Origin of the sequence: Pyrinomonas methylaliphatogenes, from assembly GCF_000820845.2 — a bacterium.
Lineage (GTDB): Bacteria > Acidobacteriota > Blastocatellia > Pyrinomonadales > Pyrinomonadaceae > Pyrinomonas > Pyrinomonas methylaliphatogenes.
Genome location: NZ_CBXV010000006.1, coordinates 230,687 through 287,551 on the forward strand (window position 1 = coordinate 230,687; position 56,865 = coordinate 287,551).

Genomic DNA, 56,865 nt, shown 5'->3' on the forward strand with positions numbered 1-56,865 from the left:
CCGGAGCCATCCCGGCATACAATCCAGGATTCGGACCAGCGAGCCCGTTTCCCGCAGCGGTGCCGGCGACATGAGTGCCGTGTCCATTACGGTCACGCTCGAGCACATTGCCGCCCCCTTGCAAAGCGGCGTTGATCTCCGCTTCGGTATAGAGTCTTCCGATCGGCGTCGTCCCACCGGGAAGGACGTAATTCCAACCAGGATCGGTCGTCCCTCCGCCGTAGACCGTCATATCGAGCAAAGCTTTTATGCGCGTGCGCTGCCCGTTGCTGCCCGGGATGGTGAAATCCGGATGGCGGAAATCGATCCCCGTATCTATGATCCCAACGATGACCCCGCGTCCGGTCTGCGAGACGATTCGCTGCCCAGCGCTATTGTCGAGTTGAACGGCTTTGCGCGCCAGATCGTTGAGCGGTTTATAGACGGCTGCGGCAGAGATCTTGCGCACCGACGAGAGCGCGGCCAATTCGGGCAGCCGTTCGACGTCGGTTTCCACCGTAGCCACATCGCCAATTTGCGCCCCGATCTCAAATCCCGATCTCTTCAACTCCTCAGCGCTTCTCGACTTCAAGCGCACGGCGACGCTTACGCGCACTCGTCCGCTGACATCTCGCTCGATGGCCGCGACGTCCCTGAGCCGCTCCGTCTCTCCGTTGAAGAAGCGTCCTCTGACGCGGTCTTCGTTCGCCGCGCGTCGCACGATCTTCAGCAACTTGTCCGACTTTTTAGCGAAGGCCGTCTCCGGATCGGCGGCTTCATCCTGTCGTGCGGCGATGCCGAGCGGCGGGAGGGAAGCGAAGATCAGGAAAAGGGCGAGCGAAGAAGTGCCGACGACTCTAACGCTTCGCTTCGTTCGGGGATCGATTTTCAGAAGACGAGGCGGCATCGCTTACCTCCTCCACAAGATGGATCGGGATCAGCTTGGATGAGATTCTCAGTCAAAGACCGATGACGACGCCAGTCGATTGCAGAGGCTGAGGTCCGCGTGCGGTCATCGCGCGGCTTTCGCCGCGCAGATTATAACGCACATCCCGCAGGTGACGGCAATATTTTCGTCGACCCTTTCCCGCCTGCCCCTAACTGGACAACTGAAAGCTGTCTGAATAGACTGAAATTTCCATCATAAGCTCGCTGTCGCTACTGAGGATCTGACCTCTACTGACGAGCGCGGCTCGAAACGAGCCTTAGATCCGTAAAACGTCAAGATCGCGGCGAGCAAACGCTCGAGAATCTTCGCAAGAATGGGAGTCGATGAAGTCCTATGCCGATGTCCGCTACTCAAATACGTCGTGGGATGATCATCGTCTTTGACGGTGACCCTTGCAAGGTCTTGGATTTTCGCCACCACACGCCCGGCAACCTGCGCGCGATGGTGCAAACGAAGATGAAGAACCTGCGCACCGGCGTCACGTTCGAGCATCGTTTTCGTTCTGCCGATACAATCGAGCGCGCGATCCTCGAAGAGCATGAGATGGAATTCCTCTACTCGGACGGATCGCAATATCACTTCATGAACACGGAAAATTACGAGCAGATCGCGCTCAGCGAAGAGGACCTAGGGGATGCGGTCCAATGGTTGACTCCGGGCCTACGCATTCAGGTTGAGTTCTACAACGGCGAGCCGATCGGCATCAAGCTGCCGCCATCACTCGAGCTGACGGTCATCCAGACCGAGCCAACGATCAAAGGGGCCACCGTCTCGAACGTCAACAAACCCGCAGTGCTCGAAAACGGCGTGACGATCCAAGTGCCGCCGTTCATCAACGAGGGCGATCGCATACGCGTCGATCCGACCGAAGGCCGCTATATCGAGCGCGTCAAGTGAACGGACGATCTGTCTTTAGCTTAAGACTCCGCGGCGCCCGGTGGACTCATTTTTGGATCGATTCGCCGAAATCATGTACCTCCTCTACAGCGTCATCTTCACGCTAGGCATTCTCTTCTACTTGCCATCCCTTCTGTGGAGGTCATTGCGCCGTGGGAAGGAGATGGGCGATTGGCGCGAGCGATTGGGCTGCCTCTCGCCAGTGAGAGGCGGGCCAGTCATTTGGGTCCACTGCGTTTCGGTAGGAGAGACGCGCGCGGCTCAACCCTTAATCCGCGCTCTTCGCCAACGCTATCCCGATCACGCGATCGTCATTTCGACGATCACTCCGACCGGACAGCGGCTCGCGCGCGCTCTCTTTCAAAAAGAGGCCGCCGCGGTCTTCTACTTTCCGTTCGACTGGGCGTTCTCCGTGCGCCGCGCGCTCCGCACCATCGCGCCGCGTTTGGTCATAATCATGGAGACGGAGCTTTGGCCGCGCTTCTTGCGCGAGTGTCGAAGGCGCGGAATCCCAACGGCGCTCGTCAATGGAAGACTTTCGGGACGTTCCTTCAAACGCTATATGCGCGCCCGCTTCCTCTTCCGCCGAGTCGCCAACGATCTGGCGCTCGCCATCATGCAGACCGAATCCGATGCGGCGAGGATTCGCGCCATTGGATTACCTCGAGCGCGCGTGCGCGTTTCCGGCAACCTCAAGTTTGACCTTGAATCGCACGGCGACGCATCCCCGCTCGCCCAAGAGTTAGATTCGCGTTTCGCGCTCAGCGCGACTGATCTGATCATCGCGGCGAGCACACACGATCCGGAGGAGCGCATCGCGCTCGAAGCGTTCAAAATGGTCCGGCAGCAAATGCGGCGCTTGCGGCTGATACTCGCGCCTCGCCATCCGGAAAGAGGCGGCGAGATCGCCGCGCTCCTCGAAGGATCTGGTTTCAGTTGGACGCGGCGCACCCTGCCGCCCGCAGATAAGGACCGTGATGTGGATTGCATCCTTCTCGACACGATCGGCGAGCTACAAGCGCTCTACCCGTTCGCGACGATCGTCTTCGTCGGCGGCAGCATCGCGCCGATCGGCGGGCATAACATACTCGAACCGGCGGCGGTGGGCCGGTGCATCGTCATCGGCCCGCATACGTTCAACTTTCAAGCCATCGTGCGCGCTTTCGTCGCCGAAGGGGCGATCCTACAGCTGCCGATCGTGGCCGATGCTCAGATGAGCGTCGAGCTAGCGCGAACGTTCATCGCTCTTTTGACCGATGATCTGCGCCGCCAACAAATAGGCGCGCGCGCGCAAGCTCTTTTTGCGCGCAACCGCGGCGCAACCGAACGCACGATCGACGCGCTCGAACCGCTTCTGAGCGGATAGCGCGAAGTTCCATCAAGCGGCGATCTCTATCGTCCCAGAAGACGCAAGCGGTATACTGCCCTTATGTTTGCGCTCGCCCCCTTCAGCCTGCTTTACGGAGCGATCGTCCGCGGGCGCACAGCCCTTTACCGCGCAGGCGTTTTGCGCACCCATCGCATCGATGTCCCGGTCGTTAGCATCGGCAATATCACGACCGGCGGCACAGGTAAGACTCCTCTCGTCATCTGGGTGGCCCGAGCGATGGCTAACGAAGGCCATCGCCCATGCATCCTCACGCGCGGTTATGGACGCCGATCCGCTAACAGGCGAGTTCTGGTCTCCGATGGCGAAACGATCTTCGCCGATGCGCTCACTGGCGGAGATGAACCTTTGCTTCTCGCCGAGAAACTGCGCGGGAAAGCCGCAGTCATTAGCGATCGGGATCGCGTCGCGGCAGCGCAATGGGCCAGGGAGAATCTAGCGATCGATCTCTTCATCCTCGACGACGGATTCCAACATCTTCGCCTCGCGCGCGATCTTGACATCGTAACGCTCGATGCCAGTAACGCTTGGGGTAACGGGCTGCTACCCTACGGGCGAAGACGTGAACCGCTCAGTTCGCTCGCGCGAGCCGATTGCCTGATCATCACGCGAGCTGAACAAGCTCATGATCCAGAGAGGCTGCGCGAAGAAGCGAAGCGCTTCGGCAAAGACCGACCGATCCACCTCGCCTACACGCGAACTGTAGGCGCGCGCGCGCTCGATTCCGCCCTCCAGACTGGACCGACTTCAGATTGGCGAGACCGACAACCGTTCGCGGCCTTCTGCGCGCTCGGCAACCCGGGGGCCTTCTTCTCACATCTTCGCCGCGAAGGCCTCGCTTTGACTTTGACTTGCGCTTTCGCAGACCACCACATCTACACGCAACAGGAGATCGACCGACTCACTGAATTGGCGATAAAAAGCGGCGCACGCGCACTCATCACTACGGAAAAGGACGCGGTCAAGCTCCGCGCGTTGCGTTTCGACATCCCATGCTTTGTCCTCGAAATCGAGGTCGAGATCGAAAGAGCAGAAGATCTACGCGCGATATTGAATGATGCCACATGTCATCGTAGGAAAGCGAACCAATCAGCTCGCGGCACAGGCTGAAGAGATAAGCCAATCTCCTGAGCGGTCTCGCGCCCCGTGAGGGTAAATATAGCTCATTTTGATAAAATGGGCCGCTAACTTTCAGTGTCGCCTGATGGAGCAAAGGCTTTTAGGCCCCGCTGATCAATGCGGGTAATTTACGCGAGCTGCTTCGACGCAATCCCTTCAAAGCCATGCGCCGGCGGCGCCGCGCTGGTATAACGCTCGTGTGATTTTGTAAGGCAATCAATGATCATCGTTAAAGGACTACAGAAGATTTACAAGCAGAAACGAAACGGTCGTCTGGTCGCGGAGATCAAAGCCGTCGATGGCATCGATTTCGAGGTCGCTCGCGGCGAGTTCTTCGGCCTGCTCGGGCCAAACGGCGCTGGGAAGACGACGACCATCGGCATCTTGACGACGCGCGTGTTGCCGACCGGCGGGATCGCGCTGATCGATGGCATAGACGTGATGCGCGATCCTGTCGCCGTCAAACGGCGCATCGGAGTCGTCCCGCAAGCGAACAACCTCGACCGCAGCTTGACCGGGCGCGAGAACCTATTGTTTCATGCCGAATACTTCGGCATCGACAAGCGCACGCGCGAAAGGCGTGCTGCCGAACTACTGGATCTTTTCCAGTTGAGCGAGCGCGCTGATGAGAAGGTCAGCGTCTATTCCGGAGGGATGGCGCAACGGTTGAAGATCGCACGGGCTTTGATGCACGATCCGGCGATCCTTTTCCTCGATGAGCCGACGACCGGATTGGACCCACAATCGCGCCACGCGCTCTGGCAAATGTTGTTCGAGCTGAACGCCAGAGGGCAAACGATCTTTCTGACGACCCATTATATGGAGGAGGCCGATCGCCTCTGTCAACGTGTGGCGATCATGGACCACGGTAAGTTGATCGCGCTCGACACGCCAAGCAACCTCAAGCGGAGCGTGCCCGGCGGATACCTCATCGAGTTGCGCGTGCGCGCAGCTGAGGAACTGCTTTCCTCTCTCTCCACGGCTTTACGCAAGCTGCCTAACGTAGTCGATGTGCATTCCATGGATGGACTGATCCGCTTGTATGCCAATAGATCTGAAGGGCTGCTCGCCGACGCAGTTCGGCTGGCGAACGAGCGCGGCGTCCTGATCACGGATGCGCACGTCGCTGAACCGAGCTTGGAGACGCTGTTCTTGCATCTTACCGGACGCAGTTTGAGAGAGTGACAACCTTCGACTTGTTGATTGCGTAACTTGTGCCCTGAACTTTTGGGATATTGAGTCCGAAGCGCGAGATTTGAAACGATTCGACCGTCGGATGAAGAGGATATGAACTTGACGACGATGATAGCCCTTCTGCATCGCGATCTGCATGTCGCGCGGCGCGAGCTGGGGAGCTTTTTGCTGCGCGTCGTATTGCAACCGCTACTGTTCACCTTCATCTTCGGTTTCGTCATGCCGCGTCAAGGCCTAGTCGCACAAAGCTACAGGAGCCTACTGTTGCCCGGCATTGTGGCCTTGAGCATGACGCTATCTGGGATGCAAGCGGTGGCGCTGCCCCTTGTGATCGACTTCGGTTGGACGAAGGAGATCGAAGATCGGCTGCTCGCGCCGATCAGCATCCGCGGAGTTGCTTTGGAGAAGATCATGGTCGGCATGATTCAAGCGATCGTCGCCGGGTTACTGGTTCTGCCGCTCGCCTGGTTTATTATGGGACGCCAAGCTGAGTTATGGTTTGCGGCGCATCCGGCGCGTTTGATCATCGTCGCAGCGTTGACGAGTTGGTTGTTCGCCGCGTTCGGGTTGTTTCTCGGGACGGCGACCGAACCGCAACACATCGGCCTTATCTTCAACGTGCTGATCGGACCGATGATCTTTTTCGGATGCACATATTATCCATGGGCGACTTTGGCAACAGTCCGGTGGTTTCAAGTCTTAGTGCTGATCGATCCACTGGTTTACGCGAGCGAAGGGTTTCGCGCAGCGATGACGCCGCAGCTACCACACATGCCTTCGTGGCTGATCCTCTCCGGACTGATCGGCTTCTGCGCGCTTTTTACGCTGCTTGGGATACGCCAATTCGAGCGGCGCGCGGTCGATTGAGCGGGCCGGCTGAAAGCGCTCGAAAGATCTGTGCGTCGCGTCAAGCGGGCAAATGGAAATGGGCGGTTCAGAGAACCGCCCATATAATTTCGATTGGTGAGCCGTGGAGGACTCGAACCTCCGACCCGCTGGTTAAAAGCCAGCTGCTCTACCAACTGAGCTAACGGCCCACTATAGTTCGGAGGAGGTGCTTCATTGGTTATCTTTCCACATTCTACACAGCATGGGATTTTGAAGCAAGTGATGGGCGATCGAGGCACTCCCCGATCGCTCCAAAACAATGGCAGCGAAACTTCTCAATCCCTGACCAGATGACGCTCCATCTTCCCTTTCGCTGAAGGAATCACCGGGATCATGCTAACCGCGCCTTGCGCAGTTTAAGATAGGCTATGATGAAGAGAGCACCGAACATCAAATCAAGCAAACCCGCCGCAAGGATTTGAGCGCTCAGCCTGTCGCCAGTGAATAGCGTGATCATCGCCACACCGAAACTCAGCTTCTCAACGATCGCCGGAACCATCACGGGCCGGTAGCGCATCGGATCTCGCGAGATGATGATGAAAGCGAACTGCCACGCCGCCGCCACACCGATGAAACCATAGTAGTATTCAGGATGTGTGATCGGGGGCGGGAAATCGCGTCCGATTCTGGCTTCGAGAAAATATTGCGGAAGCAAGATAGCGAGGCCACATACGCCAGCGATCAAGTAAGTCAAACGCGCAAATCTCATCGCAGTATTCCGCTTGTTCACTTCAAACGCAACGAAATTGAGGTTTAGGCGTCCTCATCAGCTTAAATCGATTAAACGAGCCTGCGCTCGATACATGCTATCAGTTCCCATTCCCCAAAGATCCCAACTATCTCTTGGTCATCTCGACGGTCTGTCTGAAAGGCTCTTTCTCCATCTTCACATTTTCGCTAAAGACAACTAGTCCAACCCTTCCACGAAACCAATCCGCCAGCTCGGATAGATCGGCTGCCACTTTAGTTCGCCCTTCGCTTTCGTGTTGGCCCCGCCGCGGCTCTGGGTCATCATCATCACGCCACCTTCGCCGATGAACAGTCGAGCGAGCCAAACCGGCACTCTGCGCGGTGGCTTAGCGCCAAGGGCTTTTGCAAGATATGGAAGCCAGACGGATACAGGGGCCGGATCATCATCGACGATGTTGTAGATCCCAGGCGCACCGTTCGTGATGGCCGCGACGGTCGCGCGCGCAGCATCTTCGATGTGAACGAAAGACCAGATGCCAGCGCCGTCGCCGACGATCGGGAAGCGACGCTTGCGAATTAGATCGATGAACACGCCATCCTTTGCGATGGCCGTCCCCGGCCCGTAAAAAAGCCCGTAACGAAGCGCCAGCGCCTCGATATCCGCAGCTTCGCGCACGGCCATTTCGAGATGGCGGATCGCCGCCAGCGTCTCGCTGAAGCTTGTCGGTGGATTTGGATCAAGCGGATCATCTTCCGTCTTGACTGGTCCACCCTCACGCGCAAACGGCCAACCGCAGAAGCTCTGCGCGATGAAACGCCGCGCGCCGACAAGACGCGCGGCGGCAATCAGCGTATCGGTAACTTCGGTCCGGAAGCGATTGGTCAAAGCGAACTCTTCGTCGAACTTCCGGAAGTTCCCGGTCGCACCGGCGAGCGCTGTCAATTGATGGATGACCACCTCAGGCTTCGCCTTCTTGATTGCCGCAGTCAACTCCTCTTTGTCGAGCGGATTGGCGATGCTAATCTTCGCTCCCAGACGCTCAAGCTCTCTACCTTTCTCAGTGCTGCGCGTGAGCGCGACCACCTCAAATCCGTTTTTCAATAACAAAGGCACGAGGCGTTTACCGATCGCCCCTGTGCTCCCCGCAACAAACACTCTCATCTTACGCGCCCCTTGCGAGCGATTCGCGCTTCAACATAGGAAGCAATTTATCCTTACTGTCACTTTTGCGCACTCGCTAGCGATCAACCGAGCCCGGCATCTTCGGCACTTCTGCGCGCCAAGCCCGCTGCCCAATCAACCTCTCCCGCACCGCGCGCCATGGCTGCAAGCAGCCGATCATGGAGCAAGCTCCCCAACGGCAGCGGCACGACCACAGAATCCGCCGCCGCCAGCACCAAGCGCATATCTTTCAGTCCTAAACTTAACTTGAATCCAGCCGGTTCAGCTCGGTCTTCGACGATGATCCGTCCGTAGTTGGCGTAGATCGGCGAACCGAAGACCTTGCTGACGATCTCGAGAAATTGCCCGGGATCGACTTCCGATTTGCGCACGAGCGTGAACGCTTCTCCGAGCGCTTCAACCATTGAGGCGATTAGGAAATTGCCCGCAAGCTTCACTAAGTTCGCTCGCTGCGCCTCGGGTCCAACATTGAAGAGGCCCTGCCCCATCGCCTCGAAGAGCGGACGGCATCTTTCTATCTGCTCCGCCGGCCCGGCAGCGACGATCCACAATTTGGCCGCCTCGGCAGCTTCCGGTCGCCCGAAGACCGGGGCCGCAACGTAAGCTTGACCGGCGGCCTCGTGCGCCGCGGCCAGTCTTTCGGACAGTGCGACGCTGATCGTGCTCATCGAAACATGCACCGCTCCGGGCCGTAGCGCCTGCAATGCCCCATCTTCGCCGAAGATGACTTGTTCCACAGCCGCATCATCCGCGAGCATCGTGATGAGCGCTTCCGCGTCACGCGCCGCTTCGGCTGGACCAGCAGCGACGCGCGCGCCTTCTGCAACGAGCGCGTCGGCTCGATTGCGCGTGCGATTGAAGACGACGAGTTCATGACCGGCGCGCAACAGATTACGCGCCATCGGCAAGCCCATTCGTCCAAGACCGATGAAACCGATCTTCATATGCCCTCTTCTCCGATCACGCTTAAGATGCTTTCGTTCGACAGTTTTTCACAGCGCGAGAAAGCTCATCGGCTGTAGACTCACCGTTTATATCCTCTGCGTTGCGATTGAAGCGGTCAACTTAGAATCATCCGGCTTAATGCTTGATTGGATCGCCAATCGAACGATACGCCTCATTCATCACATGCCGTAGCTTGTCAGGATTCCGTACGACATAAATGGCTGCGATCAAGCCGTGATCGATCTCAAGCGCCGTAGTCTGCCAAGCGTCACCCTGTTCGATGGAGATGAATCCAGGCAAACCATTGATGAAGCAATAACGGACGAGTTGTGACATCTTTTCGGCAAAAACTAGCCTAAGCGAAGCATGAAGCGCCATCACAGCTTCGATTCCGACGATGGCTTCTCGGGCGGCTGGCACCTTGCCGCCGCCATCGGCGTAGGCGACGACGTCATCGGCTAGAAGCGACCGCAGCCGTTCTAAGTCGCCATAGCGGGATGCTTCGAAAAAGGCCGATGCGATCTCTAGCCCGCGCTCTTTCGAAAGAGCGTAACGGGGGCGTGAAGCCCGAACGTGAAAGCGCGCGCGCCGGGCCAGTTGGCGACATGCCGAAGGCTTACGATCGATGATGCCAGCGATCTCATCAAAGCTGAGACCGAACACGTCATGCAGCAAAAAGGCCGCGCGCTCCAAAGGCGATAAACGCTCCAACGCCATCAAAAGCGGCAGCGTCACATCATCATCGAAAGACTCTTTCTCTAGATCGATGATCGGCTCTGGCAACCATGGCCCGATGTAGCTTTCACGCCGATGCTGTGCGGATTTCAAATGATCGAGACAAAGATTGGTCACGATGCGACTCAAGTAAGCCTCTGGCTCACGCACAGCATCGCGATCCGTATCGAGCCAGCGGAGAAATGCCTCTTGAACTATATCCTCGGCGTCCGCCACCGACCCCAACATCCGATAGGCGAGGCGAGTCAATCGCTGGCGCGAGCGATCGAAGATCGCAGCGACATCGAGAACTTGCTCCTTCTCCTCCTCATCACTCATTTGACGTGAATGGCACAGCGCGGAAATTCAAAGCCTGCTATTCGATAAGGCTTCTCCGCTTCATCACTCATTTGACGTGAATGGAACTGACCTTGTATAGGGCGGGCGAGACGCTCTTGGCCAAAGCGCCAAACCGTCTCAATTGCGCTTGAGCCTCAGGGCTTTTTATCATGCGCTCAAAATCTTCCTCCGACGCCCACTGCGCGTAGTTGACCACCCGCGTCCCGTCAAGGCTGCAATGGATGTTGACCGAGACAAACCCCGGTTGATGTCGCATTACTGTTTCGGTCGCTTCCGCCAAGAGTCGCGCCAGCTCGGCTTGCTTCTCCGGCGCAACCTCATAGACGTTGATGAGCGTGATCACAGATCGTTCAGTGTCGATGGTTGTAATTGGCCGGTCACTCATATGATCCTCCATCGTCATCGCGTCTCACCAACTATGACGAGATAGCTCGCCACGGTGTGACATAGCTTTGAGGGATCTTCAGGTTGATCCGACGAATGCGCTCGCTTCCTCTCCGCTGCCTGAACCACCCCTTTGAGGATCTATCTTCACGGAGAAATGAAAGCTCGTCAGCCGCAATCCTTCGCGCTCGTAGAAGCGATGGGCCTCTTTCCGCCACGTCGCCGAGTCGAGATGCAATTGCTCGCAACCTTCCTTGGCAGCGAACTCTTTCAACCACGCAAGCAGCTTCGCGCCATAACCTTTGGAGCGGCTCTCGGAGCGCGTCACGAGATCGTCAACGTAGAGGAAACGCCCCCACGGTAAATTCTCGCCGATGCGAAAGCCTGCGACGGCAACTATCTCCCCCGCATCGCGCAACGCGGCTAACTTGTAACCCGTCGCCTCGAGCTTTCTGATCCGCGAGATGAACTCTTCTTCACTTATGTGGGGCCGGAGCTCTCGCATGACTGGATAACAAGCCGCTATTTCCTCATCCGCGACGACTAAACTGATGACTCCATTCTCCTCGCCCATCTTTCCCCTTCCCCGCCCAGCGGTCTTAAAGTCCTTTCAAGATTCACTCTTCATTTCCCAATATCGGCGTAAGCTGCGCCTTCGCCAGCGTGACGAACCCGGTCGTCCAGATCACCGATCCGCTTTAGCCGCTCCGGTTTGTAACATCCGCTTTCCGCCGCTACCTCCGCAACCGAGCTTGCCGAAGTTACTTTAATCGCTCAGGTTCATAGCTGCCCGGCACGGCCCGAAAACTGATCGCCAACCTGTTCCAGCCGTTGATTGCCACTACCGCCATCGTCAAATCGATCAACTCTCGCTCGCTGAACTGTCGGCGCACTCGCTCGAAGACGTCATCCGGAACGTGCCCGTGCGTGATGAGCGTTACGGCTTCGGCCCATTCTAACGCGGCGCGCTCACGCTCCGTGTAAAAGGGGGCCTCGCGCCAAGCATCGAGAAGATAGATGCGTTGTTCGCTTTCGCCTTTCGCTCTGGCATCTTTGGCGTGCATGTCTATGCAGAAAGCGCACCCGTTGATCTGTGAAACCCGAATCTTAACGAGTTCGAGCAGAGACCGCTCGAGACCAGATTCGCGCACATATTTTTCGAGCTGACGCATGGCCTGAAGCGCGCCCGGCGCGATTTCATCATATCGTATGCGCGGTTCCATATGTATCTCCTCTCCCTAAAGATCGATGGAATGCCTTCCGTCACTTAATCATGACGAGGCAGATCGTCTCAGTGTGACAAATCTCGAACCGCCGCCCTCTTCCGCACCTTCACAAAGCCATATGCTCGCCGGTCAAATCTGCCCTGCCACCCGTGCGCGCCATCGCTGCCAATGCTTTCCTCGGACAGATCGCCTCTTTGATGTAATCCAATAACGCCGTGCCGACGCTGCGAATGAGCCTCTCCGACTCAGTATCGAGGCAATTTCCCTTCTCGTCGAAGATCTCCTGCACCCGCGCGACTGAGACGGGATTCGGAAGCACAATCGCGCCAACATGTGAACAGACGCTACGCAGATGCTCCAACGCCTTGATGGCGCCGATTCGACCATAGGCGACTCCTAATAGGGATATCGGTTTGCCGGCCAGCGCGCTCGGAAATCCGAGATTTTCGATCGCCAATTTGATGACGCTGCTGAAACTGCCGTGATACTCCGGCGTTGCGATCACAATGCCAGATGCTTTTTCGACCTCTTCAATGAAGCGTTCCGTGGTCGAGTCTCGACCGGCTTTGCCGGGAAGAGGCAACGCGATCCGATCGAGATCGATCTCAATGACCTCAACTCCCGAATGCTTCCGAAGCTCATCGTTCACGATGGCTAAAGCTTTCGAGGTGTAGTTGCCAGGACGCACGCTGCCGCAAATGGTAACGATTCGAATATGCGCTGTTTGATCGCTTGAGTCGATCATATCACAACCTCCCGAGTCGATTATGATCAAAAACCGGATTGTAACATTACATGTTACAATTTCTTTTGTCAATAGCTTACCGCCAATTTATAATCAACGGCGCGAGCCGTCTCGGGAAGATCGCCGCATTCATCGGAAGCGATCTGCATCGAATTTCGAAACGGGTGGCAACTCTCAGGCGCTCTATACCTCTACTTTCCGGGACGTTTCATGTCTTGCGCGCTATGATTCTCCGCCAGTTTGGGATCGAGCGTCGCAGTTATGAACTCATCCCCGCCGATACGAAAAAGAGTCCTCTTCACCAAACTTTCAAAACCGCCCTCATTGTGCCCCTCATCAATGTTGGGCGATTATGGCTAGGAGTCAGCTCAAAGATAGCCAAGGCTGAAGGGGAATCTGGCCGGAAAAGGTATTTAAGCTTCTACTCTTTAGGAACAAGTCAGTAGTTCTACTCCGATCCTCTGGCCTTACCGTAGATATCATCCTCCTTAACCGGCACTTCGATTTGCGCCTGCCCACCCAACTTCAAGCGATCGCGCGCCGTGAACATCCCACCGCGCGCCGATTGCAAGGGAGCAAAGTGCATGAAGCCGATCGGGACTGTCAGGTCATCGTAGATGGCTTCCATGCCGCCTCGCTTGAAATATGTCTCATGCCAGAAGCCGGTGCCACCTGAATCGCGCAAAAACTCCCGCCACCACGCTTGATGCGGGAGCGATCGCGCCCACCGCTCAAGCGATTCGAAATCTCGCCAGTATTGCCTCATCCCGAAGTGCGGCGGAAAGAACGAGAAGATCATGTCCTCGTGCAAAAGGAGTCCATCCGGGCGTTCGGCGACCGCTTCTCGAATCTTTCGGCCAAAACTTAACAACGTCCGCACTCCTTTGAGTCGGTTGACTCTCATCCCAAGATAGATCACCACGAGATCCGGATAACCGGAAAGATCGACCGTTTGTCGTGCCACTCGACTCTTCGTGTCACTCAATCTCATCTCGCCTCCTCAGATAACGCGCGATCAATTCTGCCACTGCATCAGGTCGCTCTTCAGACCAATAATGCTTGGCTTGCCTTGCGCCAGCGATCTAGCAGGTAAACATTAACCGGAAGATCGCAGTCACAGAACCGCCACAGATGAAAGGTGGCATCTTTTCGCCCCTGCGCGGGATGTACGAAGCTCAGTCCGAGCGAAGGTGGGTGATCTGCTGCGATCGTGCAGTTAAGGCTCATTTGTTTACCTGATAGCGTTACGGCGAGCGTGGCTTTTTATCGCGCTATTTAAACAAGGCAATCTCGCCGTGCCGACCGAGCGCTTCGCTTTCGGGTGATAACTCTTTGCGCCGCCTCGAACGCTTCGGGCAAGTCATGCTGAGATGCCTGTCGCGCTCGCGATGGGTTCATGCTGAACCGCTTCCCGAATGTGTCAATGAGAGAGCAGCCGCGCTCGGAGTTGCTGCGCCACTCCGAGTCAATGATCGTCCGCCGCGTTTCATATAATCTCCCGTGGATTCCATCAATATTCTCTCAAGAACATGTGCTCCGATTCCAGCTTCGTCGCGGCTTCATACCACACGGCGAAGCGGCCGAACGGCCAAGCTCAGCCATCCGCCGGAGCGCTAGCGGGAGGCGAGTCGGCTGCAGCGGGTGTGAGGCGGCTTCTTCATTGTATGGACAACCTCTCCAGATAGTCCCAACAAGTACGCCTATCGCTTAGCTTCCCATCGCCATCAACACTTGCTTTACTCTCTCTGGCAGTTCCACGGGTACAAACATGGACGCCGGATAAAGATACCCATCTGGCTCCGATAAATCCTCATCCACGATGCGAATCATATCGTGCGCCTCCGCTTCGGGATCTGGCAGTCTACGGTACACTTTCCCGACAATCAGGCTTGCCGGATTGCCCTCATTGTTGATGCAGATTACAAATTCGCTCATCGGATCACCCTCTTGATCTTGAAATCCTTACGGCCTATGCCGTGAGCTTCATACCAGTGAACCTCGGCCTCACATATTGTACCATCCGCCAGTTCTACAGTGGCTATGCCTTTCATCTTCCGCCATCGTCCCCGGCCGTAAGTGCGCTCCAGATAGCGTCGGATGTACACACCTCGGCCCGATGCAATGGTCTCGATGTCTCTGATTTCGCCGATAATCTTGAATCTTGGGTTCATCCATCATACTCATGTGCCGATTGGGGTCAGACTTGCTCTTTGCTTGTGCTCTTCAATGGGTGACGCACCCTCTTCGACCACTGGCGCGTCCGCCTAACGTCCAGATTCACCGGCGCTGCGCGAGCAACTGAGATCAACCGCACACGCTCCGCTGCATCCGGTGCAATCCTAGTTCGGCCGCTGTTGCGGTAGCAGCAGACCGAGCGTGACCATTGCCATTGCGAGAACGAACATCGCCCCGAGTACCCAGCTAAGCCAGCGCCGATCGGGATTCCGAACCCACACATACAGCACGCTCGAGAGCAGAAGCGATTGCACGAGTACCTCCGGGAGTCCTCGGACTTGCGCCGGCCACGGAACCCGCGTGTAGACCAACCCTTCGACCGACGCCGGTGCCGGACCGAATGTCGAGAAGACACCGATCGCCACCAGAATCCACCACATCGCGAGCCACCCGCGATCCTGCAAAAACAGCCGCTCGCGCAGGATGAAGAACACGCTCGCGAATAGCATCCCTCGCAACGGTTGAAACAGCGGCCCGGCCATTACCCACCGGTCGCCGATCGGGCGCATGAAGCACGACAGCTCAGGAAGCGCGAAGAGGTCTTTGTACCCGAGCACGGCCGCCGCGATGGCACCGACGACAATGTAAGTGAGCGTGTGAACCACGACCGTGCGAGCGGCGAGTGACCGAAAGCTCAGGTTCTCAGTCTGCACACTGCCTCCCAAGTATGCCGCGCTCAAGGCGGACCGCCGAACGCTCACGATAACCAGCGCGCAGGCTTTTTGCGGGATAAAGAGTACGCTCGCTGGCGCGTCCGGTTCATCGTATTGTTCGATAGCGCCCCTCGCCTGTCAACAGACCTCGCTACTCCTTCACTGCCATAACCCCAGCAATGCACGGGCACATGCCTCTAGCTCCGCTTGATCCTCAGCAGTAAACGCCACCTTTTGCTCGCTCTCAACATCGAGCGTCCCAAGCACACGATTACTCCGCAGCTCGATCACCGGCACGATGATCTCCGATTGGGTACTACCGAAGGCTGTCAGGTATCGGGGGATTTTTCGTGACGTCATTGGAGACGACGGTGCTTCTCGATGCCACCGCTTGGCCACTTAATCCCTGCGTTACGGGAAAGCGCGGGTAAGCCGTTGCTCCGATCCTGCTCCAGGCGATGACGGCGATCTCCTCATCATTGACATCATAGATGCCGACCCAACGGTAGTTGTCAGCGGCACGGATCATTTCGGCAATGCGTTGCGCTTTGGTGATGCGATCAATCGGTAGATGGATGGTCTCTGTGATCTACTGCCTGATGTGATCGGTATTCACCTAATCTCCTTTACACGAAAGCCACCGAACGCTCACACTCGGCGCGCCGGGCCGCTGAATATAAAGAGTACGCTCATCGGCGTGTCCGGTTGAATGTGTTGTTGGGTGGCCCCTCCGCTATCCATTCGATCTAACCGCCTCCTGATATGCTGCCAGCAACTCTGCGTCATCTATCGAACCATGATGATGCACCTGCCGCCATTCTCCTTCTATTCGCCGGAAGACCCTGGTTGTCCTAATCGCTATCTTCAACACTCGATCGCCTGTTCGATACTCACCTCGTTCTCTGCCCACTACATAGAAGATCTCCCCTGCTTCATGATAGCTGTAGTCGTAGAACTCAAACCAATATGGCTGAGGACTGGGGAAGACGCGCTCGTAGACGGCTCTGATCTCCTCCCAGCCGCGCTTAATGCCGCCGACAGGGTTATCCATTACCGCTTCGTCCGTTTGCGCCCAATTACTCGCCATCTTCTGCATGTCCCTGGTATTGAGAGCTTCATAGAACTCAGACAGTGCCTTCGTGGGGGCTGATAGGAGACTCTTCTCTTCTTTTCCAGTGATAGTTTTTTGTTCAAGCTGCATTACAGTAAAACCTCACTCCAAACAAGATGGAACTGTACATACTTGGACGAATATCGCCAAGCGGCGTGCGTACCAGCACGAAGAAACGTTCCGGTTTAGCGGCGGCGCGCAATACTATCTGCTGCAACCGGTTGCTAATTTTCACTCCCCGAATGCGCGCCACGATGCCTCTGTGCTCGGGAAAACGAACAAGCAACTTCACCCTCTCACGACACACAAGCCCGCTGTTCTGAACAAGAGCTGGAAGACAAAGGAGGTACGGGCGAAAACCGCATCTCTCACGACACGCAAGCTCGCCGCTCTGAACAAGAGCAGCCAGCGCCCCTGATTCGGACAACGCTCCTGGATGAGGCGGGGCAGCGTCTTTGCCGCTCATCATGCTTCTATTTTCTTTCCCACAAACAGAAAGTGATCGCTGTGGCCAAGGCCTTCGGGCGTCGCTCCCGTTCGCTCCACCAGATCGAGCCACGCTTCGCGCTCATCCGCCGAAAGCTCATTCAACTTCGCCTGCCACACGGTCGTGAATGATTCTGTGCCTACCAGAGCCTGCTCCTCGAAGCGTTCCGTCAGCAGCGATCGGAACTCCTCCACGGTCGTCAGATGTGCATACCCGATCGGCGCAGCGCGCTCGGGATCGAGCTTTCCAGCCTGCAAATACTCTTCGTGAAACGCCTGTCGCTTGACGCCCTCCTTCGGGTTCTCGCAGAAAAGATCGCGCAAGTACGCCAACCGATTGATCCCTGCGGCGAACAAGATGCCCCCCTCTTTCAACACACGATGCGCTTCGTTGACCGCCTGTCGTCGCGCAGGTAATTCTCGAAGATGATAGAGCGGTCCGAGCATGAGAACCGCATCGCAGCTCTCATTGCCGAGGCAACCTAGATCGGTCGCTGATGTTTGAACAACGGCTCTGATCCTGTGGCCGAGCTCTGCTCGCTCCAAACGCTCGCGCGCTGCATCGAGCAATCTTGCGCTCACATCGATGAGATAAATGCTGCACCCTCTCTTCGCCAGAAAAGCCGCATAGTGACCGGCGCCAGATCCAATATCAACTACAACGGCCTCCTTCGGGATATATCGATCCAAGTAACGGCAGGTAATGGCATATTCTACCGGGCAATGTTTCTCCAGCCGTTCCAGTTCAAACTGAAACGCGGCATTATCGTAGTGTTCAGCTACATTTTGTTCGGTGTACATATCTTCAATATTAACATTCGATCGTCAGAAGACAGGAATACAGCCCAAATGAACAGATGGCCCATTTCACCATTGGCGAATCCCTTTTTCGTCCTTCGGGGCGGACGTCCGTTCACGGGCGATTCCCCAGCCGGGCACCCCTGGGGACCCTGTAGGCGAGATGTCTTCACGCAGTGGGAAAATCGCCCGACGGACCGTAGATCGCAGGCACGCGCCCGCCCATCGGGCGAATGTAGACGCTCAGTTGACCGCGATGGTGAATCAGGTCGAACAGATACCCCCAGGCCATCTCGCGAAAAGGCGCTTCCCAAACCAGCTCGCCTTGAGCCAGCAGTCGGCCCGTCCATCCATCCCAGCGACCGTCATCCGCCTTCGCAAGCTCCTGAGCGACAGCCTGAGACGCCCGCTCGTATGCCGAAACGATCCCTTCGAGAGAAGCCGGAGGCGCGTGCAACTCCCAGTGAGCTTCCCCCGTACCGAGAAACTTCGCCAGCAGCGACGTCACATCGGCGATCGTCCAAGCCAGCTCACGAGCCGAACGCGACCTCTCGTGAGGCCGAAAGTCCAATTGATCTTCGGGCAGCGCCTCCAGCACCCGTCGAAATCGGGGCGCTTCATCTTGCCAGAAACGCGCGAAGAGTTCGCGATCGTTCATTGTTCTCCTCCTTACTTTATTGAGCCGAAGATGTACGAACGAGCTTCGGCGCAAGTTCCAAGATCTCAGAAAACCCTTCCCCTCCTTCTCGTCATATCCGTCGTGCCAGCGGATTCTCATGAGCCTCACAGAGTTGATGAGACGCGAAACGCTCAGCAGGAAGCCCCTCTGCCAGCGATGGACTCTCCACTCTATTATGCGCTCTTTGTGAAGCTCAATAGGACCGAGCCCACCCAATGAAATCGGTTACCGCAGGCTCCCCGCCCAACTGCCGAACGAGAAGCGCTATCTGCCCGCGATGATACGCCCCATGACCGAACAGGTGCGTGATGATCTCTTCGAGCGTGTTGTTGTACCAAACCCCAGAAGTCGTCTGATAGCGCACCGTGCGTCCCAGATCCTCGGGATTCAACTGGGCGAGGTAGCCTTCCCATCGGTCAAGGACCTGGCCGATGCGATGCCCCGCTTCTTCCAGGGACAGGTCGGCTGGGAACAACTCGACCGCAGCCTGTCTGTTTTCCACCCGCGCAAGCCAGACTTCGAGGGCTGCGGCCAGGTGTCCCAACAAGGTGACGGCCCGCTGATACGGCGGCTCACGCCTGCGGGCTTCCGGCACGCTCCGCAGGGCTTCCACGACCGCTCTGGCGCAGTAGCGCTCGTAGGCCAGCCAGCGCGAGCACCGGTTCTTAAACATCACGCACCTCCTGTAGAGTGTAATCTTCGACAGGTCGTTGATCGTCAGTGAAGAACTGCCCGTGAAAGCCAAAGGGGATGTGGTGGGGAACTTCGGCGCGGACGACCTCGGTGAATGAAGCGGCATCGAGCACGAGTAAAAAAGAGTTGCCCTCGGCGGCGTTGAGCACAATGGAGAGCACGACGCCATCATCTTCGGCGGCGGAATGGGGAGCGGGAACGAAGACCGGTTCCCCCGGGTAGCAGTTTTCCTGCCACCACACTTTCGAGCTACGTTCCCGCACATCTACTTTCACGAGCTGATTAGGGAAGTCAGTTGGGCGATCCTGACGACTGCTGATACTTGAACTCTGGCAGAAACAGACTAATCCATCACCAAACACATCTTCGAATGTTGGAATTTTGATTGCAACACCATTGCTTTTCCAACCTTCATCAACGAATACACGTGCTTTAACTTTTGGATATTCTGTCGTCTGTTCCATAAACCATTTTAACCGGATCAACAACCAAAAAAGGGCGGTGTCTTCCACCTTGCTGAAATCGAAAGGGGGGATACGATCCGGCAATTGCCCCCTGCAACGGGAGCGAAGATAGGATAACGTTTCGGGATCAAAAGTTTGAACAATGATGGGGAATTGATAAACTGAGAAGATGTGCGCCATAAACTCAAACAGTGCCAATCGAACTTGGAGATCAAGCCCCTTAAACTCTTTTCGACCTGCATAAATGTCTGCAAAATGGAACTCTCTGGCTCCTGTCAGTCTCTGAAGCTCCTGTAGTGCCCCAGGAAACTGCTCAATAACTTCGGGCATTTGGTGCGGTGGAACGATAACGGCAACCCAAGATTTTCGTTCTGGATGAAAGTTTGGTGGTGTGTCGGATAGACCAGAATGCCATATGCACGGCCAGCAGCAAGCTCATTTAAAAAATCTTGGTACTTGTACTTAGGGCGTCCCATGTAAGCTACCTCCGCTGGGAATCTTGCTTCAGCGCCATCTAACGATAAAGCTCAGCCGACTGCCTCCGGCTGGCGGCTGTAGCGTGGTGTTAATCGGTGTGATGTTTGTACTTTCTCACCGTCTTCGATAGGTCTCTCGGCGGTGACCGATCGCGTGGATCACTATGATCTTTTCATCCCAGAGCACCTCGTAAATGACGCGGTAGTCACACGGAGCTTGTAAAGTCCCACAAGGTCACCAGTCAATGCCTCAAGACGAATCGCATCCAAGTTCGCAGCCAGCCAGTTGATGCGCTGAACGATACGATGTCCTATAGACTTGTCTAATCGCTCCAGCTCTTGAGATGCGGCACCCAAGATGCGAATGCAGTACTCTGCCATTACCCCAATCCAAGACGCCGAATCACATCTTCAAACGGTTCACCACGTTCACCGCTTGCCACCGCTTGCTTTTGGCGTAAGAGCCTATCGCGAACTGCCTTTCGAATAGGTAGACCCTCATCAGGATCTCCAAGCAGTTCTGACAACTTTTGTTCAATTATAGTTTCGATCATTTCTCGCAGTTCGTCTTTCGTCATCTGAGCTACTGTAGCCATAATCTCCTCCGTAAACTTGCGACCTTGGCGGTCTGCCGAGCCGGCTAATGCTGGAATTAAGCGGCGGCCCACCCGCAAACGACAAGCCAAAAGGTAACGGACAACTTTCATAAAAGGCAAGCTGGCGGGTAGTCCGCTCCAATGACTTGTTCGGCGTCGCTCGGTGTTATCCGGCTGCGTTGTAATACTTGCCTATATCGAATTTATCTACAAAGTAACGATTTCGCCACTGTGGATTTACCTTATCAAGCAATAACCCTTCGGCTGCGCCAAAGGAATAAAACGCAACGCGCTGAGATTCGCCTAGTTTCTGTGTTTGAAGCTGCTTAAATATTCGCTCGCGTATTGCATCAGCCACCTGCGCGAATGAAGTGTAATCTTTCAACGCCCGAAATTCTCTGCTCGGTCTGTATTTGGCTGCCGCCAATTTTGCCACCTGATACTCCGTATAACGTGCGATCCCTTCCTGCCATAACTGAAATGAGAAATACTTGTAATCATCAGGGCTAAGCATCTGCTGAAATCGTTGTCGCGCTTGAAGGTATGCAGCCAGTTTCATGGAGCGTTCTGCCTTGTTCTTCGATTCAAGCGCGTCCGCAAGCAGCTTACTCAACGTGGAAAACTGTTCCTGCACCTCTGCTTTGTCGTAAGGAAAAGCGAAGTTCAGCATCCACATGCCTGTCTGATCGCCGCGAGACAAATTCAAGGCATTAACGTCCGTGTAATAATTGGGCTGGGAGGATTGTAATTGGTGGAAATGTTCGTGAAGCAACGTTACAATCCAAGGGGTAGAAGTTTGAGCCGATGTATTTTCGGCTTGCCCGACGACAATCGTTGAAACAATGCTTCCCCTTATGGCAGGCATCGCGGCTAAAAGATCTGTCGGATAAGTTCTTTTACGAAAATACACTTCACTTTTCAGAAGCGGATCATAACCAATCAAAGTGAAGTCTGGCGAGGGCTTCGGATGTCGAATTAAGAACTCATTTTCAGGTGTGACAAGCAACACGGCGAAAGGAGCTTTATCCCAATCTTTCCAGATGCGATTCCCTATGGTCTCTCCAAGCCTGAATGCCTCGGCTAATCGTATCCGGTCAATGTCTGGTATGGTCGGCTTCTCTTGCGCCAAGACACTACAAAAGGGCAAGAGTAAACCAATTGTAAGAATGAGCTTTGTGCTCATACTCTTTTCTCTACACACTCAACAGCCAGCCAACGCCAGAATTAAACGGGAGCAGCGAACCGTCGGTAGATTCAAGTTGACGATGAGAGACAAGCTAACTCGCGCTCCACTTCAATGAGTTGTTCAATTGCGCCCCTTGCAGATATCTCGTCCTCTAACCGAACTTACGAATTTTCGGCCACAGCTCTGACCACGGTTCCCGCGGCCTGCGGCAAAGATAGATGTCTGGCTGGCGCGACTCTTCGTTCTCAACTCCTAACGAATTCGGCACACGACCCGCGAGGATTACTGACTCGAACCGCTGCTGCAACCACTCACGTTGACCTCCGAGCACTATTACAGTCTCGGGAGGAGGGTTACCGTAGCCCCTGGCCCAAAACGAATTGACCCCGCTGATTGCTTGCGGGAGCCCATAACGCGGACCATACAAATTGATCGCTCCTGCTTGACCATAGTTCGTGCAGAAGATCGCTGCGCGCGCCCTTTCGTTTTCGGGAATCGTGTTCCAGATGCGCGCCACCTCAGCGACGAGCTCCGGCCAGCCGAACTGTTCTCTCAGGTCTCCGTTTTGCGCGAGCGCTCGTTTCCACCAATGCGAGCCAACTGGCGCGATGGGGAGAACTATGGCTGCGACAAACGCGCCCGCCAGCAGCAGAACCGGAACGGCAGCCATCATCACCCACTTCTCGGCGGCGGCACGCACATCGAGTCGGCTCATAACCCAGCTGGCGCCCGCAGCTAACAGCATCGGATAGATAGAAGCGGCATAGTAGTCACGGCCTTGTGCTGCGGCGAAGATAGCGAAGGAGGAAACTGCCATCCATCCGAGGACACGAAAACGACTCAAAGACGGTGAGATAAAGAGCGCAATTAGGCCTGCGCTCCACAAGGGCACCGTAGCCGGGTTAGCGGGCACGAACAACTGATTAACGAAGAAATTATCAGTTCTGCCGATGCTCACATCCCGCGCATGTATGCTCTTTAGAAACTCGAGCGTGATGAAGTCATGCTTCATTTGCCACACGAGGTTCGGCGAAGCGATAACTAATGATATAACAACGCCTGCCCATAGCCACGGACTAACAAGATGTTTCCGCAGCGGGGTCGCAAGAACTCCGACGGCGAGGCCGGCCACGCAAACAAGGATCGTGTACTTCGTGAGAAAACCCAATCCCACTGCGCTCCCAATCGCCACCCACCAGCGCCGGTCATCTGTCTCCACCAACCGCACAATCAGCCACGCAATCAGAACCCACCAGAGATAGTCGAATGAGACATACTGAAACAGAGAACTTGCCGAGAGCGAGACGCCTGAAATGGCGACCGCCAAGGCAGTGAGCCACTGAGCGGAGTGATTTCCTCCGAGGTGCTTAGCCATGCTCGCGGCCAGCACAATCGCTACACTTTGAGCCATGGCGGCGAAGAAGCGGAAGCCAGCGAGCGACTCACCGAATAAGGTCAAGGCAAGACGACCGATGAACGGAGTAAATGGCGGATAAGCAACGTACCCCCACGCGAGGTGACGGGCGTCGTCAAGGGTTGCCAACTCGTCTCGATGAAAGCCGTACTGCTGGTTAACAATAGTATGGAAGATGAGCTTGACAACAGCAAAGCCCGCGATCAAAAGTAATGTCCTGTCAGTCCTCGCTGTCGTCAGCACGCTCATTCCACAATCCTCATAGCATGCCTTAACCGTAGTGAAGCAATCTAACGCTCACTATCAGCGGCGGTGCGTAACGCTGTTCGTTGCCTACTGTTTTATGCATGGCACACGGAAACCAAAGCACACCCAATCCTCCTTCGTTGCGGTTTACACCCATGTCCTTCCTGTAAATATTACAGATACACGAGAAGTCTTGGCAACGACCTTTCTCAGAGGTGCATTTTCTACCTCAAGCGGGGCAGGCGCGTGGTTCCGCGGAACTTAACGACCTTTCTCAGAAGTGCATTTTCGACCCTGAGCTCTTTGAGGCGCTCGGTCTGGTCGATACCAGTACTCATACTACGAAGGCGCATTTTCTTACCGTTTCCCAAGTGCGGGTAGTTTGTTCTTTGCCAAAGGTTTTCTCCAGAAGGTTCATAAATACCGGACCTTTCGGATGAGGAACATAAGTGGTAAACACCTCCAACCCCTGTACTTCATGAATGATAACGCCCTCGTGCCGGATGGGCAGAGCGAGCTTTGCATCGGGAACATGCCATAAAAAAGTTACGACCTGCTTCGCTCCCTTCGGAAACAAATAATTACTGAAGGGATCTGCGGCTAATAGTTTACGCAGATGTTCAACCGAGCGGATGGTAACAGGGAAGGAACGTCCGATATTCCTTTGAAGATGCTCTTCTATTCTCCGCGCGAGGGCTTCCTCATCTCCAATCGTAGCATGAAAAGCCACATTGCCGCTGGAAAGTATCGTCTTCACTTCCGTGAAGCCACCCGCTTCAAAGCACTGCTTCAGATCCGCCATTTTCAGATTCATAGGGCTTACGCCCCGCAGAAAAGCTACAAATCTGGGCATAACATTCATTCTAAAATGATAGAATCATTGTTATTGCATTCGCTTATCGGCAAAGAGGAATGATAGCAGTTTCTGCGCTTAAACGTTTGACAACCTAAAATGTTTCGTCACCACACATGACATTTGTTACAGCCTAAAGAACTCTCTCCAACGTCGTTCTTCCTCCTCGGGCGACACATCTTCAATATGGGTAGCAATCCACCAGATGTTGCCGCAGGGATCCTTCACGCCGCCGTATCGCTCGCCTGAGGGCAAATTTCTGATTGCGAACACCGACTCCCCACCGGCAGCCAAGGCTTGTTGATAGACCCGGTCCCAGTCTGGCACGTACAGGTAGATGGAGGCGGACATGGGCCTAAACTCGCTGCTGGCCTCTCCAAGCATCACCATCGAGTCACCGATGCGCAGCTCTGCATGCATCACCGTGCCATCGGGACGAAATTTGCGATCCAGGATTTCGGCATCGAATGCCGTTGAGAGGAACTCAATCAATCGGTCAGCCCCTTCAACCAGCAAATAGGGCGTTACTGTATGGAATCCCTCGCGAATTTGCCTGACTGATATTTGGTCCTGATTCTTGAGCTGTTCACTGGACACAGATGCTGAATATACAGTTTCGTTGTGTTCCAGATTAGCGACCAATCGCTGCAGAACGTTGATGGTTGTTGCGTACTCTGCTTCAGTGATTCCTGCAACAGCCTGCTGCCGAATGGACCGCTGCACCAACAGGGCTTTGTCGTACAACTCCTTACCCGCTGTTGTCAGGTTGAATCCATTCTCAAACGAGCCGCCGACTAATCCTCAGACAACAAGTTCACCAATAACCCCGTCGATTGTTGCGTGATTAGCGAATGTTTGAAGTGTACTCACGATATCGTCACGCATGACCGTACCGCGTTGAAAGATGATGTTGAGAGTCTGCCACGCGAGGCGAGAGAGACCATTCGACCGCTGAGCGTCATCAATTCGTTGCGTGAGAAGTTTATCTGCCCGTTTGAGCCAATAACCTATCGGGAGCTGCTCTTTTATCTGTTTGTTCATTGCCTGCTCCACGAACTTTTTCAGTTCCTCCAGCATCATTCCCCACATCTTCTCGGAATGCTTGCGTGCTTCTTCGGTCGCATTATTGTCCTGGGACAGTGAGACGCGGGTTTGGTGTCCCTCGCCCGATAACTCAATCGTCACCGTGTGATAGTTCTCCGACTTGTCAGGTAGACCCGAAAGCGGGCTGAAATGACTGTACTGGAGTACTCGCGGAGGCTCGAACCGAAGAATCACACCTTTGTCCTCATACGATTTGCCCTGCCACTCTCCCTTCCAGGTAATCGGGCTTCCTTCGCGCCAGTCCGTGGCCACGTTGGTCCCAAACATGTATTGTTTGATGGCCTCAGGATTCACCAATGCATCCCAGACCCTCTCGGCGGATGCGTTTATGGTGATGGAAGCTCTGGCGATTAGATTGTTATTCATGATTTGCTCCTATATGCAGAGTTCTCATTCTTGGCGTTGCTGCATAACGGTCAAGCTCACCTGCCGCCATGGAGCGCAGCGGAGTGGCGGTCAGGTGCAGCACCTTGTTAGCGATTCTCTCGAGTTTCATCCTTCATTGCGGCACTGGCAATTACCAATTCAGCTCCAACTATGAGCAATGCCCACCCCCATTGAAGTTGGACTGATTTGCATTGCTATATCTGCTAGATCACGAAAAGGGTTGCCCGCAAGCTCTGACTCTCTATCTGCTTTTGCTTGTGACATTTTTGATTGGAAGTTGATGAAGGTGAAAAGCATCACCCCAAGACTCCCGATGCCCGTGAACCAAAACCCTTTGAATTTCTTCGCCAGCACCAAGACCAGAGAAATCACAGCAAAAATTAAGACGATCGTTCCATCACCCTGACCATTCTGGAAGTAGTTCATGTTTCCCATGATTGGGACGCTCACAATCGGAGTGAATACACCGATGAAAAGAACGATTGAACCGATAAGGCCGAGCAATTGTTTCGTGTTCATGATTTCTCCTTTCTTGTATCGCTAGCGACCCCGCTCACCTGCCGCGGCGGCGCGGGGAGCGAGGAGTCTCGGAAAGCCTACCTGCTGCCGCGGTCAGGTGCAGCGCCCGGTTCGGCGGCGATTCCCTCTCCCTGGCCTTCGATCCCGGGCTGTTGACACAGGGCGAGTGGTAGCACGACCCCGAAGCGGTCCTGGAGCAATTTCATATCCTGAAGGTCCACCTCATCCGGGGTGTAGCCCTGTGCGTGGCACTGCACTTGCGCGTCCGGGGACAGGCAGCGCACGTCTTTGTCCCGGATCCGGCCCCGGCCCTGGAAGGCGGCGCGTGGGAAAGGCCACTTCCGGCCGTCGGGGAGTGTAAACACACCGAACCCTCGCTCGTCGAACGCGATCGCATGCACATCGACCTTGTCGCCCGCTTCGGTCTTCAGCACGAAGTTGGTTTCCGTCCCCCCGGGCTGACGCGCGTATCCGGCCGCCCGGGTGACGGCAAGCAGGCGGGGCACGTCTTCGACACGAATGATGATGTCGAGGTCCCTGTGCTCTCTGGTCTGTTCGCCGAGGAGCGCATCGACCCCCCAGCCACCATCGAGGCACACCTCGATGGACGAGGCTTCCATTAAGTCCAGGAATTCCACGACAACATCCGATGTCATACAGGTGATCCGCACCTCCGCGCCGCCGAACGTTCAGCATCAGCGGCGGCGCGTAGCGCCGGCCTCTGCATGCTATTGTTAGCCGCACATCTCATTTGAGCGATCTCCGATCGCAGCTTTCAACGCTGCAATGTCTATTCTCTTCATCCCGAACAGGGCGATGTTCATGCGCTCCGCTTTCTGCCGGTCCGGGCCCTGGTCGACTTCCCAGACGAAAGATGGCACGATTTGCCAGGACACACCGAAGCGGTCCTTAACCCACCCGCAAGGCTGTTCCTCGCCATCTTCGGAAAGAACTTCCCAGAGCCTGTCAATCTGCTCCTGGGTCTCGCATGAGACATAGAGCGACATGCTCTCGTGGAACTTTCCGAAGCAAGCCCCGCCCCGGAAGGCCACCACTTCTTCCCCATTGAGCGTGAAGCGAATGGTTTTCACATCACCGGCCACGCCGGGCATGATGTCTTCGGACATCTCCGGCACCTGCCGCAGTGCTGTAATCTCTTGTTCGCCGAAGTAACTTCGGCCCAGAATCTTTGAGTTCCCGAACACATTGTTGAAGAGTTCGACGTACGTGGCGACGGCTTCCTCGAGGTTCTTGTTGAATCCCAGGCACACGGTAATCGCTTTCATTGGCTGACCTCGCTATTGAGCTTGTGGGGAGCCGAGTGGTGCTCGTGCACAATCTGCCATGCGCGGTTGCGCTTCATTAAGCCCAACGTCAGGCGACACACCGGTTCGGAAGAGCCGCCGATGCGTAACAGCGCGGTTGCAAAGGCAACTGTGTCACCTGCCGTGATGCGTAGGTCTTCGAGGACGAATACTTCTCGATCCGGTGCACCATAGCGAAAAAAGAGCTCCCAGGTCTTTCGATACGCGTCGAGCCCCTCGGATTGAAGGGGCTCGGGGACGTCGAACATGAGCACGGATTCTGAATGGTTGGCGAGGATGCCCTCCATGTCACCACGCTGAATGGCCCGCTCCCAGGAGCGGATCACGCGCTCGATGTCTGATTTTTCTGCATTGGTGTCCATAAGGCTCATAACCCTTTGGCATTTGATGAAACATGCAACAACCATCACCGTGCCCGCACATAGCGGCACACCTGAGCGCCGGTGCTTGCCTTCGCCGCTGAAATGAGTTCAAACGGCAGCGACTTGGCCATCGCCGGGAAGAGCTTCTTGCCGCTGCCGATGACCAGGGGCACGACCGTGAGCACCAGCTCGTCGACTAGATCGGCGGCGAGGAGTGACTGGACCATCGTGGGGCTGCCGTAGACGTAGATGTAGCCGCCCGGCTGCGCCCGTAGATCAGCCACCGTCTTCAGGAAGTCGCGACCGCGGATGAGCGTTGTTGGATGCCACACGATGTCCTCCTCCTTGAGCGTGTCGGACACCACATACTTTTGCACGCGGTTGATCCAGTCGGAAAAGTCGTCTCCGGACCGGCTGGACCACGCAGTAGCCGATACTTGATAGGTGTGGCGCCCTTGCAGGAGCGCGTCGCTCTGCTTGGCCAGTTCGTCAAACGTCCCGCCGATAATCTCCGGGTCAAAATACTTCACCATCCACCCGCCGTGAGCAAAGCCACCGTCGGTGTCTTCCGTCGGGGCACCAGGCGCCTGGACAACACCGTCGAGGCTGATGAATTCCGTGATGAGTGTCTTCATAGGATCTTCTGTTTTCGTGTCAGCTACGTTTATGCTGGCTAACGTCGAGCATCAGTTGCTGGCTAGCCCGCAGCTCTTGGCGGAGGACGGCGTGTACGTGGACCGTACAGGGTCCGATTCCCGGCAGTGACACCGATCCACATCGACTGGCCCACTGCTCATCGGCTATATGGTCACCCCGCCATCAATGACGAGATCATGACCGACGATGAAGCTCGACTCGGGGGAGGCGAGCCACAGCACAGCCGCCGCCACTTCCTCGGCCAGACCGATCCGGCCGAGCGGGACGGTCTCGCGGTAGCGCTCAGCGCGTTGGGCTTCGGTCTCGCCGGGCCGGAGCGACATCGGCGCTTCGATCGGACCGGGGCTCACGGCGTTGATGCGGATCCCTTGTGCGATATACTCACGTGCCGCGGTGCGCGTGAGCGCACTCACCGCGGCCTTTGTGGCCGCGTAGGCTCCATACATTGGGGCTGACTTGTGAACGCCGAAGATCGAGGCCATGTTGATGATCGCGCCGCCGCCGTTTCGGCTCATGTGCGCGATCTCGTGCTTCATGGAGAGCCATACACCGGTTAGGTTGATCGCAATCACCTCGGACCATGTGGCCTCGTCCACATCCCCGATCCGCTGCGGCGTGCCGAGGACGCCGGCATTGTTGAAGGCAATGTGTAGTCCGCCGTGCCGCGCGACCACGGTCTCGACGAGACGCACGACATCGTCGCCTCGTGTGACGTCGGCCACGATCGCACTGCCTTGCCCCCCTCGGGCTTCGATCAGCTTCACTGTCTCGGCAAGAGGTTCCTCACGCCGGCCCGCGGCGACAACAGTCGCTCCTTCGCGAGCGAAGGCGAGTGCAGTGCTCCGGCCAATGCCGGAACCGCCACCGGTGACCAGAACAACTTTGTTCGTGAATCGCGCGGTCATCTGGTGTTGAGACTCACCGCCTTGGTTAGAAAGTCGCTTTGTATTCATGGAAGATACCTTTTTCTGATTTCTGACAATTGTTTCTCTGTTCTTAGCCTACCACGCATCACGCATTGCTTTCGGAGCATCCATCGAGGTTCCGATACTGTCTTCGCCGCATCTTCTGCTCTAAGCATGCGCTTGTGAACGCAACGTCGGATACTGCTCGACGTTTGAGACGCTATTTGGGTTGACGCGGCGGTGTGCTTCCATCTCCGTGCATGGTTTTGGGAGCCATTGTGCTGCTGTGCCGCTCCAGAAAAGCGGCGATCAGGACTGCTATGCGTGGTGCCTCTTCTTCGAGCGCAAAGTGACCGGTTTCGAATAGATGCAGCTCCGCATCCGGCAAGTCACGCAGGTATGCATACGCCCCGGCCTCGATGAAGAAGGGATCGTTGCGCCCCCAGAGCACGAGTGTGGGAGGGCGGTGCCGGCGTAACCAAGTCTGCCACTCTGTGTATTGCGCGACGTTATTGTGATAGTCGAGCAGCAGATCGACCTGGATCGCCTTGCGACCGGGCTGATCGAGAAAGTGCTGGTCCAACGTCCACCCATCGGGTGCGATGCGCGCGACGTCGTGCGCGCCGCCCTCGTACTGGCTGCGGGTCATTTCCAGCGTCAGCAGGGACTGCGCCTGCTCGACTGCACCGGGTACGCCGGGCCGCAGGGCTACGAAAGTCCTCGCGATCTCGCTGAGCCCTTCGTAATAGGCGTTCGCGTTCTGCACGACGAGGCCTGCGATCCGTTCTGGATGCGCCAAGGCCAATCGCATGCCAACTGGCCCACCAAAATCAAACATGTATAGGAAGTACTTCTGCAGGTCGAGCGCGTCGCAGAAACCGGCAATGGTGCGCGCGAGCTGATCGAAGCTATACGCATACTGGCCACCTGCCGACGCGGGCAGAGGGGCGTCACTGTAGCCGAAGCCTGGGTAATCGGGCGCGATGACGCGGTAGCGCATGCCGAGCGCATCCATCAATCGCCGGTATTGCGCCGACGACGAAGGAAAGCCGTGCAATAGCAAGAGCGTCGGCGCCTCGCGCGGACCGGCCTCGCGATAGAACACGCGCACGCCTTCAATCTCAACGTAGCGGTGGTAGACATTGGGTAGTTCCATGGCCTCTCCTCGATGAATTCCGTTGAACGGTTGCGACCGGCGCGCCGCAACTTCTCCTATAGCCCTAGTGGAATTTGGATTGCTGTCTTTCGCGCGCTTCTGAGCGACCGGCGTCAGCGCTTGTAGCGCTAATGCCGGAACGCTGGCCGCGCCGTTCAGAAACATGCGCCGTGAATAATTCATGAAACACTCCCGATCCTGTATAGCGGTCACTAAATAAATTTGACCGCTCCCATCAAGACATTGTCATCGCTATGAAACAGGGGCTAGGTCGCGCGCGGGCGACCGTGGAGCTGCGAGCAACTTATCACCCGCCTCTTGGCGCAAGCCCTCGGAGATGGCGCGCACAGCGAACTTCGTGCCCGAGTAAACTGACTGGTTCGGCACAGTCTTATGACCTGCCGTAGAAGCGATATTGACAAAATGCCCGAAACCCTGTTTGCGAAAAACAGGCAACGCTGCAGCGATACCGTACAGAACACCTTTGATGTTGACGTCGATCATCTCCCCCCCCGATCTTCGACGCGCAGATCTCGAGAGGAGACGCTGGCATGATCCCGGCGTTATTGACGAAAACGTCCAGCTTGCCAAATCGTTCGCATGCCAACGTAACGAGATCGAACCCATCCTGCCGACATCTCAAATCTGTGCGTGCATATGCCGCTTCTCCATCCGCTTCTGCGATGCGTTCAGCGAGCGCCCGCAGACGATCCAAGCCGCGCGCTCCAAGCACGACCTTCGCACCGCGTTCAGCAAGTAGTAGCGCAGTAGCCTCGCCGATGCCGCTACTGGCACCCGTGATTATGATGACCTTACCTTCAATTTCCGACATGCGATGTGCCTTCTCTTCGCGATCCGTCTCCTCGTTCGGCGGCGACCTGTTCGCTTAACATACGTCTGTGGCTATCTGTTGGCAGAATACCCGCAAGTAGGTGACCCGTCAAATTCTAGATCTTTACGTATGTGTAACGGTTGTAGATTCGATTGCGCTGCGCTCACATCTCTGAGCGCAAGTCTAGTGCGCCCGCGCCGCGCGGTGCAAATCCACACCCTCCCGCGCGATGAAACTTTCTTACGCTCACCGCCAATCGGCCATCTTAAGTTGGGAGCGGACCAGCACACCGCGCGATGAAACGCTCCACATTCACTCCCTCACTCACTGCCCGAGCCGCTTCCTCTGCCGTCTCGATCGTCGCTCGGCGCGGCACACACCCCAACACAGGCAGTTCGCAAAGCTCCTCCAACATCTCAGGATTGGTCCGCTCGGCCACATTCGCGGTGTTTGCGTCATAGCCAGAGATGACGATGCCGACGACCGATAAGCCCTTGCTTCGCGCGTAGTGGACGGTCAAGTAGGTGTGATTCAACGTCCCAAGGACCGGACGCGCAACGATAAGCACCGGCAGATCGAGTTCTCGTGCAAGATCAGCCATCGTATACTTCGGGCTGATGGGAACGCTCAACCCACCGGCGCCTTCGACAAGCGCCCATTCATAGTGCGTCTTGAGATGCTCCCACGCTCGCCAGATCGCCTCGAAATCAACAGCTCGCCCCTCGCGCCGCGCTGCAACGAGCGGTGCGAGCGGCTCCGAATACCGACACGGCACAACCCATTGCCGATCCCCTTGAATGTCGGCAGCTTCAGCTAAAAGCCGTCCATCATGTGGCAACTCTCCTCCGCTTGCCGCCTCACAGCCGGTCTCAATCGGCTTCATCACCCCAACCCGATGCCCGCGCTCGACCAACAGTCGCGCAAGCCCTGCTGCAACGACCGTCTTCCCAACCCCAGTATCCGTGCCTGTGACGAAACATCCTCTCATCGCTCTACTCCTTGCTCGGTGAAATCAGGCTCACCAAATCGCCCGTGTGACTAAACATCCTCTCATCGCTTTACTCTCTCGGCAACAAGAGATGCCAGTGATAAGGATAAAATCCGCTTTATTCGCCGTACAGGTCAACTACCCCATAGCTAAAGCTAGGGGCTTGCGCCTAGCCCGCTTGCGCGGGCTGGCACGCGAGGCCGGTTGACAACGGCCCGCCAGCGGCAGGCATGCCACCGCTGGCAAGGTACTTCCGGGCTATATTGCGGGCAGCGTTGAGATCGGCGTTTAGCTCGAACCCGCAAGCCCGGCATAGGAACCGCGACTGGGAGCGTCGATTTCGACGATGGACATGTCCGCAACGGGAGCACATCTGCGACGTGTGACGGGGATCGACACCCACAACCTTGCACCCCTTAGCTGCTGCCTTGTATGCCAGGAAGCTTCTGAGTCGCGCGAAGCTCCAGGAGTGCAGGCGACGGCGCGATTCCCTGCCGCGCTGCTTAGTGCGGGTGCGGATGTCCACCAAGTTCTCCACGACGATCACGGTGCCGGGCTGGACGGAATCGACGATACGCCGACTGAGCACATGGTCGCAGTCGCGCCGAAAGCGGTTGACCTTCCCGGCCAGCTTGCGCAGGTGCCTCTTGGCCGAGCGGGTGCCTTTGCGCTGGAGACTGCGACGGAGCCGGAAGTACCGGCGCTCGATCTCCTTCCAGCGGCGTTTCCCAAAGAAGCGATTGTGGGAGCAGACGGCAGGGCGCGAAAGGCCCATGTCCACCCCGACGACATCTCCAGACGGCTGGAACTCCACGTCGGGGATGGTGACGACGATATGCAGCCAGAACCGGCCTTTGCGATGGATCATGTCGGCGCTGTCGAAGCCGACGGCCTGACCCAGAATGCCCTGGGTGTGTGGATCGAGGGCGAACGGCACTTTGAGCCGCCCCGCCACGGACGCGAGGCTCACATAGCCCTTGGCGGCGCGAAGCGCGTAGGTGCGTGCGTCGTACCGAATGGGCACAGACGGCTTCTCGGCTGGGATGCCTTCTTGCCGCGCCTTGCGCGGCCAAGCGCACTCCTCAGCGCCTCGCGGGCGCGTTCCCTGGCGGCGACCACAAGCTGGGACGGGAGCGCTGGGAATCGCTCGCGCAAGGCGCGATAGGTGGCATGGTGGAGCCGGACGCCGTTCCTCTCCTGGTGCTGCCAACCATACGCGCACACGGCGTTGAAGCATTCGGTGTGCTGGCGGAGGGTTTCCCGGAGCGCGTCCGCCTGCTCGAGGGTCGGTTTCAGCCCGACCCGAATCGTCCGCTGCATGCTCATATGCTACTGCTACCACATTTCACGAGAGGAGGGAAGGCGGCGCTCCTCCCCAGCCCTGAAGGGCGGGGTCTCCGCGCCGCTGCAGTCAGATGAAATCAAATATCACGCACTCAGTTTGAACACATGAGCGCTTTTCTCGCTACCTTCGGCTAACGAGCGAGTATCACGCAAGTTCCTAACAAAACATCTCGATGATCAATGCCAGACACCGCTCCTCAATCGACAGGAATATTTCCATATATGCTCCCCTTTGCCCGCGCATCACTGCATAACTTCAACCACACGAACTTGTTTCTCGTCAATCGGAAGCGACGGTCGGCACCCTTCGTGTGTGCTCGGCCCTTATCTTCGCACGACTGATGCGCAAAGCTCGGCCTGACGTGTGAACGCCTTGCGAGATCTGGCTTGAAGGCACGGATGACATAAGGCTTACCGAAGACTTACGATGGTGAAGCGGTGGTTGCATTTTCAACGCGAGGCGCATGTTGACGACCCATGTGATGCGCTGCGGTGGACCGGCGCTTTGGACGGCAGACTGATTATCGAATGAGGTGGGATGATCTGGTCGGATTAGACGACTCGCGCCGCCGCTCAGCCGGCTAATCCATCGAATGAGGTAGGATGATGCCGGCTATTTATCAGTCCTAGAACGCCTTTCACCCGATAGGCTGAGGTACGGGCTATCGATAACCCCAATTTGTCGGACGTAGTGTGATATCGGCAATTACCCTCGACCGCGTGGCGGAAGCGATCGCCATCGGCTACCGTGTGACACGCGGCCCAAATCACCGGTGATCCTGAACGGAAACGTTGACGCGCTACATCATGGCGCTAGAATAAAGAGCGGTCGGCAAACCGGAAAGAGGACGAAAGCGAAGATGATCGATCTGGACCACCTCAAAGAGAGAGGTTCGTGTGGCGCAAACCAAGCGAGGGATCTCCCGTCGTGTGGGCGATTTGCTTGAGGATCATCTATGAGATCATTTGGATCATGGCTAACTAGGAGAGGCAATGCTTGAAAGAGCTCTCCTTCGCCGCATCGACAAGTTCGCCAGCCCAAATAGAGCGTTTTGGAGACCGACGTTAGGAATTGCAAATGAAGAGTATGCGCGAAATCTCGCGGAGAATACTCGCGCAGATTCTAACTACTACCTTTTCAATAACGAGCGTCTTTAAGCTCCTGAGTCGAATTTCAACATCTTGTGTGACCTTACCTGCTCGAGGGCAATAGATGAGAATTTTTGGGAAGTAAATATGGGAAGAAGATAGTGGCAACTGCGAGATTAGAAGAGGTTTTGCGTTCCAGCACGTATCGAGGGCTAGAGCGAGCTGAGAAAAGGTCGTATTATGATTACTGGGTATGAGTTTTCTGACCATGCTTATGATATGCTGAAGGAGCGAAATATTCGGGAGGAGTGGGTGAGACTGGCCATAGAGGATCCAGAAAGAGAGGAGAAGGCTGAGGATGGAACGGTTCACTATATACGGGCCATTGAACAGTATGGTGGGCGATATTTACGTGTTGTGGTTAATCCAGATGCCAGACCTAGGAAGATTGTAACGGTCTTTTTTGATCGCAGGATAAGGAGGTCGTCATGAGGCTAAAGGTGGACCACAAGAATGATGTTTTATATTTTCGGCTAGATGAAGCAGCAATTGTCGAATCAGAAGAGGTCAAACCAGGAATAATCCTTGACTATGATGCGAACGGCAACGTGGTCGGGATCGAAATACTAGGCTTGAGCAAGCGCGTTCCGATCGAGACGCTAAAACGTCTACAAGTCGAGACCATATAAGCTTAAGCCACCTAGGGTGTAGCTCATGCTCTCTACCTAAATGATCTCCATTTAAATCTCCATAGAGCGCAGAATAGCTTTCCTCAATCTCTCTTTCTCATAAGAGCCAAAGTTCTCAATGCTCTCTGTAGAGGCTGTCGTTGGTATGCTATTACAGCTAACACTAGAACTCATCTCAAAGGCGGAAAAACTGAGGACGATCGGACCGGCAAGGTATCTACTAAGATAGCTCCTTAGGAGTTTGGCAAAGAAGACATTCATTCTGTTTTGCGACATAAGCTAACGGGAACGAAGGCTTACATCAGAAGCACTGCAGGTGCGGTGGGAGTCTTTAAAGTTCCCTTTTGCCTTTTGCTTAATAAGTGGGATTGGTTTGATAACATCACTTGTTGAGAACGGGAAGCAAAGGTAGGGAAGGTTCCTAGAGACCTAGCGCGATAGCGCCTGGCGCGTCTCAGCGAAACTTTCGCGTAAGATGCGCACCATCGCATCGAGCTCCGCGTGCGTTGCGGCAAGCGGCGGCATGAAGATGAGCACGTTGCCGATCGGACGAACAAGCAAGCCGAGCTCGCGCGCTCGATCCGCCACGATCCAACCGGCTTGCGCCTCGTACGGAAACGGCGTTTTATCCTCGCGATTCTGGACCAGTTCGATGCCGACCATAAAACCTGCCTGCCGCATGTCGCCGACGAACGGCTCTTCAGCAATCGGCGCAAGCAAACGAGCCAGGTGGTCCGCTTTTTCGGGCAACGTCGGCAGCAACTGTTCGAGCAACTCCAGATTCGCTAGCGCCACGGCAGCGCCGAGCGGATTGCCCGCGTAGGAATGACCATGAAAGAAGCTCTTTCGGAAATCATCGCTCACGAACGCGGCGAAAACTTCTTCCGTGGCGAGCGTCGCGGCTATCGGCAAATATCCACCGGAAATGCCTTTCCCCAAACACAGCAAGTCGGGCGCGATGCCTTCAGCATCGCACGCGAACATCCAGCCCGTTCGCCCGAAGCCGGTCGCCACTTCATCCACGATCAACAGCGCGTCGTATTCATCGCAAAGTTGACGCAGACCGCGCAAAAAACCGCGCGGCGGAACGATGATGCCGCCTGCGCCCTCAACAGGTTCGACGATCACGGCAGCGATCTCATCCTTTCGCCGGCGGAGCACAGCCCGAGCCGCACTCAAACTTTCGTCCAGCGGATCGCTCGATACGCTGCGGTAGGGATAAGGATACGGAACGCGCGGATGACCGGGAAGCAAATTCACAAACGGCCAGTGGAAGAGCGGGTCGGGCGAGACGCCAACTGCACCGAGCGTATCGCCATGGTAGTTGTTCTCGAAACCGAGCACCAGATGTTTCCCGTTTGTGCCGCGATTGGCCCAGTACTGTACGGCGATTTTGATCGCGGCCTCGACTGCGCCTGCGCCGTTGTCGGCATAGAAGACGCGCTTGAGTCCACGCGGTGCAATGTCAATCAAGCGCTTGGCAAGAACCGTCGCCGGCACGTTGCTCATGCCGAGCAGCGTCGAATGCGCGATTTGGTCCAGTTGCTGGCGGATCGCGCGATCGAGTTGCGCAACACGATGGCCATGCACATTCAACCAGATCGAAGACGTACCGTCGTAGTACCAACGCCCGCGCGTGTCCTGCACGCGCACGCCCTCGCCGCGCGCGATGATGAGCGGCTCGGCATCCAGATACTGCTTCATGTGCGTGAACGGATGCCACAGATAGGCTCTGTCCCACGCGATCAAATTTTCATGCGAGTAATTCATCGTCATCACTTACGTTCGCCTAACGATGTTACCACCGCAACACAGCACCCGCGGAAACAAGCCCAGCGCCGACTGCCGTCAGCAAGACGATCTGCCCGCGGATGAGAAGTCCACGTTCGCGCGCTACGCAGAGCGCAATCGGAATCGTCGCCGCCGAACTATTCCCATAACGCTCGACGATATCAACAGTCCGTTCCATCGAGATCCCCAAGAGCTTTCCCGCTTCGCGGATGATGCGGCGGTTGGCTTGGTGCGGCACCCACACGTCAACCCGCGATGCATCGAGTTGCGCCGCTTCGAGCGCCTTCGCGCCGGCTTGCGCCATCATGCGCACAGCGCGGCGAAAAAGCTCCGGTCCGTTGCGCATCCGCATCAGGTGTCGTCCTGCTTCGATCGCTTCCGGCGAGAGCGGTTCACGACTTCCGCCCGCGGCGATGAAGATCTCGTCCCAATTCTCACCATGTGCGCCGAGATAGGTACCCAAGACGCCTTCGCCCGGCACGAGCACCGCCGCGCCTGCGCCATCGGCAAAGAGCGTCGCCGTCATCGGATCGCGCGGATCAGTGCGCCGCGAGAGCACGTTCGCGCCGATGACCAACACGCACGCATCCATCGTGCGTCCCATCGCTTCGCCGAGAGCGAGCCCATACACGAATCCGGCGCATGCCGCCGCAAGATCCACCGCACCCGCGCGCATGAGTCCCAAACGATGCGCGACCTGTGGCGCGGTTGGCGGCAACGGATGATCGGGCGTGCTCGTCGCCAAAAGCAACAGCGCGACATCGTGCGGGTTGACTCCAGCATCGGCGAGCGCAGCGCGACCGGCGCGCACCGCTAAATCCGACGTCGCTTCGTCCGGCGCAGCGACGGGGCGCAGGCGAACGCCGGTCCGTCGAAGCGCCCAGCCGGCTTCCAATCCGAGCTGGCGTTCTACCTCGGCGTTTGCGATGCATCGTTCCGGAACGGCAGCGCCAATGCCTGCGATCTTCATCTCGTCTTTTCGGGAAACGCGGCAATCACCGCTTCGATCTGTTCTGCAGTGTGCGTCGCGATCGGCGCAAGACGAATCCGACTCGTTCCATGCGGCACTGTCGGCGGTCGAATCGCCGGCGCGTATGCGCCCGCCGTTTCGAGCGCGCGCGCAAGCTCGAGCGCCGCTTCCGCTTCGCCCATCATGACCAGCAACATCGGCGCTTCGAGTTCGCCGCGCACTTCGTAGCCTTTGGCCGCGAGCGCGGAAGCGAGCCTTTCGCGTTGGCGTTTGATCGTTTCGCGCCGCCACTCTTCGCCTTCGGCGATGCGCAGCGCTTCGAGCGCAGCGGCAGCCAAAACGGGCGCGATTCCGGTGCTGTAGATGAACGACCGCGCGCGTTGAATCAGAAACTGAATGAGCTGGCGACTGCCGGCGACGAAACCGCCCTGCCCGCCGAGCGCTTTCGAGAGCGTCCCCATCTGTACAGGCACCCGATTCTCGACGCCGAAATGCGCCGCCGTGCCGCGCCCGGCTGGACCGACGACGCCCGTGCCGTGCGCATCGTCCACGACGAGCAGCGCATCGTGCCGCTCGCACACGGCAATGAGGTCGGGCAGCGGCGCGAGATCGCCATCCATGCTGAAGACGCCATCGGTGACGACGATGCGCGCGCCGCGCGAAGCGTTTTCGCGCAATCGCCGTTCAAGGTCGTTTGCGTCCGCGTGGCGAAAGCGTTCGACGCGGGCGCCTGAAAGACGCGCGCCGTCGTGAATGCTGGCATGGACCAGTTCGTCGAGGTAAAGATGATCGCGCGGCGTCGCCAGCGCCATGAGTATGCCGACATTGGTCGCATAGCCGCTCGAAAAGACGAGCGCTGCTTCCGCGCGTTTGAACTCGGCGAGCGCGGCTTCGAGTTCTTCGTGAATGGAGAAATTACCCGCCAGCAAACGGGACGCGCCGGCGCCGACGCCGTATCGTTCGAGCGCGGCGCTTGCTGCGGCAATCAAGCGTTGGTCGCTTGCCAGACCGAGATAATCGTTCGAGGCGAGATTGACGAGCGTGCGACCATCACGGACGATGACCGATCCGTGCCGCTCTACAAGCCGCAACTCGCGTTTGAGATGGCGCGCTGCTAATCGGTCCAGCGCCTGGCTCCAGTGCGCACATATCATTTCTTGACGATCCTCACAAAACTACTTCGAGCGCCGTCAAAGAACGGATCTGATTAAAGCCGCATGACCACTGGCTGCCGTTCCCTTGGCGTTGAAACCTCCGCTGCTATCTCCGTCGCTTGGTCAGGTGAGAAGGTCACACCCGCCGCCAGCGACCAGCATCGTTCACTTCGCATTTCGCCTTGCACCTGACATCTTGCGCACATCTTCGCGAGCAGCGAGGTCGCTGTCCGCGGCAGTCGAAGTTGAAATACCTGCCACCAAATAGTCCGAGACCCTCAGTTCATCGTTGATCTCACAACGCTCCGGATCCCAAATCAACATCGTCCGATCCCGGCTGATTATGTACTTCTCGCGCTCTGCAGCTGCGGCGTTGTAAAGCGTCGGTATCCACCGCAGAGGTATGGAGAGAATGCGACCATCCATTAACTCGATGTGGATACGCTCAGCGTCAAAACGCACCGCTTTTATCCTAGCATCGCTCGGGAAAGTATATGCTGTGAGCGGATATTGAATCCTATATCGTTTACTTCCCGTAGCTTCACTTTTGTTTACCTTTTCCTTTGTATTCATACCACTGCTCCAGTAGGTACTCGTAATTCTCCTCAATGATCTGCAACGCTCGCTTTAACTCGTGTCGCCGGAGACTCCTCCCGCGACGCGCCACAGCTATATCTGGCTCAAGCCATATTTTGGCATCATTGAAGTCGTCCTGTGAACCCTTGCCTACATGCACGCTGGCTCGATTCTCATGTAGCGCATCATGACTATGAAACCAAAAAAATCAGTGCGCCATCCGCGAGAACTCTCGGGCTCATGATTTCATCGCAAACGCTCACCTCGCCCTTCAACGCAACCCGCATCCTCTGCCCACTCGGCAACCAGACCGAGGTCTTCGAGCATCCGCCAATCGGCTTCGGCGGCTTGTCCTTTCTCGGTCAAGTAGTCGCCCAAGAAAAGGCTGTTAGCGATCAGCATCGCCAGCGGTTGAAGGCTGCGCAAGTGCACCTCGCGCCCTGCCGACGCGCGCAGTTCTGCCTTCGGATTGATGAGACGAAACACTGCAAGCACGCGCAGACAACGCCACGGCGTGAGAGCGCGCGTCGTTCGCCCATCGCCGAGCGGTGTGCCGGCGATCGGGATCAGGAAGTTGACCGGAATCGAATCGGCGCCCAACTCACGCAGCGCATAGGCAAGCTCGACGATCTCTTCGTCCTCTTCGCCCATGCCGACGATCACGCCCGAACAGACCGAAATGCCAGCTTGCTTGACCATCTCGACCGTGCGCACACGATCGGCGTAAGTATGTGTCGTCGTGATCGCGCTGTAGCGCGCGGCGCTCGTGTTCAGATTGTGGTTGTAGGCATCAACGCCAGCGGCTTTGAGCGCGTGCGCTTTCGCGGGATCGTCGAGCAAGCCCATGCACGCGCAGACTTCCAATGGAAGTTCGGCTTTGATGCGGCGCGTTGCTTCCGCGACGCGCTCGATGTCGCGCCACGTCGGACCGCGCATGGCCGTGACGATGCAGAAACGATGCGCGCCCGCTTCATGGGCCTTGCGCGCGTCGTTGACGATAGCTTCGACATCCATCATCGGATAGCGCGCAATCGTGCTTTGCGCATGGCGCGATTGCGAACAGTAGCCGCAATCCTCCGGGCAATAGCCGCTCTTGGCGTTGAGCAGGACGTTGACCTTCACCTTGTTGCCAAAGAAGGCGCGACGCACGCGCCACGCCGCATCCACGAGCGGCAGCGTCTCAACATCGGGCAGACGCAAGAGCGCGAGCGCTTCCTCGCGCGCGGGTGGCTCATCGTTGAGCGCGCGTTCGATCAAACGGTTCCAATCCATAAAACTCCTTTCGCCGATGAGAGTTCAAATGTTCTGTTTTGACCAAACGGTTAAATTTAACAGAACTACCGAGAACGCCGAAATCCGTTTCGTGCGCCGTCACCGAGCTTCGATGGCTCCGTTCTGATACAGACTCAGAAAGTAGAATCCGACGATGACCAGCGAATGCGTGATGATGCCTTGTGCGATGAGATGAGGCACATCGGATAACCGGACCAGCCGCACGCGCGTTTGTTCTGTGCCGTCAGAGACGGGATTGCCAATGCGCTCCGCTGGCTGCGCGAGGAAAGTGTGTATCCAGTTGTTCTGAATCGCCGGATTGGGGTGCGAACGCCCCAAATAGATCAACTCCGGCGAACGATAGCCAGTCTCTTCGAGCAACTCGCGCGCCGCCGCTTCGCGCGGCGTTTCGCCATCATCGACCATGCCGCCCGGGATCTCCAACGTCACCTCGTCCGTCCCGTGCCTGTACTGCTCGATCATGACGACTTCGCCGCTGGACGTGAGCGGCACGACGTTGATCCAATCGGGGGCATCGAGCACGTAGAAGTCATGCGCGCGTCCACTGCGCGGATCGGCGTTCCAACGGCGCTCGATGCGAAAGACGCGACAATCGGCGACCAACTCGGACGACAATCGCTGCCAAACCAAATCGGTTGGCGATTCATCCTCTATCGTCGGTTCCTTCTTTTCATCCATAACCGGCAATAGAACTCACAACGGGCGGATCCTTTGCGTATCCTTTACGCCAACGAACTCACGACACGGCAAGAAGGATTCGCCACTCTGACACCGCCGCGCCAAAGTTTACGATTCGATCAATTCCACGCGCGGTTCGATCTCCGACTTCGGGATCAAGCTGGGCCAGTAAGCGACCACCTCTTCGACCTTTGGCCTTCCGCCGGCGAAACCGGTCACCGCTGGTGGTCCGGTCAAGATCAACGGCGCGATCTCTTTGGTGAAACGCTCCACAGCGGCGCGGTCTTGGCCGCGCACGCCGACGCGCAGTTGCACTTCCGGGATGTCGGGCGGTGGTTCGCCCGCCAATGGGCCGTGCGTCGCGTTGACGCCGACGTATTCGGTCAAGATCTGATCGAACTTCAGACCCAAACGTTCAAGCCGCGCGCGCAAGATCGCATCTGCCGCTTTCGCTTTTTCGTAGGCGTCGGGCCAGGCGTAAACGAGCGTGCCGACAGCTTTGTAACCGGCAAAGTAGCTGATTGAAACCTTCAGTTGATCCGTGCAGGAACGCCCTTTGATGCCGAAGACGCGGACGCGATCTGGTCCAGCATCTTCGAGCCTGATCGTCGTAAAATCGGCGATGCAATCGGGCGTGATGTACTCGCGCGGATCGCCCATCTCATAAACTAGTTGCTCTTTGATCGTTTGGATGGAGACGCGCCCGCCCGTACCTTCGTGCTTGGTAACGATGAAAGTTCCATCCGGATAGGCTTCAACGATCGGATAGCCGACGTTAGCTAGATCTGGGATTGTTTGCCACTGGTACTGGCAGTTCCCGCCCGAACACTGCGCGCCGCATTCGATGATGTGCCCGGCGATCGTTCCGGCGGCGAGTCGATCCCAATCGTCCTCTTTCCAGTCGAACTCGTAGATCATCGGCGCGAGCGTCAAGCCGGTATCGGTCGCGCGACCGGCGATAACCACCTGCGCGCCACGGCGCAAAGCTTCCACGAGCGGCCACGCGCCGAGATAGGCGTTGGCGCTCTGAACGCGGTCGCGCACCGTGGCGAGCGGCGCGCCCGTGTCCATGTTGCGAAGCTCGATGCCGCGCGCCAGAAGATCATCCAATCGGTCCATGATATCGTCGCCGGTGACGGTCGCGATGCGCACGCGCAAGCCTAACTCGCGCGCCACATCGCGCACGGCGACGGCGCAGCCGTGCGGATTGACGCCGCCCGCGTTGGTGACAACACGGATACGGCGTTCGACGCAAGCGGGCAATATCTGCCGCATGAGCGGGACGAAATCGCGCGCGTAACCTGCATTGGGATCGCGCGCGCGTTGCTTCTGCATGATCGACATGGTCACTTCGGCCAAGTAGTCGAGCATCAGGTAGTCTATCGGACCGCCTTCGACTTGACGCACGGGCGCGTCGATCATGTCGCCCCAAAATCCCTGACCGCTCGCGATGCGAATCTTCTCCCTCATGCCCCCTTCGCCCCTTCTTGCACTGTGAATTGATGAGGTTATGACAAAAGCGGCTAACTCTCAACTGCGCGCTGCGGTCTGACAAATCGGATGGATCGCGCTCGCAAACGATGCGCGGCGAAAAAAGGGAGCGAACCGTGTGGCTCGGTTCGCTCCCTCGAGTGGATGCGTCGCGCGATGAATTACGGCGTTGGCGTATTCGCATTCGCGTTCGCATTACGGTTCGCGTTGCGTCGCTGATTGCGCCGTTGATTGCGCCGCGTTGCGCGTCCCTGTTCGGGTTGCGCTGGCGTGGCCTGCTCGGCGGGCGTCGCCGACTGCTGCCCAGGTTCAGCAGGCGTCGCCGGAGTTGCCGATTCAGCGGGTTTTGCCGCACGCCCGCGTCGCCCGCGCCCGCGACGGGCTTGCTCCGTTCCTCCGGAGACGAAGGAGAACTGTCGCGTCTCGCCGCGCACGCTCGTCAAGGTCAACTGATCACCGTTGCGCCGCGCACGCAAGGAGATGATCATCGGAGTCGTCTGCCCTCCGGTCGCAGCGCCTTCAAATTGCATCGTGACGGCTGTATAGCCTCGCGTCGTCACCGCCGTGAGGCGACCGGTCCGGGTCGTCCCGCCGCTCGTCAGAGTGAAGTTGTTGCCTTGAATGGTGAGCGTCGCTTCGCCCGAAAGACCTCCATCAGGGAAGTTGACTGTGCCCGTATACGTTCCCGAAAGATCGGTCTGCTCGCCAGCTTGCGCCGCCTGCCCTGACATCTGCTGTGACTGGCCCTGCTCGGACGATTCTCCAGACATCTCCTGATCCGCGTTGCGCCGCGCGCGATTGCGACTGCGACGCCTGCTACTGTTCTGCTGCGCGCTCGACGCAGCGCCGCTTTGCCCCTGCGACTCTTGTGCCCACACCAGATCGACGCTGGTGAACACAAAAGCCAAACCGATTGCTACCGAAAAAAGCAACGTTCTTGCTGCGCTCTTGTTTTTCATGGTCTCCTCTCCTCAATCCCCTTTGGATTTCGCGCATACTGCGCCAAAGAATCTTCAAGCGACCGCGATGGCAGATACCGGCAAAGCTGTAAGCGGCGCGCGTCGGTCGCTTTTCACGCTCTTTCCGCCCGCGCGCCCTTTTCGGGGGAGTTTAGGGTTGACGGGATGGCTACGGTGATCGAACAACAGCAAGTTTGGCACAAGAAGTTAAACTCGACCAAACCTCTCCTAACGAAAGAGCCAGAAAAGAGCCGGAATCGATTCGGCGGAACTCGATCGGATTTTAATCGTGGCGGCGCGAAAAACCTTCTGCCGCTATTCGCCGACGAGCGACGACGGTAAGATGAACGGTCCGAGATGCGGGCCGCCGTAATTTAAACTCACGCGAAGCGCTAGCTCCAAAGCATCGCGCGTTCGCTCGGGCAAGATCACGGCATCGACGTAACCGCGCGCCGCGGCGAAACGCGCATCGAGCTGGTGTTCATAATCAGCGCGCACCTTCTCCATCTCAGCCATCAACTTCGCGTCCGGTTCGCGCCCTTCACGCCGGAGCTTTTCGAGTTGTGTGCCGAAGACGGCTTGAACCGCCGAATCGCCTTCCATCACGCCCATCCTGCCGGTGGGCCAACTGAAGATGAAATCGGGATCGAAACCCTGCCCGGCCATCGCGTAGTAGCCAGCGCCGGAAGCGTGATTGATCGTCAAGACGATCTTTGGCACGGTCGCCGTCGCCATCGCTTCGACGAAGCGCGCACCGGCGCGTATGATGCCGGAATGCTCGGCCTCCGCGCCCACCATGAACCCTGAGACGTCCTGAATGAAAAGGAGCGGCGTGCGGTGCCGGTCGCAGAGATCGATGAAGTAGGCCGCTTTTTCCGCCGATTCCGTGTAGATGATGCCGCCAAAGCGCGGCGGTCCACCATCAGCCGGACGGAGCAGCCCGCGATTGTTCGCCAGAATGCCGACTTGGATGCCGCGAATGCGCCCGTGCCCGGTGATCAACTCCTTCGCGTAATCGGACTGAAACTCATCCAGATGACCTTCATCGAGGATGCACTTCAAGACCTCGTAAGCGTCATACGGCTGACGGTGATCGTCCGGCAGCAGATCGTAGATGTCCGTTTCGGGACGTCCCGGCTCGCGCGGCTCGACGATGGAAGCCGGGGCGCGATGCGGCGGCGGAAGCTCCGCGACGAACTCTCTGATCTTCGCGATACACTCCTCGTCGTTCGCCGCGCGGTAATGGGCGACGCCCGAAATGGCGGTGTGCGTGCGCGCGCCGCCCAAAGTCTCGTTGTCGATGGTCTGCCCCGTAGCGCCTTTGACCAGATTCGCGCCGCCTAACCCCATGAACGAAGTGCCCTCGACCATCACGATCACGTCCGAGAGCGCGGGCAAGTACGCCCCGCCAGCGATGCATGGTCCCATCACGGCGGCAAACTGCGGCACGCGCAAATAACGGCGCATGATCGAATTATAGTAGAAGATGCGCGCCGCGCCGTACTGTCCCGGAAAAACGCCGCCTTGGTAAGGGAGATTGACGCCAGCCGAATCCACTAGATAGATGATCGGCACGCGCGAGCGCATGGCGATCTCCTGCGCGCGCAGGATTTTCTTGATCGTCTCGGGCCACCACGAACCAGCTTTCACCGTCGCATCGTTAGCGACGACGACGACCTCGCGCCCGCCAACGCGACCAATGATCGTGACGACGCCCGCTGCGGGTGCAGCCCCGCCGTATTGATCATAGGCGATGAGCAATCCGATCTCCTGCGCGAATGCATCGCGATCGAGCAGCAGCGCGATCCGCTCGCGCGCCGTCAATTTCCCTTGCTCGTGCTGGCGCGCGATCTTGTCTGGCCCACCGCCCAAGCGCAGCTTCGCCTCGAGTTCGGTCAACTCGGCGGCAAGCTCGCGCAGACGTGTGCGCGGTACGGTTTGAGTCGTAGGCGTCCCCGTCTCTTGCCTCATATGCGCGAGAGAGCGAATCCCGGATGCTCAAAATAGCACAGGCCATGACGGCGAGCAATAAAGCAGCCGCGCGAACCGAAGCGGCAAAGTTCGCGTCTATCGACCGCTCAAAATGGCTTCGAGGCGCTCGGAGCAGATAGTTCGATCGCCGCTTGCTAGGCGCGCCCTTTACCTCTTCGCCAGGCAACTCATACAAATCTGCATCGCAGCGCCTCACTCTTCGCCAGGCAATTCATACGAGAGCAGGCTCTTGGCCCGCCAAAGCGCGACGATCGCCGCCAAGATGCAACCCAATCCGCCGATGACGACCGACGCTGGCGCGCCGACGAATTCGGCGACCACTCCGGCCTCGAATTCGCCGAGCTGCGGACCGCCCATGAAGAAGATCATGTTGACCGAGGTCATTCGCCCGCGCAGATGATCTGGCGTGACCAATTGGCGGATCGTTTGACGCAAAACGGAGCTAACGGTATCGGCAGCGCCAGTCAAAGCGAGCATCAGCATCGAAAACCAGAAGTTACGCGAAAGGCCAAACAGCAGCGTCGCCGCGCCGTAAACGATGACCGAGATGATGATCAATGCGCCGGGACGCCACCATCGCCTGATGCGGGCGATCGCCGTGCCGATGAGTATCGCTCCGATGGCTGGCGCCGCGGCGAGGAAGCCGAGCCCACGCGCGCCCACGCGCAGAATGTCGGCGGCGAAGATCGGCAGCAGCGCCGTCGCCGAAGCGAAGAAGGTCGCGGCGAAATCGAGCGTCATCGTCTGCACGATGATAGGCGTTCGCCAGACGAAACGCAGCCCTTCGATCAGAGACGCAAAGCTGATCGCCGTCTCCCCGGCGGCAGCAACTTCGCCGCTCGCCTGCATCAACGCGAGCGAAACGATGACGGCGATGAACGAAAGCGCGTTGAGCGCATAGACGACCGCTGGTCCAGCCACGCCGAGCAATAAACCGGCCAGTACCGGCCCGACGATCATCGCTACCTGGAAGACGATGAAAGAGAGCGTCACGGCATTCGGAAAATCGCGCGCCGGAACGAGCGAGGGGAGCAACGCTTGCCGCGCCGGGTTATCGAACGCCGTCGCCGCCGACGAAATGGCCGTCAACAAGAAGATCGGCCACACGCTCCGCAAACCGTGCGCCGTCACCAAAGCAAGCGACGCCGCCGAGACGAGCATAGTCGTCTGCGTGACCATCATCAGTCGCTTGCGATTGATCGCATCGGCGAAGACTCCGCCGATTAAGGAGCAGAGGATGATCGGCAGGACGCGCACGAGGCCGACTAATCCGAGCGCCGCAGCCGATCTCGTCAGCATGTAAACGTGCCAGTTGATGGCGACGAGCTGCATCTGAGAGCCCGTCACCGAAATGAGTTGTCCGAACCAAAAGAACCGAAAGTCTCGATGCCGAAGCGCAGCGAACGCTTCCCCTCGACCCGCTTCGCGCCGCGCTTCCTCTGCCACCGTAGAACTCAAGGTCACCTAACCGCTTCCTCCAAAGATCCTCACTCGATCGAAAATCGCCCGCGTTTCGCATGAACGAACGATCATCGATGCGCATGTCACGGATGAAGATAGAAGCATAACCGCTCGATACAGGAAAGCACAACCGCGCGCTTCGGCGAGTTTTCGCCAACAAGCTTTTACGCGAACGAATTACGCCAACGGAGTGGGATCCCCGCGAAGATCGCTTTCGCCGATAGGCTTTATAGAAGAGCCGTTCAAAAAGCCAAGACGAAGTACCTGCGGGACAATCCGCGCTGAAGCAAGAACGGGCTCGCAGTCGATCACGTTCAAAAGGCAAGACGAAGTGCCTGCGGGACAATCTGGAATCGAGCGGGGATCGCGCCGCGCACCTCACCATCAGCCTCCAGTTGAAGCGGGGCTTCGGAAGCGAGAGGTTCGATGTAAACGGTCTTACCGCGCAACAATCGAACTCTAGGATTGCGCAGATGCTTTCCGTCACGCGCGCGCGGCAACTCGCGCAGCACCGTCATCTTCGTCACGCCAGCGGCCACCACCACATCAAGAAGACCATCATCGGCGCGCGCCGTCGGAGCGAGCATTATCCCCCCGCCCGCGTATGGACCGCTCGTGATCGCAATCAGGTTCGAGCGGGATTCGAATAGATCATCATCGACGCGAATGCGCACGGGCTGCTCACGCCAACCCTTGAGGGCTGATAAAGCGGCGAGCGTGAAACGCGCCTCTCCAGGCAAAAAGCGAAATAAGCCATCCTGCGCGGCAACGCGCGCTGCGACTTCGGCACCGAAGCCGATCGTCGCCGCATTCAAATAGACGAATCCAGCCGCGCCCGCACACTGAACGCGGACCATATCGACTAGGCGCACGCCTCCGCTAGCTCCCCGGCGACAGATTGCCAACAAGCGCGCGAGCCACGTTTCGATGGGCGCGCGATAACCGATCAGACCGCGCGCGAAATCATCGCCGGTCCCCGCCGGAAGCAGGGCTAACCTCGCCTCCGCGTTCACCAATCGCAATCTTTCGTCGCAACTCTCCAACGGCTCGAAGAATCCCGCCGCGACTTCTCCGATCGTGCCGTCGCCACCCACCACTGCGATCAACTTCCAACCGTCGCGCAAGGCGCGGCGCGCCGTAGCTTGCGCATCGCCTCTAGATCTCGTTTCGTAAGCTTCGAAGCCTATCGCCTCGCGCCGCAACGCTTCGCGCACCTGCGGCCAGACGCGCCGAACACGCGCTGCGTTCGGGTTTACGATGATGAACAAACGGATGGGCGAACTCATCGGAGATTCGCGCGGCGTTTCAACCTTCAGCGACAGTTGACGAGGCAGGAGAATTTAACACAGGCCAGGGAGATAGGAGAACGGCTGCGATCAAAGCGACGAAAGGCCGATCGCAAACTACCGTTTGGGCCTCAAGATGGCTTTTCGAGATTTCATCGATTAACTGCGCGCCGGGCGTGTCGCCCAGCCACTCGGGCTCACGAGATTTCATCGATAGGTGAGGATCGTGCCGCCGAAACCGACGGCCCACCCGCGCCGATCCGCAGCGAAGCACAATCGTTCGAGTTGATATGTCGTGCCGCTCGGCACAACCAACCAGGTCTCTCCGCCATCGGTCGTGTGAAGAACGGTGCCGTTGGCGCCGACGGCCCATCCCTCGCGCAAACTCAGGAACTTTACGTCGAACAGATCGGCGTTCGTATTCGAGTTCTGTCTGCGCCACACCTTTCCGCCGTTGACCGTCACGAAGATGCGTCCGCCGCTCCCCACCGCCCAACCGTGCCGTTCATCGAGGAAACTGACGCCGTTCAAGCGAACGCCCGTTTCGGGCACGAAGCCGAGTTGCCAGGTATCGCCGCCATCGGTCGTATAAAGCGCCGTGGAATTAGCGCCAACGATCCACGCCCTTTGAGAATCGTAGCCGGCTCCGGCAAGGAGGAGATGGCGCGTCGGGGCGAACTGCCTGACCCAGCTTCTCCCCCCATCGCGCGTGGCGTAGATCGCGCCGGCCTCGCCGAAAGTCCAACCGTGCGCCTCATCGGCGAAGACGAGGCGCGTCAAAGTCACGGCCTCGATGCCGACCGGATTCAGATGGAACCATGTCTTTCCGCCGTCTTCCGTCCTCCAGAAGTATGAGCGCGGTTCGCCCTCTCTTTGCGCATAGGGATTGCGCTCGACGAGCATCCAGCCGATCCGCTCGCCGATGAACAGAAGATCCCTAATCGCATCATCGTTGGGACGCCGCATCGCGCGCCAAGTCGCGCCGCCGTCTTCAGTCGCGAGGACCACGCCATTGCCGCCGGCGACGAAGCCGCGCCGCTCATCGAGAAAATAGACGGCATGCAGGCGCGTCATCGTGCCAGATGATTGCCGCCGCCAAGCGCTTTCGGAAGCGAAAGCGCCAACCGCCCACACGCCAACTTGAACTAGAAACGCGATGGAACAATATTTCAGTCGTCTGCCCATCTCGCCGCTCCCTCTTCGATGATCGACGAGCCCTGACGCTTGGCGGCAAGGGCGCCTTGAACAGCCCGTCGATGAACGGTGGATCGGCGCGCCTTCACCATCCGCCCATGAAGATACGCGCAAAGCCGATGATCGGGACGTAGGTCAACACTCTTTCGAGCGTCTTGATCTTGTTGCCCGGAACGAGCACTTGATCGCCCGGCGCGAGATAGAAGTTATCCGCCGTCTTCCCCTTCTCGATCTTGGCGACATCGACCGGGATCATCTGCATCGATCCATCCGGCTGGCGGCGAAGCACGGTGACCTTGCTCTTGTCGCCCGTGCGAAGCACGCCGCCCGCTTCCGTCAAGGCTTCATAGACGGTCAATCGGTGCGTCATCACTTTGACGCCCGGCTGAGCCACATCGCCGAGGACGGCATATCGCGCCGACATCGCTCTTTCGAGCGAGACGGTCACTTTCGGATCGATGATGTACTCATCGAGCCTCTTTGTGATCTCCGCCGCAACCTCATCAACGGTTTTGCCGACGACGAAGACGCCGCCGATAAGCGGGTATGAGATGACGCCGTTCGGCGGGATGACGATCCCAGCGCGCGAATAACGGTCCAAACCGAAGACCGTCACGGAGATCACATCTTCCGGCCCGAGCCGGTAGGTACGAAGGAAGTTGTTGTAATAGGGCAGAATGGCCGCCTCCTCTTCGCTCTGGCTCTCGCGCCGGAACTTCCCGAGATCATCGCGCTCCGGCTCGCCCTGACCGACCAATCGCGGTCTGACCTTCTCGTTTGGACCGGCGACATCAGTCCTCTCCTTCGCTTCGACTCCAGGCTGAGCCTCGCCCACTTTCCCTTGACCCTGTCCGACCGACGGAGACGGCTGAGTCTTCGTTTCGCCGGACGCGCTCGTTTGCGCCCATGCAGCGGAAGCGTTGATCAGGATGATGCCGAACATCGCCGTTAAGATCTTCTTGCACATCTTCGCTTGACTCCTTTCAGCGCGCGCCGCGCCCGAAAAGAATGATCTTGATCGTTTCGAACATGATGAGGGCGTCGAGCGCCAGGCTCTGGTTCTTGATGTAATAGAGATCGTACTGCAGTTTCTGCCGCGCATCTTCGATCGACGCGCCATACGGATATTTGATCTGCGCCCACCCGGTAAGGCCAGGCGCGACTAGGTGGCGCTGTTCGTAAAACGGTATCTCTTCGGCGAGCTGCTTGACGAAGTGAGGCCGTTCGGGACGCGGCCCGACGAAATTCATCTCGCCCTTGAGTATGTTCCAGAACTGCGGGATCTCATCGATGCGCGTCTTACGGATGATGCGCCCGACGCGCGTGGTCCGATCGTCGTTCTCTTTGGCCCAGACCGGCCCTTCCTTCTCCGCATCGACGCGCATCGAGCGGAACTTGATGAGCGTGAAGATGCGCCCGTTCTTCCCGACGCGCTCTTGGCGATAGAAGATCGGACCCGGAGAATCGAGCTTGATGGCGATCGCCGTCAGGATGACGATGGGGAGCGAAAGGAGGCCGCCGACGAGCGCCGCGCCGCGATGCAGCAGCGCGCGTAAGAAGGCGCTGAGGCGCGCTTGCCTTCCGCGACCCGTAAAGATCAACCACGATGGGCGCAACATATCGAGATGTACGCGCCCCGTCAATCGTTCATAGAACGAAGTGCCCTCTTCGATCGCCACATCGCCCGACAGGCTCAGGTCCAAGAGCTGCTTCGTCGGGAACCTGCCGCGCCGTTCGCCCATCGCGACGACGATGCGATCGATGCCTTCACGTCGCACGAGTTCAGGCAGATCGGTCGTCGTGCCGAGGACGCGCGGATTGATCAGGCTGCGCCCGACGAGCTCCGGCTTGTTGTCCACAAAACCGACGATGCGGTAACCAGCGTCGCGCCGGGCGAGGACCTCGCGCGCGATCTCAAGCCCTTGCGCGCCCGTGCCGACGATCAAGATGCGCTCGCCCATTTTCGGATGGCCCAGCAAGTAATGGATCGAGACGCGCCATCCGACCATCAGACCAAGCGCCAGCGGCAAAGCGATCAATGACACGCCGCGCCCGACCATCAAGTCCGGCGCAACGTAGAAGATGACGGCGAGCGCAACCCAAGCCATGCCGAGCGCCTGCATCAGCCGCAGCACGAGTTCGCGCCGATCGCCGATAACGACGAAATCATACAAGTCGTAGAAATAGAAGGCGGCCAGACAGACGATCGTGACGAGCGCCGCCTTATAGACGCCGTAATGTTCGACGAAATACTCTTCGAACCCATCCGATCCGAGGCGCAACAGCGTAGCGAGCATCATCCCGCCGAAGAGCAACATCGCTTCGGCGAAAAGGAGAAGAAGGGTGCGCGCTCTGTGCCTCCCGGACTTCAAACGGCGACTCCCTCCGCAACGGCCTTCTTTTTAGCCTCTTCCGCCCTTCGGTAATAGCGCCGGTAATAGTAGCTGTGCTCATCGAGCGTCTCGTCGACGCCGTTCAGGACGATGCCGAGCAATCGCTCGCGCGGCAACGGTTCGAGCAGACGGTCGAGCAGACTGTAGCGCGTGTAACCGGCGCGAACGACGATCAGCGCCGCATCGGCCCGGTTGATCAAAACCGTCGCGTCGGTGAAGATGCCGAGCGGCGGAGCGTCGATCACGATGTAATCGAACATGCGCCGCACTTCGGCGAGAACGCTGCTGAAGCGCGGCCCCGAAAGCATCTCGGCGACATCGTTGCGCTCGCTCCCGCCGGGCAGAAGGTAGAGACCAGCCGGCTCCAATCGCACGATCGTTGCATCGAGTTCCGCTTCGCCAGCCAAAACCTCCGACAACCCGGGCCGACGGTCCAATCCCAAATAGCTGAGCGCACATGGCCGCCGCAGATCGCCGTCGATCAGAAGCGCGCGGACGCCATCTGTCTGGGCCAGCAACCAAGCGAGATTGATCGCGGTAACGGTCTTGCCCTCGAGCACGCCCGCGCTCGTGATCACGACCGCTTGCACCTGACGCTTCTCGCCGGCATGCAGCACATGCGTGCGCAGCGAACGGAACTGTTCGCATTCGGGCGATTGCGGCTGCGTGATGGCGATCAGATGTTGATCAGCGCGCGCGGCGGAGACATCAAGTGCAGGGAAGCTCGCCACACGCGCTGATCGCTCAGCGTCCACCGTTGCCCCAGCAACGCGCGAAGCCCAACCGTTCTCGGGGAGTGCCGACCCGATGGCGGTCGCTACATCCGCGTGCTCAGCGGACGCTGAAAAGAGCTGTGGCTCGCGCGCCTGTGAACTGAAGATCTCCGAACGCTGCAACAACGATTCGATCTCTTCAGCCCGAGCTTGTGCGTCGCTCGGTCGCGCTCGATGTTCGCGTTTTCTGCTGTCAAGCTCAGCGGCGCGCCGCAATGCATCGAATACTCTTCCCATCTTCTTCATCACCTCTTCGAACTCAGACTCAGCGAATCGCCCGTCTACCAGTGTGGGCCAAGGGCGGTTCATCCGTCTCCGCGCCTTCACCCGCCGCCCACAACTCCGCGCGCCCCTCTTCGGTCAAGATGCTGGCGACCTCCTCCGTCTCCGCCGCATCGTTCGACCCACGGGGCAATAGATCGAGCGTTTCGGCGACCTCTTCGACGATGGCGCGACTGATGGTTTGCTCGCGAGCGGCAAAACCGGCGATCAGCGCGTTGTCGCAGAGGTTGTTGATCTGGCGAGGGATGCCCTCCGAGCAGCGGAAGATGAAATCGATCGCGCTCGGCGTGAAGATATCCGTCCGCGTCGCGCCGGCGACGCGCAATCGCGCCGCAATGTAACGCTCCGTCTCCTCGACGTTCGGCAAAGGACGGATCTCGCACCGGAGCGCGACGCGCTGCTTCAGTTGACGTAGGCGCGGATCGTTCAAAACGTTGCGCAACTCAGGCTGCCCTGTGAGCACGATCTGCAAGAGCTTGGCCGAATTTGTCTCGAAGTTCGAAAGCAGCCTGATCTCTTCGAGCACGGCGAGCGATAACGCCTGCGCTTCGTCGATGATGAGCACCGTGCGCAGCCCGCGCCGATGACGCGATTCCAAAATCTGGCCCAGCGCCGCGAGTAGATCGGCCTTGTTCTCCCATCCTTGAATGTTCAGCAATGTCGGCGAACTCAAATAGCGATAGAACTCCGGCACCGACAAGCGCGGATTGAAGATGTAGCCGACGAGCACGGTCCGCTCCAACCGCTGCATGATCCATCGCAGCACGGTCGTCTTGCCCGTGCCGACTTCGCCCGTGACGACGATTAACCCCTTGCCGCTTTCGATCCCGTAGTGGAGATTGGCCATCGCTTCGGCGTGCGACGGCGTGAAGTAGATGAAACGCGGATCGGGCGTGAGCGCGAATGGGAACTCTTTCAAACCGTAGAACTCTTTGTACACGATTGCGACCTCTCTAATTCGGACTTAGCTCGCGAACCTCTCGAAGATTCGCGCCACACGCAGCAACAGGATGAGCGCCGGGATGCTCAATACGGCGAGCACCAAGCTCGCGGCGGCGAGCATGGCGCGACGCAAACGAAGGCGCCGTTCCTCTTGCGGCGTGTAGATTTCAGGCACGGTGACGAGCACAGGCAGGCCCGTGTAATGTTCAGCATCATCCACGGTCTGAATCGTGAGCAGACGCGGCACCTCGAACAACGCCGCCAGCAACAGCCCGAGACCGAGGCCGAGACCAAGGCCGAGCCCCATCAGCACGGGCCGCTTAGGCGCGACGGGCTTTTCGGGATAGTTGGCCGGATCGATCACCTGAATGGTCTCGCCCTGCGCGTTGGCCGCGACATCGGCGGCGAGCGCCGCTTGCTCTTTCTTTTGCAGAAGCTCATCGTACTGCGCCTTCTTCGTCTGGTATTCGCGGTCGAGAGCTTCAAGGCCGACTTGCGTGCCCGGCACCTCGTTCAGACGGCGTTCGAGTTGCGCGATCTGCGCTTCAGTATCGGATAGTTGCCGTTGCAACCGAGCGAGTTCGCCGTCCAGCAGTTGCAACTGCGCGCGATAGTTGCTGATGCGCAGATCAGGGCGCCCTTCGATCTTCTTGCGGATCTCCTCGCGTTTGGCGCGCCCTTCGGCGACTAGCTGGTCCATCTCGCGCTGCACCGCATCGATCTCCGCCTGCTTGGCGATCACATCCGGATTCTTCGGCTTGAGCACGGTCAGCATGTTCTGCTTCTCGGCTTCGAGCTGCGCCTTGCGTTGTGCAAGCTGCGCATAGGCCATCGTCTCTTTGGGATCGCCAAGCCGTTCGACGACATCTATCTTCTCGCGCTCGCTTTGCGCTATAAGTTCGCTCAACTGGTTGTTGAGCACCGTGCGTTGATCGCGCAAGCGCCCGATTTCGGCGATCAACGCCTTCTGTTGCTCGCGAAGACCGGCCAATTGTCCGATCAAGGATTGAGCTTCGGAGGGAAGGTTGCCGACGTTCTGCTGCATATACTGCAGCCGCTTCATATCTATTTCGTCAAGCTCGCGCTTGGCTTCGGCCAAACGTTGTTCGAAGAACTCTTTGGTCTGCGTCGAAGTGGTCGTCGTCGCCTTCATCTGCGCGTTGACATATTTCGAGGCGAGCTCCGCGGTGACGGCCTGCGTGGCGCGCGGATCTTGCCCGCGATAGCTGATGCGAAAGGCATTGGGCGTATCGCGCGTCGATTCGATCTCGACGCGAATGTCGCGCCGCATCCGCTCAATGATCGCCTCCATCGGCTCGCCACTGCGCCGCTCTCGCGCGTAGAGGTCATATCGCTCGATGAGCGGTTGCAATGATGAACGGCTCATGACCTCTTGACCGATATTGTTAATCCGTAGCGCAAGATCGTCCTCCGAGAGCCGCGGGACGAAAGCGTTGGCGATTGTCGGTGGACGGACGATGAGAAGCGAGGTCGATTCATAAACGTCCGGCAAGCGCCAGACGACATAAGCGACCGCAGTGGCAACGACGATGGTGGGCAACAGGATGGCCCATTTGCGTCTCCAGAGGATGCGAAGATACTCGCCCGGAGTACGCTGGCGAAACTCAACGCTCATAGTGGCACTCCTTGTAAAACCTTACTGGCTGCTCACAAGATCAGGCGGTTCGCAGCAAGTGGCTTGACCGAACGAGGGTGACTGTGA

Annotated in this window: 59 protein-coding genes, 1 tRNA gene and 2 pseudogenes (1 of these 62 running past the window's edge); 7 read left to right on the forward strand and 55 right to left on the reverse strand. The window is 57.8% G+C overall.

Features of this window, described 5'->3' with window-relative positions; all coding sequences use genetic code 11:
- Positions 1-886, reverse strand: partial view of a S8 family serine peptidase gene (locus PYK22_RS09235; protein WP_041976433.1) — the 5' end (the start) only. 2,312 nt of this gene lie to the left of the window's left edge; 886 of the gene's 3,198 nt are visible here — the first part of the coding sequence; it begins with the start codon at positions 884-886; its stop codon lies off the left edge, out of view.
- A 381-nt stretch (positions 887-1,267) separates the two neighbouring features.
- Between PYK22_RS09235 and efp the strand changes: the two genes are divergently transcribed.
- The 5 genes from efp to PYK22_RS09260 all read left to right on the forward strand — a co-directional run bounded on the left by efp (position 1,268) and on the right by PYK22_RS09260 (position 6,392).
- Positions 1,268-1,825 carry an elongation factor P gene (gene efp, locus PYK22_RS09240; RefSeq protein ID WP_211197658.1) on the forward strand — a complete coding sequence of 186 codons (558 nt, stop codon included), beginning with the start codon at positions 1,268-1,270 and terminating at the stop codon, positions 1,823-1,825.
- 40 nt (positions 1,826-1,865) lie between these two features.
- Positions 1,866-3,191, forward strand: a complete 1,326-nt coding sequence (locus PYK22_RS09245) for a 3-deoxy-D-manno-octulosonic acid transferase (RefSeq protein WP_157770790.1) — start codon at positions 1,866-1,868, stop codon at positions 3,189-3,191.
- A gap of 63 nt (positions 3,192-3,254) precedes the next feature.
- Positions 3,255-4,322, forward strand: coding sequence for a tetraacyldisaccharide 4'-kinase (gene lpxK / locus PYK22_RS09250; RefSeq protein WP_060635518.1), 1,068 nt, complete (start codon positions 3,255-3,257; stop codon positions 4,320-4,322).
- A 228-nt stretch (positions 4,323-4,550) separates the two neighbouring features.
- Positions 4,551-5,516, forward strand: a complete 966-nt coding sequence (locus PYK22_RS09255; RefSeq protein ID WP_041976438.1) for a daunorubicin resistance protein DrrA family ABC transporter ATP-binding protein — start codon at positions 4,551-4,553, stop codon at positions 5,514-5,516.
- A 102-nt stretch (positions 5,517-5,618) separates the two neighbouring features.
- Positions 5,619-6,392, forward strand: a complete 774-nt coding sequence (locus tag PYK22_RS09260; protein ID WP_041976440.1) for an ABC transporter permease — start codon at positions 5,619-5,621, stop codon at positions 6,390-6,392.
- A gap of 94 nt (positions 6,393-6,486) precedes the next feature.
- Here PYK22_RS09260 and PYK22_RS09265 read toward each other — a convergent pair.
- From PYK22_RS09265 to PYK22_RS17275, 36 genes and pseudogenes are all read right to left on the reverse strand, one after another.
- A tRNA-Lys gene (locus PYK22_RS09265) sits at positions 6,487-6,562 on the reverse strand.
- A 182-nt stretch (positions 6,563-6,744) separates the two neighbouring features.
- Positions 6,745-7,122, reverse strand: a complete 378-nt coding sequence (locus tag PYK22_RS09270; protein ID WP_041976442.1) for a hypothetical protein — start codon at positions 7,120-7,122, stop codon at positions 6,745-6,747.
- Between the two features lie 198 nt (positions 7,123-7,320).
- Positions 7,321-8,265, reverse strand: a complete 945-nt coding sequence (locus PYK22_RS09275) for an NAD-dependent epimerase/dehydratase family protein (RefSeq protein WP_041976445.1) — start codon at positions 8,263-8,265, stop codon at positions 7,321-7,323.
- Between the two features lie 83 nt (positions 8,266-8,348).
- Complete coding sequence (locus tag PYK22_RS09280) at positions 8,349-9,230, reverse strand: NAD(P)-dependent oxidoreductase (RefSeq protein WP_041976447.1); 882 nt, start codon at positions 9,228-9,230, stop codon at positions 8,349-8,351.
- Between the two features lie 136 nt (positions 9,231-9,366).
- A complete protein-coding gene (locus PYK22_RS09285) occupies positions 9,367-10,284 on the reverse strand; it encodes a sigma-70 family RNA polymerase sigma factor (RefSeq protein ID WP_041976450.1) in 918 nt (305 codons plus the stop codon).
- Between the two features lie 67 nt (positions 10,285-10,351).
- On the reverse strand, positions 10,352-10,690 hold the full coding sequence (locus PYK22_RS09290) for an antibiotic biosynthesis monooxygenase family protein (RefSeq protein ID WP_099606183.1): 339 nt from the start codon (positions 10,688-10,690) through the stop codon (positions 10,352-10,354).
- 78 nt (positions 10,691-10,768) lie between these two features.
- The gene (locus tag PYK22_RS09295) at positions 10,769-11,263 is read right to left on the reverse strand and encodes a GNAT family N-acetyltransferase (RefSeq protein ID WP_083437744.1); all 495 of its coding nucleotides are present in this window, start codon (positions 11,261-11,263) and stop codon (positions 10,769-10,771) included.
- 187 nt (positions 11,264-11,450) lie between these two features.
- The gene (locus tag PYK22_RS09300) at positions 11,451-11,912 is read right to left on the reverse strand and encodes a carboxymuconolactone decarboxylase family protein (protein ID WP_041976453.1); all 462 of its coding nucleotides are present in this window, start codon (positions 11,910-11,912) and stop codon (positions 11,451-11,453) included.
- 109 nt (positions 11,913-12,021) lie between these two features.
- Positions 12,022-12,660: an NADPH-dependent FMN reductase gene (locus PYK22_RS09305; RefSeq protein WP_041976456.1), complete on the reverse strand. Its 639-nt coding sequence runs from the start codon at positions 12,658-12,660 to the stop codon at positions 12,022-12,024.
- 448 nt (positions 12,661-13,108) lie between these two features.
- Positions 13,109-13,651: a DUF4188 domain-containing protein gene (locus tag PYK22_RS09315; protein ID WP_041976460.1), complete on the reverse strand. Its 543-nt coding sequence runs from the start codon at positions 13,649-13,651 to the stop codon at positions 13,109-13,111.
- A 716-nt stretch (positions 13,652-14,367) separates the two neighbouring features.
- The gene (locus PYK22_RS09320; protein WP_041976462.1) at positions 14,368-14,595 is read right to left on the reverse strand and encodes a hypothetical protein; all 228 of its coding nucleotides are present in this window, start codon (positions 14,593-14,595) and stop codon (positions 14,368-14,370) included.
- Positions 14,592-14,831: a hypothetical protein gene (locus tag PYK22_RS18345; RefSeq protein WP_041976464.1), complete on the reverse strand. Its 240-nt coding sequence runs from the start codon at positions 14,829-14,831 to the stop codon at positions 14,592-14,594. Before PYK22_RS18345 ends, PYK22_RS09320 begins: the two co-directional genes overlap by 4 nt.
- A gap of 168 nt (positions 14,832-14,999) precedes the next feature.
- On the reverse strand, positions 15,000-15,548 hold the full coding sequence (locus PYK22_RS09330; RefSeq protein ID WP_157770791.1) for a hypothetical protein: 549 nt from the start codon (positions 15,546-15,548) through the stop codon (positions 15,000-15,002).
- A 316-nt stretch (positions 15,549-15,864) separates the two neighbouring features.
- Complete coding sequence (locus PYK22_RS09335; protein ID WP_041976469.1) at positions 15,865-16,077, reverse strand: hypothetical protein; 213 nt, start codon at positions 16,075-16,077, stop codon at positions 15,865-15,867.
- A 204-nt stretch (positions 16,078-16,281) separates the two neighbouring features.
- Positions 16,282-16,749, reverse strand: coding sequence for a YybH family protein (locus tag PYK22_RS09340; RefSeq protein ID WP_041976472.1), 468 nt, complete (start codon positions 16,747-16,749; stop codon positions 16,282-16,284).
- Between the two features lie 375 nt (positions 16,750-17,124).
- Positions 17,125-17,946, reverse strand: coding sequence for a class I SAM-dependent methyltransferase (locus tag PYK22_RS09345; RefSeq protein WP_041976474.1), 822 nt, complete (start codon positions 17,944-17,946; stop codon positions 17,125-17,127).
- A gap of 166 nt (positions 17,947-18,112) precedes the next feature.
- On the reverse strand, positions 18,113-18,601 hold the full coding sequence (locus PYK22_RS09350) for a DinB family protein (RefSeq protein ID WP_041976477.1): 489 nt from the start codon (positions 18,599-18,601) through the stop codon (positions 18,113-18,115).
- Between the two features lie 214 nt (positions 18,602-18,815).
- Positions 18,816-19,295, reverse strand: a complete 480-nt coding sequence (locus PYK22_RS09355) for a DinB family protein (protein WP_041976479.1) — start codon at positions 19,293-19,295, stop codon at positions 18,816-18,818.
- Positions 19,288-20,109, reverse strand: a complete 822-nt coding sequence (locus PYK22_RS09360; protein ID WP_041976481.1) for a carotenoid oxygenase family protein — start codon at positions 20,107-20,109, stop codon at positions 19,288-19,290. The genes PYK22_RS09355 and PYK22_RS09360 overlap by 8 nt, the downstream gene beginning before the upstream one ends.
- A gap of 261 nt (positions 20,110-20,370) precedes the next feature.
- Positions 20,371-20,442, reverse strand: a complete 72-nt coding sequence (locus tag PYK22_RS18350; RefSeq protein ID WP_408003163.1) for a hypothetical protein — start codon at positions 20,440-20,442, stop codon at positions 20,371-20,373.
- 193 nt (positions 20,443-20,635) lie between these two features.
- A complete protein-coding gene (locus tag PYK22_RS17565; protein WP_157770792.1) occupies positions 20,636-20,851 on the reverse strand; it encodes a hypothetical protein in 216 nt (71 codons plus the stop codon).
- 166 nt (positions 20,852-21,017) lie between these two features.
- The gene (locus tag PYK22_RS09365; protein WP_157770793.1) at positions 21,018-22,034 is read right to left on the reverse strand and encodes a hypothetical protein; all 1,017 of its coding nucleotides are present in this window, start codon (positions 22,032-22,034) and stop codon (positions 21,018-21,020) included.
- Positions 22,035-22,188: 154 nt separating this feature from the next.
- On the reverse strand, positions 22,189-23,700 hold the full coding sequence (locus PYK22_RS09370) for a glycosyltransferase family 39 protein (protein ID WP_041976486.1): 1,512 nt from the start codon (positions 23,698-23,700) through the stop codon (positions 22,189-22,191).
- Between the two features lie 331 nt (positions 23,701-24,031).
- Positions 24,032-24,559, reverse strand: coding sequence for a DUF1697 domain-containing protein (locus PYK22_RS09375; RefSeq protein ID WP_328286920.1), 528 nt, complete (start codon positions 24,557-24,559; stop codon positions 24,032-24,034).
- A 117-nt stretch (positions 24,560-24,676) separates the two neighbouring features.
- Positions 24,677-25,294 (reverse strand): VOC family protein, encoded by a 618-nt coding sequence (locus PYK22_RS09380; protein WP_211197659.1) that lies wholly within the window; start codon positions 25,292-25,294, stop codon positions 24,677-24,679.
- A 57-nt stretch (positions 25,295-25,351) separates the two neighbouring features.
- The gene (locus PYK22_RS17270; protein WP_083437746.1) at positions 25,352-26,020 is read right to left on the reverse strand and encodes an SRPBCC domain-containing protein; all 669 of its coding nucleotides are present in this window, start codon (positions 26,018-26,020) and stop codon (positions 25,352-25,354) included.
- Positions 26,021-26,179: 159 nt separating this feature from the next.
- Positions 26,180-26,560, reverse strand: a complete 381-nt coding sequence (locus PYK22_RS09390) for a hypothetical protein (RefSeq protein ID WP_041976489.1) — start codon at positions 26,558-26,560, stop codon at positions 26,180-26,182.
- Positions 26,561-26,637: 77 nt separating this feature from the next.
- The gene (locus PYK22_RS09395) at positions 26,638-27,216 is read right to left on the reverse strand and encodes a nucleotidyltransferase domain-containing protein (protein WP_060635519.1); all 579 of its coding nucleotides are present in this window, start codon (positions 27,214-27,216) and stop codon (positions 26,638-26,640) included.
- Between the two features lie 78 nt (positions 27,217-27,294).
- Complete coding sequence (locus PYK22_RS09400) at positions 27,295-27,846, reverse strand: VOC family protein (protein WP_041976491.1); 552 nt, start codon at positions 27,844-27,846, stop codon at positions 27,295-27,297.
- Complete coding sequence (locus PYK22_RS09405) at positions 27,843-28,247, reverse strand: YybH family protein (RefSeq protein WP_041976673.1); 405 nt, start codon at positions 28,245-28,247, stop codon at positions 27,843-27,845. Before PYK22_RS09405 ends, PYK22_RS09400 begins: the two co-directional genes overlap by 4 nt.
- A 44-nt stretch (positions 28,248-28,291) precedes the next feature.
- Positions 28,292-28,882, reverse strand: coding sequence for a dihydrofolate reductase family protein (locus tag PYK22_RS09410; protein WP_041976493.1), 591 nt, complete (start codon positions 28,880-28,882; stop codon positions 28,292-28,294).
- Positions 28,883-29,047: 165 nt separating this feature from the next.
- A complete protein-coding gene (locus PYK22_RS09415) occupies positions 29,048-29,809 on the reverse strand; it encodes an SDR family NAD(P)-dependent oxidoreductase (RefSeq protein ID WP_041976495.1) in 762 nt (253 codons plus the stop codon).
- Between the two features lie 220 nt (positions 29,810-30,029).
- Positions 30,030-30,965, reverse strand: coding sequence for an alpha/beta fold hydrolase (locus PYK22_RS09420; protein WP_041976674.1), 936 nt, complete (start codon positions 30,963-30,965; stop codon positions 30,030-30,032).
- A gap of 279 nt (positions 30,966-31,244) precedes the next feature.
- Positions 31,245-31,797, reverse strand: a pseudogene (locus PYK22_RS18355) (SDR family oxidoreductase); the annotation flags it as partial.
- Positions 31,798-32,062: 265 nt separating this feature from the next.
- Positions 32,063-32,785: a dethiobiotin synthase gene (gene bioD, locus PYK22_RS09430; protein ID WP_041976497.1), complete on the reverse strand. Its 723-nt coding sequence runs from the start codon at positions 32,783-32,785 to the stop codon at positions 32,063-32,065.
- A 169-nt stretch (positions 32,786-32,954) separates the two neighbouring features.
- Complete coding sequence (locus PYK22_RS17275) at positions 32,955-33,809, reverse strand: RNA-guided endonuclease InsQ/TnpB family protein (protein WP_157770794.1); 855 nt, start codon at positions 33,807-33,809, stop codon at positions 32,955-32,957.
- 1,649 nt (positions 33,810-35,458) lie between these two features.
- On the opposite strand from PYK22_RS17275, the gene PYK22_RS09450 reads away from it, so the two are divergent.
- Complete coding sequence (locus tag PYK22_RS09450; protein WP_041976506.1) at positions 35,459-35,710, forward strand: DUF4258 domain-containing protein; 252 nt, start codon at positions 35,459-35,461, stop codon at positions 35,708-35,710.
- On the forward strand, positions 35,707-35,907 hold the full coding sequence (locus tag PYK22_RS09455; RefSeq protein WP_041976509.1) for a DUF2283 domain-containing protein: 201 nt from the start codon (positions 35,707-35,709) through the stop codon (positions 35,905-35,907). Before PYK22_RS09450 ends, PYK22_RS09455 begins: the two co-directional genes overlap by 4 nt.
- A 429-nt stretch (positions 35,908-36,336) precedes the next feature.
- Here PYK22_RS09455 and bioA read toward each other — a convergent pair whose 3' ends face one another.
- From bioA to PYK22_RS09550, 18 genes and pseudogenes are all read right to left on the reverse strand, one after another.
- On the reverse strand, positions 36,337-37,683 hold the full coding sequence (gene bioA, locus PYK22_RS09465; RefSeq protein ID WP_041976515.1) for an adenosylmethionine--8-amino-7-oxononanoate transaminase: 1,347 nt from the start codon (positions 37,681-37,683) through the stop codon (positions 36,337-36,339).
- 22 nt (positions 37,684-37,705) lie between these two features.
- A complete protein-coding gene (locus PYK22_RS09470) occupies positions 37,706-38,668 on the reverse strand; it encodes a 3-oxoacyl-ACP synthase III family protein (protein ID WP_041976517.1) in 963 nt (320 codons plus the stop codon).
- Positions 38,665-39,822, reverse strand: coding sequence for an 8-amino-7-oxononanoate synthase (gene bioF, locus PYK22_RS09475; protein WP_041976519.1), 1,158 nt, complete (start codon positions 39,820-39,822; stop codon positions 38,665-38,667). Before bioF ends, PYK22_RS09470 begins: the two co-directional genes overlap by 4 nt.
- A gap of 165 nt (positions 39,823-39,987) precedes the next feature.
- Positions 39,988-40,395, reverse strand: a complete 408-nt coding sequence (locus tag PYK22_RS17280; RefSeq protein ID WP_083437749.1) for a DUF2442 domain-containing protein — start codon at positions 40,393-40,395, stop codon at positions 39,988-39,990.
- Positions 40,364-40,591 (reverse strand): annotated as a pseudogene (locus tag PYK22_RS18360) (DUF4160 domain-containing protein); the annotation flags it as partial. The pseudogene PYK22_RS18360 and the gene PYK22_RS17280, both read right to left, overlap by 32 nt.
- Before the next feature lie 53 nt (positions 40,592-40,644).
- Complete coding sequence (gene bioB / locus PYK22_RS09490; protein ID WP_041976526.1) at positions 40,645-41,670, reverse strand: biotin synthase BioB; 1,026 nt, start codon at positions 41,668-41,670, stop codon at positions 40,645-40,647.
- Between the two features lie 99 nt (positions 41,671-41,769).
- On the reverse strand, positions 41,770-42,369 hold the full coding sequence (locus PYK22_RS18180; RefSeq protein ID WP_041976527.1) for an NUDIX hydrolase: 600 nt from the start codon (positions 42,367-42,369) through the stop codon (positions 41,770-41,772).
- Between the two features lie 108 nt (positions 42,370-42,477).
- A complete protein-coding gene (locus PYK22_RS09500) occupies positions 42,478-43,839 on the reverse strand; it encodes an acyclic terpene utilization AtuA family protein (protein WP_041976530.1) in 1,362 nt (453 codons plus the stop codon).
- Between the two features lie 182 nt (positions 43,840-44,021).
- Positions 44,022-44,819, reverse strand: coding sequence for a hypothetical protein (locus PYK22_RS09505; protein WP_041976532.1), 798 nt, complete (start codon positions 44,817-44,819; stop codon positions 44,022-44,024).
- A 315-nt stretch (positions 44,820-45,134) separates the two neighbouring features.
- Positions 45,135-46,790 carry an acyl-CoA carboxylase subunit beta gene (locus PYK22_RS09510; protein WP_041976536.1) on the reverse strand — a complete coding sequence of 552 codons (1,656 nt, stop codon included), beginning with the start codon at positions 46,788-46,790 and terminating at the stop codon, positions 45,135-45,137.
- Positions 46,791-47,003: 213 nt separating this feature from the next.
- Entirely contained in the window at positions 47,004-48,275 is a 1,272-nt protein-coding gene (locus PYK22_RS09515) for an MFS transporter (RefSeq protein WP_083437750.1), read from the reverse strand.
- Positions 48,276-48,586: 311 nt separating this feature from the next.
- Positions 48,587-49,558, reverse strand: coding sequence for a diacylglycerol/lipid kinase family protein (locus tag PYK22_RS09520; protein WP_041976540.1), 972 nt, complete (start codon positions 49,556-49,558; stop codon positions 48,587-48,589).
- 207 nt (positions 49,559-49,765) lie between these two features.
- The gene (locus PYK22_RS09525) at positions 49,766-50,743 is read right to left on the reverse strand and encodes a WD40/YVTN/BNR-like repeat-containing protein (protein ID WP_041976543.1); all 978 of its coding nucleotides are present in this window, start codon (positions 50,741-50,743) and stop codon (positions 49,766-49,768) included.
- Positions 50,744-50,837: 94 nt separating this feature from the next.
- On the reverse strand, positions 50,838-51,719 hold the full coding sequence (locus PYK22_RS16695) for a polysaccharide biosynthesis/export family protein (RefSeq protein ID WP_060635522.1): 882 nt from the start codon (positions 51,717-51,719) through the stop codon (positions 50,838-50,840).
- 16 nt (positions 51,720-51,735) lie between these two features.
- Positions 51,736-53,124 (reverse strand): TIGR03013 family XrtA/PEP-CTERM system glycosyltransferase, encoded by a 1,389-nt coding sequence (locus PYK22_RS09535; RefSeq protein ID WP_157770796.1) that lies wholly within the window; start codon positions 53,122-53,124, stop codon positions 51,736-51,738.
- On the reverse strand, positions 53,121-54,155 hold the full coding sequence (locus PYK22_RS16700) for a CpsD/CapB family tyrosine-protein kinase (RefSeq protein ID WP_157770797.1): 1,035 nt from the start codon (positions 54,153-54,155) through the stop codon (positions 53,121-53,123). The genes PYK22_RS09535 and PYK22_RS16700 overlap by 4 nt, the downstream gene beginning before the upstream one ends.
- Positions 54,156-54,183: 28 nt before the next feature.
- A complete protein-coding gene (locus tag PYK22_RS09545; RefSeq protein WP_060635524.1) occupies positions 54,184-55,140 on the reverse strand; it encodes an ExeA family protein in 957 nt (318 codons plus the stop codon).
- Positions 55,141-55,164: 24 nt separating this feature from the next.
- Complete coding sequence (locus PYK22_RS09550) at positions 55,165-56,778, reverse strand: GumC family protein (protein WP_041976548.1); 1,614 nt, start codon at positions 56,776-56,778, stop codon at positions 55,165-55,167.
- Positions 56,779-56,865 lie beyond the last annotated feature (87 nt).

Coding starts and splice junctions, on each gene's coding strand:
- efp (WP_211197658.1), top strand. CDS start 1,268: ATGTCCGCTACTCAAATACGTCGTGGGATGATCATCGTCTTTGACGGT.
- lpxK (WP_060635518.1), top strand. CDS start 3,255: ATGTTTGCGCTCGCCCCCTTCAGCCTGCTTTACGGAGCGATCGTCCGC.
- PYK22_RS09255 (WP_041976438.1), top strand. CDS start 4,551: ATGATCATCGTTAAAGGACTACAGAAGATTTACAAGCAGAAACGAAAC.
- PYK22_RS09260 (WP_041976440.1), top strand. CDS start 5,619: ATGAACTTGACGACGATGATAGCCCTTCTGCATCGCGATCTGCATGTC.
- PYK22_RS09270 (WP_041976442.1), bottom strand. CDS start 7,122: ATGAGATTTGCGCGTTTGACTTACTTGATCGCTGGCGTATGTGGCCTC.
- PYK22_RS09275 (WP_041976445.1), bottom strand. CDS start 8,265: ATGAGAGTGTTTGTTGCGGGGAGCACAGGGGCGATCGGTAAACGCCTC.
- PYK22_RS09280 (WP_041976447.1), bottom strand. CDS start 9,230: ATGAAGATCGGTTTCATCGGTCTTGGACGAATGGGCTTGCCGATGGCG.
- PYK22_RS09285 (WP_041976450.1), bottom strand. CDS start 10,284: ATGAGTGATGAGGAGGAGAAGGAGCAAGTTCTCGATGTCGCTGCGATC.
- PYK22_RS09290 (WP_099606183.1), bottom strand. CDS start 10,690: ATGAGTGACCGGCCAATTACAACCATCGACACTGAACGATCTGTGATC.
- PYK22_RS09295 (WP_083437744.1), bottom strand. CDS start 11,263: ATGGGCGAGGAGAATGGAGTCATCAGTTTAGTCGTCGCGGATGAGGAA.
- PYK22_RS09300 (WP_041976453.1), bottom strand. CDS start 11,912: ATGGAACCGCGCATACGATATGATGAAATCGCGCCGGGCGCGCTTCAG.
- PYK22_RS09305 (WP_041976456.1), bottom strand. CDS start 12,660: ATGATCGACTCAAGCGATCAAACAGCGCATATTCGAATCGTTACCATT.
- PYK22_RS09315 (WP_041976460.1), bottom strand. CDS start 13,651: ATGAGATTGAGTGACACGAAGAGTCGAGTGGCACGACAAACGGTCGAT.
- PYK22_RS09320 (WP_041976462.1), bottom strand. CDS start 14,595: ATGAGCGAATTTGTAATCTGCATCAACAATGAGGGCAATCCGGCAAGC.
- PYK22_RS18345 (WP_041976464.1), bottom strand. CDS start 14,831: ATGAACCCAAGATTCAAGATTATCGGCGAAATCAGAGACATCGAGACC.
- PYK22_RS09335 (WP_041976469.1), bottom strand. CDS start 16,077: ATGATCCGTGCCGCTGACAACTACCGTTGGGTCGGCATCTATGATGTC.
- PYK22_RS09340 (WP_041976472.1), bottom strand. CDS start 16,749: ATGCAGCTTGAACAAAAAACTATCACTGGAAAAGAAGAGAAGAGTCTC.
- PYK22_RS09345 (WP_041976474.1), bottom strand. CDS start 17,946: ATGTACACCGAACAAAATGTAGCTGAACACTACGATAATGCCGCGTTT.
- PYK22_RS09350 (WP_041976477.1), bottom strand. CDS start 18,601: ATGAACGATCGCGAACTCTTCGCGCGTTTCTGGCAAGATGAAGCGCCC.
- PYK22_RS09355 (WP_041976479.1), bottom strand. CDS start 19,295: ATGTTTAAGAACCGGTGCTCGCGCTGGCTGGCCTACGAGCGCTACTGC.
- PYK22_RS09360 (WP_041976481.1), bottom strand. CDS start 20,109: ATGCCCGAAGTTATTGAGCAGTTTCCTGGGGCACTACAGGAGCTTCAG.
- PYK22_RS17565 (WP_157770792.1), bottom strand. CDS start 20,851: ATGGCTACAGTAGCTCAGATGACGAAAGACGAACTGCGAGAAATGATC.
- PYK22_RS09365 (WP_157770793.1), bottom strand. CDS start 22,034: ATGAGCACAAAGCTCATTCTTACAATTGGTTTACTCTTGCCCTTTTGT.
- PYK22_RS09370 (WP_041976486.1), bottom strand. CDS start 23,700: ATGAGCGTGCTGACGACAGCGAGGACTGACAGGACATTACTTTTGATC.
- PYK22_RS09375 (WP_328286920.1), bottom strand. CDS start 24,559: ATGAATGTTATGCCCAGATTTGTAGCTTTTCTGCGGGGCGTAAGCCCT.
- PYK22_RS17270 (WP_083437746.1), bottom strand. CDS start 26,020: ATGAATAACAATCTAATCGCCAGAGCTTCCATCACCATAAACGCATCC.
- PYK22_RS09390 (WP_041976489.1), bottom strand. CDS start 26,560: ATGAACACGAAACAATTGCTCGGCCTTATCGGTTCAATCGTTCTTTTC.
- PYK22_RS09395 (WP_060635519.1), bottom strand. CDS start 27,216: ATGACATCGGATGTTGTCGTGGAATTCCTGGACTTAATGGAAGCCTCG.
- PYK22_RS09400 (WP_041976491.1), bottom strand. CDS start 27,846: ATGAAAGCGATTACCGTGTGCCTGGGATTCAACAAGAACCTCGAGGAA.
- PYK22_RS09405 (WP_041976673.1), bottom strand. CDS start 28,247: ATGGACACCAATGCAGAAAAATCAGACATCGAGCGCGTGATCCGCTCC.
- PYK22_RS09410 (WP_041976493.1), bottom strand. CDS start 28,882: ATGAAGACACTCATCACGGAATTCATCAGCCTCGACGGTGTTGTCCAG.
- PYK22_RS09415 (WP_041976495.1), bottom strand. CDS start 29,809: ATGACCGCGCGATTCACGAACAAAGTTGTTCTGGTCACCGGTGGCGGT.
- PYK22_RS09420 (WP_041976674.1), bottom strand. CDS start 30,965: ATGGAACTACCCAATGTCTACCACCGCTACGTTGAGATTGAAGGCGTG.
- bioD (WP_041976497.1), bottom strand. CDS start 32,785: ATGAGAGGATGTTTCGTCACAGGCACGGATACTGGGGTTGGGAAGACG.
- PYK22_RS09450 (WP_041976506.1), top strand. CDS start 35,459: ATGATTACTGGGTATGAGTTTTCTGACCATGCTTATGATATGCTGAAG.
- PYK22_RS09455 (WP_041976509.1), top strand. CDS start 35,707: ATGAGGCTAAAGGTGGACCACAAGAATGATGTTTTATATTTTCGGCTA.
- bioA (WP_041976515.1), bottom strand. CDS start 37,683: ATGACGATGAATTACTCGCATGAAAATTTGATCGCGTGGGACAGAGCC.
- PYK22_RS09470 (WP_041976517.1), bottom strand. CDS start 38,668: ATGAAGATCGCAGGCATTGGCGCTGCCGTTCCGGAACGATGCATCGCA.
- bioF (WP_041976519.1), bottom strand. CDS start 39,822: ATGATATGTGCGCACTGGAGCCAGGCGCTGGACCGATTAGCAGCGCGC.
- PYK22_RS17280 (WP_083437749.1), bottom strand. CDS start 40,395: ATGAATACAAAGGAAAAGGTAAACAAAAGTGAAGCTACGGGAAGTAAA.
- bioB (WP_041976526.1), bottom strand. CDS start 41,670: ATGGATTGGAACCGTTTGATCGAACGCGCGCTCAACGATGAGCCACCC.
- PYK22_RS18180 (WP_041976527.1), bottom strand. CDS start 42,369: ATGGATGAAAAGAAGGAACCGACGATAGAGGATGAATCGCCAACCGAT.
- PYK22_RS09500 (WP_041976530.1), bottom strand. CDS start 43,839: ATGAGGGAGAAGATTCGCATCGCGAGCGGTCAGGGATTTTGGGGCGAC.
- PYK22_RS09505 (WP_041976532.1), bottom strand. CDS start 44,819: ATGAAAAACAAGAGCGCAGCAAGAACGTTGCTTTTTTCGGTAGCAATC.
- PYK22_RS09510 (WP_041976536.1), bottom strand. CDS start 46,790: ATGAGGCAAGAGACGGGGACGCCTACGACTCAAACCGTACCGCGCACA.
- PYK22_RS09520 (WP_041976540.1), bottom strand. CDS start 49,558: ATGAGTTCGCCCATCCGTTTGTTCATCATCGTAAACCCGAACGCAGCG.
- PYK22_RS09525 (WP_041976543.1), bottom strand. CDS start 50,743: ATGGGCAGACGACTGAAATATTGTTCCATCGCGTTTCTAGTTCAAGTT.
- PYK22_RS16695 (WP_060635522.1), bottom strand. CDS start 51,719: ATGTGCAAGAAGATCTTAACGGCGATGTTCGGCATCATCCTGATCAAC.
- PYK22_RS16700 (WP_157770797.1), bottom strand. CDS start 54,155: ATGGGAAGAGTATTCGATGCATTGCGGCGCGCCGCTGAGCTTGACAGC.
- PYK22_RS09550 (WP_041976548.1), bottom strand. CDS start 56,778: ATGAGCGTTGAGTTTCGCCAGCGTACTCCGGGCGAGTATCTTCGCATC.